The following is a 57,671-nucleotide window of genomic DNA, read 5'->3' as shown; positions in this document are numbered from 1 at the left end:
ATGATGATATTGAAACGCTTATGATAGCGGGAATGTTGCATGATATAGGAAAGTTGCGTATTCCACCTGAAATCATCCAAAAACCTTCAAAGCTTACCGATAACGAATATGCTATTATCAAAAAACATCCTGAATATGGTTATGAAATCCTTTCAACCAAAAATTTAAACTCTAAAATAAAACTTGCTGCACTTCAGCATCACGAACGATATGACGGAAAAGGCTATCCAAATGGTTTAAAGGGAAATGAAATCGATTTATTTTCAGGTATTGTCGCCATTGCAGATGTTTATGATGCAATGACCGCCGACAGAGTATATAGGAAAGGAATTTGTCCGTTCCCTGTCCTTGAACATATGGAGCTGCAAAAAGAACTCTACGAGCCGGGAGCATTGTATAAATTTATCGAAAGAACCGTTGAAGCCTACATCAATACAGAAGTAAAATTATCAAATGGCGATGTTGGTCGTGTTGTATTGTTAAATAAAAACTTTCTCTCAAGACCTATTGTCATATCAGACACAAAAACATACGATCTTTCAAAAGATTTTCACCTGCACATTGATACATTGCTTTAGAAGCATAAAATTCCAAAAGGATATGTAGTCATGCAAATATTTCCGGTAAGCTCTGCTTACCGGTTTATAACACGATTACAAAAACTTCTCTGATAATGAAAAACACCATAGGATACAAGATTTAAATGCTGTTCACACTCTGTTTTAAAAACTGATAGTTACAGCTCTAAATCTTAAATTCTATGGTGTTTTTATTTTACAATTTCGGCAGATATATGAACATAAGATATGCCCATCTTATTATCATACCGGTAATAATGATAACTATCTGAAGTATAATATCAAACCATTTTTTCTTTACTTTCTGCTCTCCGGTTTTGGCATCTTCTTCTATAAGGTCAATTTTTGGTGAACACCTCTTTATCATCCAGATATAAAATCCAAGAACAACAAAGTATCCAAAAAACATAACCGCCCCTAAAAGCTGTGACAAGCCATCTCCTTTAGGACTGTATGCTGCTGCACTTCCCGATGCATTTGTAAGTTTCGTAAAAGCGGAGTAAAGATAATCAAGAGAAATATATCCCAATACCAGACTGATAATAGAAAAAATCAATCTTCTCCACCATTTCATCATGCGATAATTCCTCCTGTTTAATACTTATTATGCATGTTTGCTATGCATGTTTGCTATGCATATTTGCTATGCATACTTGCTATGCATACTCATCAAAATTCATTCCGGATAATATCATACTGTCTCTTTCCATCTTTGAAATCTCATATGGATTGTTTGTATTATTATATGAGACATTCTGTGCATCTGCATATTTTGACTTGACTTCATCTGCTTCTTTAGTGTCATATGTCTCACTTGTCTTATCATTTCCATAAACAACAGCATATTTTGACTTGTCCTGTTCGCCATCAACAGGCTGTGTGCTTTTAACCTTTGTTACCGGAGTAACAGGATTGTTCTGTATCTGGTTAAAATGTGAATTTCCATATGTATATATACTGCTGATATTGTTCATTCCATTGATACCACTTATCTGCATAAAAATCACTCCTTGTCAAATTCATATATAGACTTATCCTAAACCATCTTAATATTCCTATATAATCAATTATACTCTCCTTTTTTCTTCAATGCAAGATAGTTTCTTGTATGTTCATCTCAAATGGCTTTAATGTAATCTGTTCTTTCCCGATAATAACTTTCTGCTCTTTTTCGGTATTGTTAAATATAAAACGCCACTTTTTATCACCATAACGATACGTAACTTCCACACCTTTTTGAAGTCCGCCTATTATGTCAAGCTGCTGCCTTTTGGCAATCTCCCTTGCAAATCCTATACTTGCGTCACGATTTAATACTGTACCAAAATAATAGACTTCTCCATCACCATATTTATTTCTTGTGACAGCCGCAAAATCTTTATAAAACTGCTCATCATATCTTGCAAGCACTTCCACATTTTCGTTTTCTTCTATTATATCGCACCATCGTTTTCCAATAATTTTCACTTTTCTTATTTCTTCATTTGAATTTACATCGTTGTCACTATTTAATGCATAGTCTGATTTTTCAACTTCCTTATTTTGGCTTTCTAAATTATATTGTGATGTTGCATTTTCTTCTCTTTCACTCTTTAAGGCATACTTCGACTTTTCAGCAAATTCATCCGACAATCTCAGCCTCACTTCCATACCATCAGGCAACGCTTCATATTCAGTCACTTTTATTCCCGTGAGTTCGGAATATATCGTCGGCAGTTGTTCCATAATACATTTATTATTATAATCCCTCTCACCTAAACGATTCGTTAAAATAACGGCAACTCCATTATTTGCCGCTCTTTCAAGTTCTTTTAATGTCCCCGCACTCTCAACGAGCATTGTCGGTGCGATGACAATTTTATATTTGTCAAGTCTCTGTGTCTGATTTATAATGTCAACTCCAAGTCCCAGACAGGTAAATGCATCATGCCACTGTTTTAATTGCTCAAGATAATACATTTTCTCCGCCTGATGCTGATTTTTAAATGCATACTCATTGTCAGATGAATACAGTATCGCAATCTCATTTCTGCATATTGTTCCCGCAAGATTTTGGATTTTTTTAACCTCATCGCAAAGTCCACAAAACTCCTTATATCTTCTCCCAGGCACATTGCTGTGGTCTATTATCCCATGCCAGTACATCTCAGCACCAGAAACAGCCGTGCGCCATCTGAAATGCACAACGGCATCCGCACCATGTGCGATTGCCTGAAGTGAATACCCCTTTAACATTCCGGGTCTTGTTGTAAGTGACATAGGCATCCAGCTTCCGACACTTCCGCTTAGCTGTTCCATAATCCAGAAGTTTTTATTTTTTATGCCACGCATCAGGTCAAGGTGAAATGCGTGCGAATACAATGTTTCATCATCTTTTGGCAGATTTGTAAGCGGATAATTGTCATATGATACAACATCAAGATTTTCAAACATATCATAAAAATCAGGCATATTCTCACATAGCCAGTTGTTTGTCGTAATAAATTTATCAGGAGAGATTTTTCTGATAATGTCCGACTGAAACTTAACATAATCGCAGGTGCTCTCAGATGCGTATCTGTTAAAGTCAAGGTTAAGCGAGGGATTCAGCCATTTCCCATTTTCATTCATCGGCGGCATAATCTGTGAAAAATCACTATACTCACCGCTCCACACATTATTTCCATATGCCTTATTGACCGCCTGTATCGTACCATATTTCTTCTTAATCCATTCCCTAAAAGAACTTTTACACACATCACAGCAGCAGTGATTTGCCTCAAGCTCATTGTCAATCTGATAACCTATAACATATTTATTGTCCTTATATCTCTCGACCATATGCATGATTATCTTTTTAGAAAGTTCCCTGTAAACAGGGCTGTTCAAACACCTGTGTCCTCTTATCCCAATGGAAATCCTATTTCCCTTTTTATCAATCTGGATAATCTCCGGATACTTTTTAAAAAGCCACTGTGGAGGTGTGTTAGTAGGCGTACACAAAACAACATATATATCCCGGTCCTCAAAAAGTTTAACCGCCCTGTCAAGCCACTCAAAATCAAAATCGCCCTCATCCGGTTCAAGTCTGCTCCATGCGAACTCAGCCATACGGACAATTTTAACGCCCGCCTTATGCATCATATCCGCATCCTTAACCCATAGTGATTCATCCCAGTGCTCCGGATAATAGTCCACACCGATATTTATTCCCACCGGCAATTTAAACTTACTATCAGTCATCAAAATTTCCTTTCCTTATCAAAAAACTACACCACAAAGTCTTAAAAAAATCTCTTATAAAAATCATTCACTGCAAAACTGTCAAAATCTCTTATCAAAAATCTCCATTGTAAAATTCTCAATACCGTATATAGGCTTGCAAGTGGGTTGCTAATTAACACAAGCAGGCATTGTTGTAACCGCCGATACTTAAGTGCTGTCTTTCAGCACTTTATGTACCGCTGCGAGTTACAAATAGCGTGAGCGTGCCTGCGGCTGTTAATTACAGCCACTTGCAAGCCCTCTCAACCTACATTATTTTCACTCAAGCTTTTTTATCTCAATCAACTGGTCACGCAGCTTCGCCGCCAGCTCAAAGTTAAGTTCTGCTGCCGCCGTATGCATCTGTTTCTTAATCTTTGCAACAAGTTTGTCAATCTCCTTCTCACTCATCGACTCAATATCCTTAGTTATATCCTCGCTGCTTGTCTCAACTTTCTTTGATATACTGATAAGGTCTCTTACTGCTTTCTTTATTGTCTGTGGCGTAATGTCATGTTCCTCATTATACTTTGCCTGTATCTTTCTTCTTCGGTTCGTCTCATCTATCGCATTTCTCATCGACTCCGTTATCACATCTGCATACATGATAACACGACCATCAGCGTTTCTCGCCGCCCTGCCTATAGTCTGGATAAGAGAAATCTCCGAACGCAGAAATCCCTCTTTATCAGCATCAAGTATTGCAACAAGCTCTATCTCAGGTATGTCAAGCCCCTCACGCAGAAGATTTATACCGACAAGCACATCAAACACATCCATTCGCATATCCCTAATTATCTCTGAACGCTCAAGTGTATCTATATCTGAATGAAGATACCTCACCCTTATGCCTATCTCCTTCAGATAATTCGTCAAATCCTCTGCCATCTTTTTTGTAAGTGTGTTTATCATTACTTTATTTCCTGCATCAAGTGTCTTTCTTATCTCACCCACTAAATCATCAATCTGACCTTTGACCGGTTTTACGGTAATCTCAGGATCAAGAAGACCTGTTGGTCTTATTATCTGTTCAACTCTTGCAAGCTCATGCTCTTTCTCATACACATTAGGTGTGGCTGATACAAAGAGCATCTGGTTTATGTGGCTTTCAAACTCGTCAAAATTAAGAGGTCTGTTGTCAAGTGCTGACGGCAATCTGAAACCATACTCAACAAGTGTGTTTTTTCTTGAACGGTCACCTGCATACATTCCTCTTATCTGAGGTATCGTGATATGTGACTCATCAACCATTATAATAAAATCATCAGGAAAATAATCAAGCAGTGTGTGAGGCGGCTGTCCCGGTTTAAGTCCCGACAAATGTCTTGAATAATTCTCTATCCCCGAACAAAAACCTGTTTCACGAAGCATTTCTATGTCAAAGTTTGTTCTCTCTGAAATCCTCTGAGCTTCAAGAAGCTTGTCCTGACTCTGAAATTCTTTTACTCTGTATTCAAGTTCATTTTCTATCCCAATAATAGCTCGATTCATGTTGTCACGGTCTACTACATAATGAGATGCCGGAAATACCACCATGTGCTCAAGTTCTGCCTTTATCTCTCCCGTAAGCACATCTATCTCAGTGATTCGGTCAACCTCATCACCGAAAAATTCTACTCTTATTGCATGTTCTGACTCTGAAACCGGAAATATTTCCAAAACATCCCCTCTCACCCTGAAAGTACCACGCTTAAAATCCATATCATTGCGGGCATACTGGATTTCAACAAGTTTTTTAATAACCTCATCCCTGTCCTTCATCATCCCCGGTCTGAGCGAAACAGTCATGTTCTGGTAATCAATAGGACTTCCAAGACCATATATACATGACACACTCGCCACAATAATTACATCTCTTCTCTCAGTTAAAGCCGCTGTAGCCGAATGTCTTAATTTATCAATCTCATCATTGATCGATGAATCCTTTTCTATATATGTGTCCGATGACGGAACATATGCCTCAGGCTGATAATAATCATAATAAGATACAAAATATTCAACTGCATTTTCAGGAAAAAACTCTTTAAACTCACCGTAAAGCTGTGCTGCAAGAGTCTTGTTATGTGCGATTATAAGTGTGGGCTTGTTGAGTTTCTCTATAACATTTGCCATAGTAAATGTTTTTCCCGAACCCGTAACACCAAGCAAAGTCTGAAACTGGTCGCCCTCCTTAAATCCTTTTACAAGTTCCTCGATAGCCTGCGGCTGGTCACCGGTTGGCTTGTATTCTGAATGTAATTTGAATTTTTGTTGTGAATTTTGCACAAAAACACCTCCCTAAAATTTTATAAATCAGTGTACAACAGTAAAACTACAGTAGATACATCAACGCTTAGATTTAAGAGCTATTGTAAGATAATCCAATGCAGCATTTATCTGATTATCAACTTTATAACCGCTTTCTTTCAAAGCAGTCATTTTTCCGTTACTTTTAACCTTTATATCAGGCTCAAAACCTGTTCCGTGTATATTTATGCCCTTAGGAGTATAATATTTTGATGTCGTGAATTTCAGTCCTGTTCCATCACGGAACGCAAATGATGACTGTACTATTCCTTTTCCGAAAGTCTTTGTGCCAAGAAGTTTCGCTTTTCCATAATCTCTGAGTGCTCCACAAAAAACTTCAGAAGCACTTGCAGAATTGCCATTTACAAGAATAACTATCGGAATCTTTATTTCTTTATCATCCTTTGTGTAATACTCCTCTGCTACTCCGTTCTTATCTTTTGTATATACCACAAGTTTCTTAGGAAGTATCTGATCCAGCATATCAAGTGCGGTGTCCAAAAGTCCACCTCCGTTATCTCTGAGATCTATGATAAGTCCTTTTTCATTTTTCTTTTCCAAACAATCTACAGCACTTTTAAACTGCTTCTTAGTAACTGTTTCAAAGGCACTCACCGAAATATATCCGATATTATTATCAAGCATTTTGTATGAAACAGTATTATCATGAATCACTTCTCTTTTAATATTGAAAGTGATAGGTTTTTTATTTCCTTTTCTCATCACTGAAATGCTTACATTTGTTCCTTTTTTGCCTTTCATTTTTGATATGGCATAAGAACTATCCTTTCCCTTGATATTTTCCCCATCAACCTCAACAATAATATCTCCTTTTTTTATTCCCGCTTTTTGTGCCGGACCACCCTTTACAACGCCTGCCACCTTTAAATAATTATCGTTTTTCCCCTGTGATATATACGCACCTATTCCACAAAATTCTCCTTTTGTCTTTTCTGAAATATCCTTATATTCATCCTTTGTATAATATGCAGCATATTTATCATCAAGTCCGCTTACCATCGCCTTATAAATAATATCTCCCATTTTGCCATAATCTATATCATTAAGGTAAAATCTGTTTATATACGACGACAATATCTCTGCCTTATCCTTTATCTCTACTGCCTCTTTGGACATTCCATTCTCATCCCATTTCAGACCTGCCGCCACATTGATTTTTCCTGCATATTGAGCAATCGTCAGTGCACTCAACAAAACTAATATGCAGCCTGCCGCCCCCATAATGACTCCGCGTAAAAAATCAAAATTAATATCTGTTTCTCTATCTCTGTCCATATTCATGTCTATTTCTCTCCTGTCAGTTTATATCTACATTTACGAAACTATAACAGTTCAGCCTTGCATTTCTTACTATCATAATCTGTAATGAACACAACATATAACCTGTTTCGCAATCATTTAAATATTTATATGATGATAACACAATATAAAGAACTTTTACACCTTTTATTTATGCACATTTGCAGGTATTTGCAAAACTATCATAACCTACGATTAAATTGTGCAGCTATAACGCAGCATAGCTAAACAATAACAAAACCCCCGAATACACCAAATCAAAGAGTCAGCTCTTTGATTTTGGTACAATCCGGGGGAGATATTATCTTCAATGTTTAAAACTCAAATGTCTCCATATATTTCATGTACTTAACAACCATCAACGCTATCTTAAATGTGATAGCATCATCAAATACTCTGAGGTCAAGTCCCGTACTCTTTTCAAGCTTGTCTAATCTATATACAAGAGTATTTCTATGGATGTAAAGCTGCCTTGATGTTTCCGAAACATTAAGACTGTTTTCAAAGAATTTATTTATCGTTGCGATAGTCTCATCATCAAAATCATCCGGAGTATTTTCTCCAAAAATTTCGCCGATAAACATCTTACACAATGGCATTGGGAGCTGATATATAAGTCTTCCTATACCTAAGCTGCTGTATGCAATAACATTTTGGTCACTGTAGAATATCTTTCCTACATCAAGTGCCATCTTCGCTTCTTTATATGAGCGTGAAACATCTTTTATCTCATTCACAATGGTACCAAATGATACATGCACACTTATCATTGCTTCAGTGTTGAGCATATCGAGAATGACATTTGCCGTCTTTTCCATATCCTCATAACCTTCTTCTTCTTTTAACTCTTTGACAAGAATGATATTTTTTTCATCTACCTGCGTGATAAAGTCTCTTGACTTTCCTGCAAACAATCCCTTAACCGTCTCTAATGCATTTGAATCTTTTTCATCCTTAGTCTCAATAAGAAATACTACTCTGTTTACACTTGTCTCTATATGAAGCTTCTTTGCACGATTATAAATATCTACGAGAAGGAGATTGTCGAGCAAAAGATTTTTAATAAAATTGTCCTTGTCATAACGCTCTTTATACGCAACAAGAAGATTTTGAATTTGAAAAGCTGCGAGCTTTCCCACCATATAAACATCATCACTGTCACCCTTTGCAAGAATAACATACTCTAACTGATGATCATCAAAAACCTTAAAAAACTGATATCCCTGAAGCACCTGACTATCTGCAGGAGATTCAACAAATGCCATAACAGCATCTTCGTACTCTTCGACATTGTTTATAGTTGTGGCAAGTGCCTTTCCTTCTGTGTCCATAACGCAAATATCAATTCTGGTAATATTTTTAAGTCCGTCTATAGTAGTCTGTAAAACCTGATTAGATATCATAAATTCCCTCCAATATCTGTTGATTATCTATTTTAATTTTAATATATTTTTTCACTCCATTAGTTTACTATACCATCAATTTGCACAAAAGTAAATACTTCATAAACAATATATCCATATTTCACATATTATTCCATATAAAAATTGTGCATTTTAACAAAAACAAATATATTTTTACATTATAATACTCTGTAACACGCAATTCTCATTGACTCATCTCTATATTACGAGCATTTTCCCAGACATCAAAAAATGCCGCTATACCCAAAGTATAGCGACATTTCTATTTGTATGTTTCTCACATAAATTACATTTTTAAATCTAATTCAAAATACCTGCTACAGACTAGTTTGTAATAACTTTCTCTGTTTCTTTATCAAATACATGAATCTTGCTTGTATCAAGTGCAATCTTAATAGTATCACCAGGACGAGCTGTTGTACGAGGATTTACACGAACTGTAATGTCAAATCCTTCAACTGTGAAGTATAAGAATACTTCAGCACCAAGCATTTCGTAAACTTTTACAGTAGCCTCAAGAACATTGTCTGTACCATTGTTTACATAGATTTCCTCATCCTTAATATCCTCAGGACGAATACCCATGATAACATCTTTATCAATGTAACCGCCTTCAACAAGCTTTTCTGCCTTTCCTTCAGGAAGTTTAACTGAGTATGTACCAAACTCAAGTTTAACATCTGAACCATCTTTAACTGCTTTACAGTTGATGAAGTTCATCTGAGGTGATCCGATAAATCCTGCTACGAATACATTGCAAGGTTTTGTATAAAGATCGATAGGTGAAGCAACCTGCTGCATAACACCATCTTTCATAACTACGATACGAGTACCAAGTGTAAGAGCCTCTGTCTGATCATGTGTAACATAGATGATTGTAGCTTCAAGTCTCTGGTGAATCTTAGAAATCTCGATACGCATCTGAACACGAAGTTTTGCATCAAGGTTTGATAAAGGCTCATCCATAAGGAATACCTTAGGATTACGAACGATTGCACGACCCATGGCAACACGCTGTCTCTGACCACCTGATAAAGCCTTTGGCTTACGGTCTAAGAGATGCTCAATATCAAGAATCTTAGCTGCTTCATGAACGAGTTTGTCAATCTTCTCCTTTGGAGTCTTTCTAAGTTTAAGACCAAATGCCATGTTATCATAAACTGACATATGAGGATAAAGTGCGTAGTTCTGGAATACCATCGCGATATCTCTGTCCTTTGGCTCAACATCATTTACAAGAGTATTTCCGATCCATAACTCACCTGAAGAAATTTCTTCAAGACCTGCAATCATACGAAGTGTTGTAGACTTTCCACAACCTGAAGGTCCTACGAAGATGATAAACTCTTTGTCTGCAATGTCAAGGTTGAAGTTTTTAACTGCCTGGAATCCGTTTGGATATGTTTTACAAATGTTTTTTAAAGATAAACTAGCCATTATATGTGTCCTCCTAAATTTTACAACTCATTTTACTATGCAGTACCATAATCATGTAACAATACTGCCTGTGATTCTTCTACATATAACCAAATCATTTGTTGTAATTTAGTTATAATGTTCTTTTTTCGTGACTCACATTTAACATGGTTTTATAATACACTATCTTAAAATATTTTACCATAGGACAATTAGCCAAATAAATTTTACACTTTTTGTGCAAAGAGTATATATTATTGCGTTTTTTTCGTTTTATCATGAAATGTCACAATAAACACCGTCTAAAACTGTTTGTTTTTACCAATAGATTGTTACTTTTTAGTAAAAATGTTCAAATCATTGGTCATTTTTTGTGTTATATCTGTCTATTCTTTTACTGAAAAACTTTGCTTTCATAAATTTCTGCGGAATTCTTTCTATCGCAAACTTTTCATAAAGCTTTGTAAGACCTATCTTTTCAATCCATACCGGCACTTTTTTCTCTTCTGCCATAATTATCCCTGCAACGCCTCCGATGGCGATACATATCTTTGCATTCAGAAGTTTAACATGCTCTATTATCCATTTTTCCTGAATACTGCTCTCCAGATCAACAAGAAGTATATCCGGCGTGCAACTGTTTATCTCATTCACTATCGCAGCATCCTCTATTTCTTCAGAATAAACACAATCTCCTGCCACTTTCAATTCCGGTTGATTTTTTTTACAATAATTCCTAAGATTTTCGACATCTTCTTCACTATCCGCTACTATGTAAATAACCCTGTCCTGTTTCCAGAGATTTTCAAGCATCACTCCAAAACTTTTGCAGCTTACAACCATTCCGCCTGCTTCAAGCATATCAACCTTATAATTTGTAAGCAATGCTTCCTCACCTGGCAGAAAAAGTTCTGCCTTATCTATTATCTCATGATATTTGTCATCTTCTGCCGCATGGTTTATCATATCCGCAGAGGCAAATAATATCACATCCATTTTATCATCTTTAAGATATTCATTTATTTTTTCAATAAACACATCATTGCTGAGCATATCAATATCAATACCCATTATTTTTACTGATGACTGCATATTTTTTACCATGCCTTTCATTCTATCTATAAACTTTACAAACTTATCAGCCTTAATCATTCCTGCATTTCAAAAAATGCACGTCACTTTAATTATGGCGTGCATTTTAATTTTATCCGGTGTTTAATTATTTGCATCAGTTGTTCCTATTATAATCTTTATATCATAACCGCTTTCTACGGTACCTGTCTCGATAACAGGATTGCTAAAATACTGTGCTAAATCCTTACCTGCACCATTTTCTTTTACGATAATCTTTGTCTGTGTCAAAGTTTCTGCAGAATAATCGCCTATTTTTTTCACCTTAAATCCGGCACTCTCAAGTTTTGTCTTTGCTGCTGAAGCAAGACCACTTATCCTGCTGCCGTTGAGAACAAGTATGTTCTTGCCCTTTGATGACTTTCCTGAACTTTTTGACACTTTCTTAAAACTCTGAGACTGTGTATATGGTGTAGTATTTTTTACAAGCTTATTTATAAAAGTTTTTGAAGCTTTTGTATCTATCTGAAAAATATTCTCTGAATACATTCCCGGTATTCCCCAATAATGGAAATATTCAGAATTGAGCTTCTCGTAACATTCTACATAACCAATCTTATTATATACGGTAAGATTTGAATCAACTCTTTCATACTGTTCCTTTATAAATTCAGCAATCTTAGTCTGATCTCCATTTAAATCTTTAAGCTGTTTTAAATAAGACTCACTTGCTACATTTATCTTTTCAGTTACCGTGACACTTTCATTACTGCCTGATGCCGAAAGCGACTGCGGCTTAAACTTAACATTTACATTTCTTCTCGAATAATGATTTACATATGTTTCCTGATTGATAACCGTATAGTAACTTATCTTTATGCCGAGAGCCTTTTCAATAATAAGCTCACCATATCCGTATGCATCTTCATCCTTGTCAAAGTACTGCTTAAGTCTTCCTAATCTTACAATCTGCGGTATTTCCTGATTTACGGTACTTAATCTCTGATACATATCAGTAGGTATAGTATAATCCGTTCCTACCGGAATCGTTATATAATCCATATTATTTGTTTTCGTATTGCAAATCTCAAGCATGAGATGTGAAATCTTCTTATCGTTACTTACATATATAAGATTTTTAGAAATCTCATCTGTCTGGGCCTCATCCAAAATATCCTTAATCTCATTTGAACTCGTTCCAACCTTTTCAGAGTTGTTTGAGAGAATCGTATATGAAATCTTATAACTTGCAAAGCCCACGGCAAGTATGATTATTATGCCCAATACTGACTTTAATAAACTCAAAGCAAATATCTTTGCCACACTTTTCTTTTTCATAATTGTACCTTTCTATCTTTGATTCTTTATGTATAATATCAAAAAACATATGATACATTATAACAAAAAAAAAATTATGTGTAAAGCAAAAGACTTAATGTCGTAACTTTTTTAACCAAATCGTAATAGTTGCTCTATTTTAATAATGTGATTTATATGGTATATTAAGTGTGAAAAATCTATATATAAAAGATTTTTTGCACTATGCACAAAAAATATGTGCAGAAATAGGAACTAATATGAAAACGAGGTTTTAATTTATGAGCAAAACAGTTATAGTGACGGGTGCATCCCGTGGCATAGGACATGCTATTTCGCTTTATTATGCCAAAAAAGGATTTAATGTATGCGTATGCTGTCACAAAAATGCAGATATGCTTGACTCATTAAAAGACGAGATAGAAAACATTGGTGCAGATTGTATGACATATGTAGGAAATATCGGCATTTTTGAAAATGCCGCAGAATTTTTTTCTCTTATAAAAGAACGCTTTGGCAAAGCTGATATATTGATAAACAATGCCGGTATTTCATATATTGGTCTTTTGCAAGACATGACACCTTCAGATTGGAACAATATAATAACTTCAAATCTCACATCTGTCTTTAACTGCTGCAAACTTGCCATTCCGATTATGCTTGGCAGCCATGAGGGTAAGATAATAAATATATCATCCGTCTGGGGCTGTGTTGGTGCCTCGACGGAAGTCGCATACTCAGCTACAAAGGGGGGTATTAACGCATTCACAAAAGCTCTTGCGAAAGAACTTGCTCCAAGTAACATACAGGTAAATGCAGTTGCCTGCGGTATTATCGACACCGACATGAACAGCTTCCTTGACGCAGACGAACTTGCCGCCGTTATAGACGAAGTTCCTGCCGGAAGAATCGGCACTCCCGAAGATGTTGCAAAAGCCGTATATGACATTTCTGCTACTAGCAGTTATATGACCGGACAGATAATAAGACTTGACGGCGGCTGGATATAAAAAATAGCACAACCGGCGTTTTGTCATAGTATCCACACTACATTATAAGCGTTTTCCTATACATTAAAAAATCCCCCTTAAACAGATTTACAATTTTTCTGCTCAAGGGGGATAATTTTCTTACATCTCTACATAATAATCTCTTGTCTTGACAATTTCCTTCGGAACCTCAATCTTATCTTTATCCCATACTCTGAATTTAAGGTCATACTCTTTTGTCTTTTTACCTTTCTCTCTGTTGTATCTTGCCATTGCGTCCCTAAACAAAGGCTGCTCTTCAACTGAATCTCTAAGATCTTTGGCAAAAGGACAATATGTAGCCATAATTTCCCTCACCGGTTTGCTCAAAACGATTCCTCCATGAGCTTCATGCTTAATCCAGTTCTCATAGTCAACAACAAACACCTCACGCGTATTATTTCTGCATTTCTGAATCTGCATTTTAAGCTTGTCCTTTTTATCCTCTGACAATTCCCTGTTTTTCTTATAAAACTGAATAAAATCACTATACTCACTTGTGAGAGATTTCACCTGTATGTTGTTCCACGCTGCACCCTGTATCGTTCTGCAAAGCTCCCATCTGAATCTTCCGAACAGTTTAACCATTGCCGCATCAATATCCGTGTCAAGAAATGCCGGCAGCAAAAATCTCCCTTTTGAATTTCTTCTTCTTCCGCTTATCTCCTGCCACATGATAGGATTGCTTCCGGCTATAGGGAATAAAATAAAATCAGGAAAAACTTCCTCGACTATATACTCTTTCTTTATACCCTCTGCATCTCCTTTGTATAATCCCTCTCTGTAAAATGCAGAATAATCTATCTGCAGCAATCTGTGAACTGCCGCATTTATCCTGTCTCCAGACATAAATGTCTTTAAGAGCGATGATGCACAACCGTCTGTAAACAAAAACGGAACAAATGCCGATACCTGTCCGTATAAAATACGGTGGTTCGCCTTGAACATATTATCTACCTCAAATTCAAACTTTGCGTTTTTATCTTCTGCAAGAGCATTTACCTGTTCTTCTGATAGTTCACCCGTTCTCTTTCGATCTCTTAAACTCTCCGCATAATCAAGATCAAACTCACTCTTTGACGGCTCTTTTCGTCCCTCTATAATTTCCGTAAGCCACTGTTTCATATCATATACCATACATGATGCATTTCCAACATCATGTCTGTCTATGGACAAAAGCTGTTCAAGAAGTTCTTCTGAAAGAAGCTTTTCGCTTATAAAGCCATACCTCAGAAACAAATCTATTATTACCGGCGTACTTTCTGATGATTTATAATCTTTAAGAAATACCTTTTTGTATATCTTATAATACATCTTTGTAATATTTCTTCTGAGCGTTCTTGTATCATCATCGGTCAGGAACTTGTCTCTAAGTTTGTCAAAATCTGTGATATACTGCTCAAAATCTAAAGCTTCTTCTCTTTCAATCCCTGAATAATCAAGTATAAAGGAAAGTGAATTATTCAACTGGCTTATGTCCTGATATTCCATCTCTGTCAATGCTATATCAGCATCATTACCGTCATCGTTTTTAACATCTGAATTTAAAAGACTGAAATATGTTTCTTCCATAAATTCATGGTCTATCTCAAGATCGACACCCGCCTTGTCGAGCATCAGATTTTCAAGCGTATTTATATAATCTATAATATCATCAAACAAAGACATGACATTGCCAGACTCTCCACCTATATGCTGAACCGTATTTGCAAGTTGAAATACCTGCATATAAAGACTTCTTTCCTCTTTGACAAGTGGCTTTGAAAGCAGCTTTAAATACTCTGTTCCTCTGCCACATTCAGCTATAATGGCATTTACAAGTTTTATCTGTTCGAGAACATGATATACTGATATGGCTGAGCTTGCTCCAAAATATGCCTTTTGTATATCAGGTGCTATCTCACAGCAAGCCCTGTAATACATTATCTTGTCGATGTCTACATCACCCTGTTCATATTCCTCAATGTCATCTATTGAGCGGATATTATCAGCTTTAATCCCTGCTTCTTTTGCTATCTCTGTATATCTTGTACGACCTGACAATAAAAACTCATAGAGTTTGTCAGCCATTGCCGTTATTTTCTCATATGTTATAGAAAGTTCACGAATAATACGGCTAAAAGAAGCTACCATAAGCCCTGCATAGTCCTTGTTTGCCTTGACAAGACTTCTTACTGCTTTGCTTAGTCTCATTTTAGGAAATGCATATATAACCGCATTTGTCTCTGCTGTATATGTAATCCCGTATTTATCTCCGACAAGGTCACAAAGTCCAAGAAAATTTCCTGAACCTACTACTATATTTGTCCCCTCTGCACTCATCCTTATGCGGCCTTTTACTACAAGACTTACCGATGATATTTCATCACCCTGTTCATATATTATGGTATCCTTTATAACCTGATTTATGTTATTTAGCTTTAATTCCGCCTTCAATTCTTTCTTTCCTCCCTCTATCAACTCACATCCAGTCTGCTGTTCCCACTCTTTTTTAATTTCATACCTGCTTTAACGCAGGCAGCAATACTTATTCTATTATACAATCTAATAGCTTTATCGTCAATTTAGTAATACCATGCATTTCCAATTTATTCGACTTTTTTCGTTAAAAAAGAATACAATACTTTTTCGCTTTACTCCTCTTTTTTCGCTAAATAACAATTCAATGTATCTTCGTTTCATTAATTTTTCGCAAAAGAAAAATAAGTTGCTTGCGACTCTTTCGCACTTGAGCGGAATACACATCCTCACGGGATGTTTTTTATGTTATAGAAAACAAAAAATTTCCTATAACAAAAAAACAAGGCTAAAGCCTTGCTTCTAAAATAATATATATAAATCCGTGCATCCTGTTTTGAAAATGTCAATGTAACCGTTACCCCGGCAGTTAGCTCGGCTCCGGCTACCTTACGGCACACGAAAATTCTCACTTAGTGCTGCTAGGTTCCCCTCCTGACACGGTTCATGAGTTTTCATTGCGCAAGACCAAAGCGTCAACGCCACTTACCGGGGGCAGCATTGCAAAAAACAAGCCCTCGACAAGACATCACCCCTGCTATAGCGGATTGCAGGTTACAAGGAGCCGCTAACTCCCCGGCTAGCACGGAAGTTTTTACTTCCCACAGTCAAATCTTTAAAATTTAAGATATAAATGTTTACTTCATTTTCTTTTAAATGAAACTATCTTTCATTTGTAATCTATAACAATACCATTGTAAACAATTTTACTGTTATTCAAAAATAAGGAAACCTTATTAAGATTTCCTTATCCAAACAGATTCATATCTGTCAAGCAATGCGGAAGAAGGGACTTGAACCCTCACGTCGTTGCCAACACTAGATCCTTAGTCTAGCCTGTCTGCCAATTCCAGCACTTCCGCATTTCGTTCACAACACATTCGTTTGTCACGAACAAGACATATATTATCAGTTTTTTATCCGCTTGTCAACATCTTTTTTCAAATTTTTAACACAAATTTGTAACAGTTCAGCCCTAAAAAAGATAAACAACAATACATGAGCTTGCTCAATGTATTATTGACTTGTTTTTTGGGGCTGAATAGCCTTTCATTTTATAGCACATACAAGCGAGCACTCCACAAAATATTCCAACGATAACACCCGCTAAAACATCACTCGGATAATGCACACATACATATATTCTCGACAAAGCCATGAGTATTGCAACCACGAGAGCCACTATTCCAAGCCGTCTTGTATTTCTGTCAGCCAGTATTGGCACTACTGCAGCAAATGAACTTGCAGTATGCCCGGACGGAAATGAATAGTCTGGCTGTGGCTCTATAAGACATCTTATATCCTTATAGGCATCATAAGGTCTTGTTCTTGCAAATATATTTTTTAATATTCCATTGCATATCACCAGATCGATTATGAGTGCAATAGCACATACGATTCCAGTCTTTCTTGTCTTTTTGCAAACCAAAAGAAAAATCGTCAACAATATCCATATCAGTCCATAATTTCCTAAAGATGTGAATACTTTTACAATGCTGTTTAATAACTCATTTCTAAAATGCCCCTGTATATAATATAGTATATTTATATCTAAATCTGTAATCCAAGAAAACATTTTTTCCTCCATATATAATCTATGTACTCTCGAAATTCTTCATTCAGAAAATTCCGAGAGTACATATCTCTATTTTTTAACCAGATGGATATTCGTGGTATGCTATGTATGTCACTTGCTCATAACACTATCAGCCGCTATTAAAGCTACATAATATTTAGACGATAATCTTTTTTACATTTGCTTTCTTACAACCCTGTACTCATCGCCATTTCTGTAATAAGGACAGGCTTCCCATTTGCCTGTTATAAACCTTACATAATCGTCCTCATCCATGTTTACATCACACACATACTCTTCATACTCCTCATCATATGTATAATTTGCACATGTATCACATTCCGCCATTGTTTACCTCCATCTGTTTTCTATGTACTCTCGGTATCCTCTCAAAACGAATACATTTTTACTGTTTGAAATGAATGTCAGCTCATATAATTTTCATAAGTATAACATAATCCACATAATTTTTACAATAATAATGTCCGCTATCATTTTGCAAGCGTACAAACCCTACATAATTTTTACAATAATGACGCTCGCTATCATTCCTGCAAGCGTACAAACCAATGCCCCCGGCAGTATCCAGCCTGTTTTTTGAAATGGTTTTTCTTTGTTGTTTCCTGTTGCCAGCAGATATACTGATATTGTGTAAAATATCGTTTCAGAACAGCTCATCAATATTGATGCGAGCAGACCCTCATATGTATCTGTACCAAATTTTTTAAAAATATCCAAAAGCAGACCTGTTGCGGCAGATGATGAAAACATTTTCACTAGCGATAAAGGAACCAGTTGTGACGGAAATCCTATAACTGAAAGTGGCTTTGCAAGTATATCTCCCACCACATCAAGTATTCCCGAAGTTCTTAAAATCCCCACGGCAAGCATCAATCCTATAAGTGTCGGCAATATTTCATATACAACCTTAAAACCGTCTTTAGCTCCTTTTGTGAATGCAGCAAACATATCAATCTTGGTGCTCAATGCTAAAATCACAATACCAAATATGACCATCGGTATCATTAGATTTGACAAATACGCTATCATACGACACTCCCTCCCGGAATTCTCTAATAATTCCATTGCAAAAATCTAATTCCTTATGTATAATAAATACTTGAGTGATTACATTTTTATGATAAAGGAGGTCCCATGAATACAGTTTTTATCGCAGATGATGAATTAATAATAAGACAAGGTATCAAATGTATTATTGATTGGGAACAACTTGGTTTCGAGATAATAGGAGAGGCATCAAACGGAGAAGATGCCCTTAATTTTATTTTGAATAAACATCCGGATCTGGTACTTATGGATATTCGTATGCCTAAAATGCTTGGACTAGATGTCGTCGAAGCAGCCAAAAACAAGGGATTTAACGGAAAAGTCATAATACTAAGCGGCTATACGGATTTTAAGTACGCACAGGCCGCCATTAAAAACGGTGTCGATTACTATCTTACAAAACCTATTGACGAGGATGAGCTTTACGAGACAGTTGATTCCATCCGCTCACAGATAAGTAAAGAAGCAGAAGATAAAGAAACCTTAAGCACTTATCGTGATAAAGCAAAAAGCATGATCCTTTTTGACATACTTACGGGTACTTCGACTATAAATAATATAGATGACATGAACATAGATGCCGACATATATCAGGTAGTAATCTATGAAAAATACAGTCATCACGCTACTGAACTGCCTTATAAGTTTTCTGATCTTTTAAAAGTAACAAACAAGAGAAACAGTTCTTATGAAAGTATTGAAATTGATCAAAATGAAGTCATACTGTTAAAGGGTGCATTTACTTTACACAAATTCCAGGAATTTTTGGATCACTATAACAGAGAACAAAAACCTCAGGAAAATTCACCTCTTGACTCCTTATTTATAGCATATGGAAGCGAAGTTCATTCTATCGAAGATGTTCATATTTCTTACCAGCAGGCACATAAGCTCCTGCAAAGAAGATTTTTCTGTGAGGACAAGCAGCATACAATAGGCTGGGACGAACTTCCGAAAGAAGAATATGAAAACACTTACGACATTTCCGATGAACACCTTCAGGAATATTGCGAAAAACTTACAGGTTATATTCAGGCTTCAAAACGTAATCAGATTGCCGAGACACTTCATGAACTTGAACGAAATCTGTTTTACTCGACAAGTGATATTTCAAGGATAAAACTTTTCCTCACAGATTTATATCTGTCAATAAAGGAAAAAATATCACACTTATATCACAATGCTAATATTCCATTTCCGGGCAACACAGAGATTATAGACTACATTGATGACAAATACTATCTTTACGAGATTATGCTCTACTTCACCGAGCAGTTTGACATGATAACAAGAACTATCGGCAATCCGACAAGCGAAGGTGTCATGGATGACATAATCCACTACATAGAGCACAATTATATGGACAATATCAAACTCGAAAATATTGCTCCTCTTTTTGGATACAACAGCTCATATCTTGGAAAGATATTTAATAAAAAAGTGGGCGAGGGCTTCAATGTCTTTGTAGACAAAGTAAGAATAAAACATTCAAAAGAGCTTCTTTTGACAACAGATTTAAAAGTTTATGAGATTGCCGAAAAAGTCGGCTACAAAAATGTTGACTATTTCCACACAAAGTTTAAAAAATATGTCAAAATGAGTCCTGCCGAATTTAGAAAAAAGAGTAAAATTGAAAGAATATAATCATCAACATATTTGACAAAAAATAGTCACTATGTTATTCTTTTATACGATATTTTAAACTTACAATATCATGTAGATGCGGATGTGGTGGAATTGGCAGACACGCAAGATTTAGGTTCTTGTGCCCTGTGGCGTGCAGGTTCAAGTCCTGTTATCCGCACTAAAAACCCCCTGTGAAAATCACAGGGGGTTTTTTTGTGCGGGTAGAGACCTTGAATCTGGATTCAAGGTCTCCGCTCCGCTTCGGTCGGTGCATTGCCATCGTCCACCGGACGATGTGCACCCTGTTATCCGCACTTGATAAATCCGTAAACTGCACAGATTGTTTTTGTATAGGTATAAATCTTGAATCTGGTTTCAAGCTCTCCTCTCCGGTCGGTGCATAGCACCATGTTATCCGACCTTGATAAATCCGTAAACTGCACACTTGTTAAGACTATAAAAGAATTTAAAGGTATGAAGGCAAACGATGTTGTAAAATATATTGAGGGTGAACCATATGTTGGCATAGTCCCTGTTGAACCCGGCAGTACCAATGCAATTTTTAATGATAACTCTAAAATAGCCGGACTTAACACTGAAAACTTTGAAATCAATGAGGGCTTGATAAGATTTGACATAATCTTTTATGTTCGAGTGCCATCAAAGTCAGGTAATAACTCAAATAATGAAAATGAATTATCTCAGGTAATTATAAATATTGAAGCACAAAAAGATGAACCAAAGAAATATCAAATCATAAACAGAGCTGTTTTTTATATAGGCCGGCTTGTATCATCACAAAAACAAAGAGATTTTATAAACATGAACTATGATGATATTAAAAAGGTTTATTCGATTTGGGTATGTATGGGTATGGAAGAAAATACAATGTGCCATATACATCTCACAAAAGATGACCTCATAGGAAAACATAACTGGCGCGGCAACCTTGATTTATTAAACATCGTAATGATAGGAATATCTGACACCCTGCCTGAACATGATAATACCTATGAAATGCATCGTTTACTTGCTGCTCTCTTTACGAACACATTGAACGCAAAGCAAAAAATTGATATAATAAATAAAGAATATGACATACCTGTTGAAATCGATATTGAGGAAGGAGTGAGCATTATGTGTAATTTAAGTCAGGGTATCGAGGAAAAAGCACTTGAAAAGGGCAGATCCGCTGGCATTGCTCAGGGTAAGACTTCTGCTCAGATTGACATAATCTTAAATATGTATAATAATAACTTCACAATAGAGCAGATAGCATTAGCCACACAGTATGATGTTGATAAAATAAAGGAAATCATTCAGAAAAATTAGATTTGTTGTCATTTTTAGAAATCTTAATAAAAAGAGACCATCCTGCCATTTTTACATTCTGACGAGATAATCTCTTTTATTATAATAATACCTTACTTTTATATTCATCACAAAATTATAGCTGACACACTATTCTATTTATCCTCAAGATAATCATTCCCCCAATTACACATAGCATCAAGTATTGGCGAAAGTGTTTTCCCAAAATCAGTTAATGAGTATTCCGTCTTAGGTGGGACAACAGGATAAACTTTTCTATGCATCAATCCTGACAGACCATATGATGTTAGAAGCAACCGAGTTCGGTCTTGGCAGTGTATGGATATGTTATTTCAAACCTGATGTAATAAAAGAAGAATTTAATTTACCGGATAATCTTGAACCTGTAAATATTCTCGCAATTGGATATTCAGATGAAAAACCGGCTTCTTTAACGCGTCATGAAGAAACCCGTATGCCTTTATCTGATTTGATTTATTATTGCAAATAATAATATTATTGTAAATAATAATATTATTGAAGAACAATTCTTAGTTAAAAGTCCCCTGCTTTTATTACTCTACACAATAAAAGCAGTGGACTTCCATAATAGTGTTTTTTATGACAACAATTCAGCTATCTTTACATTTTTTCTACGCCAAGCATTACTTTCTCGCCATTTATATTCCACTCTTTGGTGAATCCAACAGCTCCGTCATACTTAGTTTCATTCGCAAGCACCTCTGACTTAATCTGCTCCTCGTTTTTCTTTACGATGTCAGCTATCTTGTCATTGTCCTGCATTGATACACAGATATGGTCCATTACCTCAAATCCTGCGTCTTTACGCATTGTCTGGATTTTACTGATAACCTCACGGACAAATCCCTCCTCGATAAGTTCAGGTGTGAGATTTGTGTCGAGTACGACTGTTATTCCGTGGTCTGTATCTGAAATGTAACCCTCCATCTGTGCCGCTTCGATGAGAAGATCATCTTTTTCAAGCACTTCCTCGTTTCCGTCAACCGTGATGGTAAGGTTTCCTTTTTCGTTAATCTCTGCCATTGCTTTCTGACCGTCAAGTCCTGCAAGGATTTCCTTTACATTGTTTATCTGTTTTCCAAATCTGCGGCCGAGTGTCTTAAGCTGTGGCTTGAAGCTGTATGTTGTAAGCTCGCTTACATCCTGTGTGAGTACGGCTTCTTTGACATTAAGCTCGTCCTTGATAATGTCCATATAGAACTCTGAAAGCTCTGCATCTGCTTTGATATACATTTTTCCGATTGGCTGACGATTCTTGATGTTTGCTGTATTACGGCAGGCACGACCGATTACTACGGCTTCAAGTACAGTCTCCATATCTTCTTCAAGTTTCTTGTCGATATGAGCCTCATTTACCTCAGGGAAGTCACAGAGATGTACGCTTTCAGGTGCATTTGCATCAAGAGTGCATACAAGGTTTCTGTAAATATCTTCTGTCATAAACGGAATCATAGGTGCTGCTGCCTTTGAGATTGTTACAAGTGCAGTATAGAGCGTCATGTAAGCATTTATTTTATCCTGCTCCATTCCCTTTGCCCAAAATCTTTCACGGCAGCGTCTTACATACCAGTTACTCATCTCATCAACAAAGTTCTGGAGTGCTTTTGCTGTCTCAGGAATACGATATGCTGCAAGGTTTTCATCAACTTCCTTAACAGTGCTGTTAAGTCTTGATAAGAGCCACTTATCCATTACCGAAAGTTTGTCATATTCAAGTGTATATTTTGTTGCATCAAACTCATCAATGTTTGCATAGAGTACAAAGAATGCATATGTGTTCCACAATGTACCCATGAATTTACGCTGTCCCTCCTGAACTGCCTTGCCGTGGAAACGGTTTGGAAGCCACGGAGCACTGTTTATATAGAAGTACCAGCGGATTGCGTCAGCACCGTATTTATCAAGTGCATCAAATGGATCTACCGCATTTCCTTTTGACTTACTCATCTTCTGCCCATTCTCGTCCTGAACATGACCGAGCACAATAACATTCTCATAAGGAGCTTTGTTAAACAAAAGTGTTGACTCTGCCATAAGTGAGTAAAACCATCCTCTTGTCTGGTCTACTGCTTCAGAGATAAACTGTGCAGGAAACTGAGCCTCAAATAAATCTTTATTTTCAAACGGATAATGATGCTGTGCAAATGGCATTGCTCCTGAATCAAACCAGCAGTCGATAACCTCAGGTACTCTCTTCATTGTCTTACCACAGTCAGGGCATTTAAATGTCACTGCATCAATATAAGGTCTGTGAAGTTCAACCTTTGCATCGTCAGGATTTCCACTGCGCTCTGCGAGTTCCGCACGGCTTCCGATAGATTCCTGGTGACCGCATCCCTCACACTCCCAGATATTGAGTGGTGTTCCCCAATAACGGTTACGGGAAATACCCCAGTCCTGAATATTTTCAAGCCAGTTTCCGAAACGGCCTTTTCCGATTGAATCAGGAATCCAGTTTACAGTGTTGTTGTTGCGTACAAGGTCATCTCTTACCTCTGTCATCTTGATGAACCATGACTCTCTTGCATAATAGATAAGCGGTGTATCGCATCTCCAGCAGTGAGGATAATCATGTTCAAACTTAGGTGCTGCAAAAAGCTGTTTCTTTGCATCAAGGTCTTTTAATACCTCAGGGTCAGCTTTCTTTACGAAAAGACCTGCAAACGGTGTCTCCTCTGTCATCTCACCTTTTCCGTTTACGAACTGTACAAATGGAAGGTCATAGTTGCGTCCTACATTTGCATCATCCTCACCAAATGCAGGTGCGATATGAACGATACCAGTACCGTCTGACATAGTTACATATGTGTCACAGGTAACGAAAAATCCCTTTTTGTGCTGCTTGTCTGCACACTCTTTTGCACAAGCGTAAAGCGGCTCATACTCTTTATGCTCAAGTTCTTTACCTGCAAATGTCTCAAGAACTTCGTATGCTTTTACACCGTTCTCCTCGTCAGCGAGCTTACCGAGTACATCGTCAAGAAGTGCCTGTGCCATATAATATGTGTAACCATCTGCTGCCTTTACCTTACAATATGTCTCATCAGGGTTTACACAGAGGGCAACATTTGATGGAAGTGTCCACGGTGTTGTTGTCCATGCAAGGAAATACGCATCTTCATCTTTAACCTTAAAACGGACTACTGCTGAACGCTCTTTTACAAGCTTGTAACCCTGTGCAACTTCCTGTGATGAAAGAGGTGTTCCACAACGAGGACAATAAGGAACTATCTTAAATCCTTTATATAAAAGTTTCTTGTTCCAGATTTCTTTTAATGCCCACCACTCTGACTCAATAAAGTTGTCATCGTATGTTACATATGGGTTATCCATATCAGCCCAGAAACCTACCGTACCTGAGAAATCTTCCCACATACCTTTATATTTCCAAACTGATTCTTTACATTTCTTGATGAATGGCTCCATACCATACTCTTCAATCTGCTCTTTGCCATCAAGACCAAGCATCTTTTCAACTTCAAGTTCTACCGGAAGACCATGTGTATCCCATCCTGCTTTACGCGGAACCATGTATCCTTTCATAGTCTTATATCTTGGAATCATATCTTTAATAACACGCGTAAGCACATGACCGATATGAGGTTTTCCGTTTGCTGTAGGAGGTCCGTCATAAAATGTATAAGTAGGGCATCCCTCTCTTGCTTTCATTGATTTTTCAAAAATCTGCTGGTTACGCCAGAATTTGCCGACATTTTTCTCTCTGTCAACGAAATTTAAGTCGGTTGAAACTTTTTCGTACATAATCATTTTCCTTTCTTAAATAAAGTCAAGTGGATATTTGCACTCCACTTTGCTGCTTTCCTTAATAATGTTAAAATAAAAAAGCTCCCATCCCCAAACAGGATGAAAGCGTAAACTATCATTAACCACCTATTCTGATGCACATTGTCTGTTCCAAATCCACTGCTGTTCATACATATAATGTAACAACAGCACAAATCCTATACAGACAGGATACATGACCCATATAACGGTAGGAACCGGCTCAGTGTACTCAAATATTTTCCACCTGCAACTCAGGAGTGATATTCCCATTTTGTCAGATACCCGGTTCGCACCATCCCGGACTCACTGTACTCTTTCCCAAAAAGGTACTGTCTCCGTCTCAGTCTTTAACATATGTGTTCATTTTATATTGCATCTTAAAAAAAGTCAAGTAGTTGTGTTCTCCACATATATTGCATCGCAAAAATGTCAGGCATTTATGTTATCTAATCACATTCAAATTTCTCATAAACTGATGTAAAGTCATTTTCAACGACCGTATGAGGTGCTATCGTAACACTTATATAATCTTTATCATTATTAAGGTCAATATCTTTACCATTGCTGATAAGTCTGACGATAGGGCGAAGCGGATTTGACGAGTTTGCCACAACTAGTGCTTTCTCGCCATTTGTCATGGTAACTTCTATTCCTTTTGCATAGACCGGAACAGCCTCAAGAAATGCCTCAACTGCCTTTCTGTCAAACAGCACATTACTTCCACCCATAAGATACTCTATCGCCTCTGACAAAGCATACGGCTTTTTGTATGGGCGTTTTGAAGTGAGTGCATCATAAACATCTGCAACATGAATTATCTTTGCATACGAAGGTATCTCATCACCTACAAGTCTGTCAGGATAACCCGTCCCGTCCTCATTTTCATGATGGTGGAGAACACCCTGTTTTGTCCTTGCCGGCATAAGCCAGTTCTGGTCAAGAATATCATACGAATATCTTGCGTGCTCCTGAACCAGTCTGTATTCTGCCATCGTAAGTCTCGCTGGCTTATTTATTATAGCAGGGTCTATCTTTGTCTTTCCAATGTCGTGCATAAGTGCCGCAAGACAAAGTTCATATAAGGATTCCTCGTCATAGGACAGATAAATGCCTATTATTGTTGATATAACAGCGACATTAACTGAATGTTTGTATGTATAGTTGTCATAAGTTCTAAGATCCTGGATGTCAATTGATATACTTTTATCTTTATCAAGAAGCTGACTGACAATATCTTTTGCTATTGTTTTAAGGTCGTCTATATTTCCGTCTTTTACCGCCTGTGCTCCTCTGTTTCTCAGTTCGACAGATATTACTTCTTCTATCTTTATTCCTCTCGATAATTCATCCTCAATATAAACTCCCTGATAACCTCTTATAGAAAGTCTTGTGATATACTCTTTTGTAAGTTTTGTATTAACTGAAAGAAGTATTCTGCCTTCATCATCAAATACCTCTTTTCCTAAAATCATTCCCGGTTTTGTTTTCTCAATGCTTATGTATCTCATTTATCTTTATCATTACCTTTCCTGAATAAAAAACTTACCATATATTTCCACAATACCAAAGGCTATTATATCCACTGTATTCCTTAAAATCAACCACTACTTCCAAATATTTTAATATTATTAAAAAAACAGTCATAATAATTTCACATTTTGCTGTCGAACACTGTCTGTTCATGGGATAAAAATACTTTTTAAGCATATCTACAGTCAAGCGGTTATTCGCATTCTTCTCTGCCGCTTGCGAATAACACTATCACAGCATATCAGAAGATGGCTAAACCCATACTTGATAGCGTTAAATTCCAAGTTTCTTTAAAAATTCCTGTGTTCTCTGGTTTTTAGGTGCATCTATCACCTCTTCAGGAGTTCCCTCCTCTACGATAACTCCTCCATCCATAAATACAACCCTGTCGGAAACCGCTTTTGCAAACTCTATCTCATGGGTGACAACTACCATTGTCATTTTTTCCTCAGCAAGACCTTTCATTACTCTTAAAATTCCCGCTGTTATCTCCGGGTCAAGTGCTGATGTTGGTTCATCAAAAAACAACATCTTAGGTTTTAATGCAAGTGCCCTTGCTATCGCAACTCTCTGCTGCTGTCCTCCGGAAAGTTCACACGGATATGCATTTTCCTTATCTTCAAGACCTACCTTTTTAAGAAGTTCCCTTGCTTCCTTAAACACTTCATCCTTTGCCCTTTTCTGATTGCATATCGGAGCATCTGTTATATTTTTAAGTACGGAATAATGCGGAAAAAGATTAAAATTCTGAAAAACAAGTCCGAAATTCTGCTGTGCTTCTCTTATAATCTTTTTTTCAGGATATATGGCAATGCCTGTCTGACTTTTTACCACTTCCTCCCCGCAGTAGGATATATCTCCGTCATCTGCCCTTTCAAGGAAAGTCGCACACCTGAGCAATGTTGATTTACCGGAACCTGACGGTCCGATTATTGATACAACTTCTCCCTCTTTCACACTTAAACTTATATCTTTTAAAACCGTTTTTTCATCAAATTTCTTTTTGATGTGATTCATTTCTAATATGTTCATATTTATCCAAACCTTTCACATATTTCTATCTGCTTACAACACTTAAACACCTGTCTTTAACCCATACAACAGCAGTTCTGCCATATTCCTAAACTCCCACCTGCAAACTGTTTCTTCTCTATCTGTAATAGTCAAATTTCTTCTCTATCAGTTCCATTGCATATGCCACGATAAAGTTAAATATATAATAGAACAGACCGGCTACAAAAAGCGGCATAACAGATGCCATACTTGACGACACCTGTTTTGCAACGGTAAACATCTCCGTATAAGCGATTGCAAATGCCAGTGAAGTATCTTTTACAAGCGTGATAACCTCATTTGTAACAGGCGGCATAATCCTCTTTACCATCTGTGGGAATATTATCTTAAAGAATGTCCCTGCCTTGCCATAACCGAGCACCTCTGCCGCTTCTCTCTGACCTACAGATATGCTCTGTATTCCCGAACGGTAAATCTCCGCAAAGTATGCTGCATAGTTAAGTGCAAATCCTATGATAACGGCATAAAAACGATACGAATACGGAAGTTTGATATTAAACAGATAATGCGGTCCGTAAAATACAACAAGAAGCTGAAGCATAAGTGGTGTACCACGCATTATTGATATGTAAATCTTCGCTATCCACTGTATTATCTTTATCCTTGACATTCTCATCGCCGTAAGCGGAAGTCCGAGCGGCATTGAAAATACCAGCGTGAGTAAAAATATAAGAAGTGTTGCACCCATACCCTCTGAAAGCCGTAATGCAATATTTATAAATCCTTTTTTCTTTGTATTTGAAGAACTCTCAGGTGCAGCCGTTTCATTCGCATTGTCTTTCTGCGGTGCAGGTGTAATCTTTGCTACCTTAGGAACTTTTCCACCGTCAATATATGTCTTATCGTCAAGACTGAGACAGGCACTGTCCTCAAGTTTCCATTTTTTAACTATAGTATCAAATGTTCCATCCTGAAGCATTTCAAGAAGTGTCACCTGAACTTTATCACGGAGTTTTGTATTCCCTTTCTTAAATCCGATACCATACTCCTCCGACGAAAGTCTTTCATCAAGCATCCTATACTTGTCCCCTGAAGCTTCAAGTTTGTACGATGCAACACCTATATCCATACACACCGCATCTACCATGCCACTTTCAAGATTCATAAATGCAGAATTGTAATCTCCGACTTCCGTTATCTCTTTCATTTCGCCGGCAAGCTTTTTATTCTCATCTGTCGCATCATCTCCCTTAAGAGCTGCAAGTGCTGAAGAGTCCGCCTGCACACATACAATCTTTCCTTTAAGGTCACTTAATTTCTTAATATCGGAATCTTTATTTACAATAACTATCTGTGAATTATCCACATACGGAGTTGTCCATGTGTATAATTTTTCCCTGCCATTCATGGTAAAACCATTCCATATGCAGTCAATATTTCCGACCTTTAACTCAGTATCTTTAGCATCCCAGTCAATCGGCTGTTTAACAAGCTCCCATCCATTTCTCTTTGCCACTTCTGCAGCAAGGTCAAGGTCGAATCCCACATAATCACCGTCATCACTGAGATAACCGTAAGGCGGAAAACTTGCGTCAAATCCCACAACAAATTTCTGCTTAGCGTCTGCTTTTATTCCCTGTCCGAAAATAAACATAACGGCTGCAAAAAACAACATAACCTTAACTATACTGCCGGTCTTAAAAAATCTCTTGTCCATCATTTCCATCCAATCTGTTTTTATTTTTGTTATTGCTAATCATTTGAAAAACTCCCGCTTTTGTCCGGTATCTTTTTCAATACACATTACGCATCTTTCATATCATAGCATAGTTTTAATGTTATGTGAATTTTTTTTCATTATTTATATCGCTATACAAGTAACAGTTCAGCCCAAAAAAGATAAGTCAATAATACATGAGCTTGCTCAATGTATTATTGACTTGTTTTTTGGGGCGGAATAGCCTTTCATTTATGAAATGAAGTAAACACAAGCTGCACACTAATGAATGAATTTTATAAAATTGCATCATCTAAAAAGCAGTCTTTCCACATATGTCCATTGCCTTATAAATGAACATATACCAGGATGACCGCTTTTTATCTCATCATTATAACAATCCTGTTTTTGTATCTCATCATCACAGCAATTCTGTTTTTATCCTATCGCACTCCTGATTTTTATTTAACCGTATATCTCCTTGTATTTTTCAAATCCTCCGTTAAGACTTACCACCGGATAACCGAGTTTTACAAGATCCCTGGTGGCAACTATACTCTGATTCCCCTTATCACAATAAAGAATAATAAGTCTGATACCCTTTTTATTAAAAATCTCCCTATCCTCATTTGTCACATAACTTCTTGATAAAATTCTTCTTATGTCCTTTTCCAGCAAATCTATATCAATCCAAACTGCCCCCGAAATGTGTTCGGCATCATAATCTTTTTTATCCCGCAAGTCAAAAATCAATACATCGCTCCTGCCAAGATACTCTTTAAGCTGCTTTGACGGAAGGATGCGGATAGAATTTTTAATATTATCGAAGTTCATAATTTTGTGTCTCCATCATATATTTTAAGTATAAATACTAAAGGGTCGGTCGCACGGGGCACTGTTTATACAATATGCAGATAATAAATCTGTCATTAACATCTTCATATCGTATAGATTATACTTATTGCGACAACCTCGTATAATTTATTTTATGAAAAAGCTCTTTCATATGTGTATGATTATAAAAATAAAAAATATACATTTTTCAGTCATTCTAACAATAGATTCTTTATGTTTAATATTAGAATATGTCTAAAAATAAGTGTAGCAATCTGTAAATACTATTGCAAATATGAATTTTTTGTAAAAAATATTGAATTTTTCTTCATATTTCATTAAAAAATTGTTGCTATTTTCCAAAGTTATGCTACAATAATGCTTGTAGTTTACTAACATGTATAGCTGTTTTAAATATTCCTGTGGAGAGGGTGTGCAGCTTTCAGCTTATACATTGTTTATTATTTGTTCCCACCTATTTATAAAGAGCCAGCCGTTTCGTTCGATAGAAACGGCTGGTCTTTTTCTTGTCATTTTTGATATACTATTCTTTAATTATTATTACTGGATAAGTGACAATGATTTCATCAAAAATATCCATCCCGTAAGCGTAACCGATGAAAATAATGTGGTACTTACCACTATACTTGCTGCAAGTGTGTCATCACCGTCCATATTTTTTGCCATTATGTATGATGTAGGTGTGCATGGTGAAGCAAGCATTATCACTATCGCAATGAGTTTCTGGTCACGGAAACCAAAATATGCTGCGACAGGCAGAAAAATACCTGCAAGAACGACAAGTTTTATAAGTGATGCCGCCATAGTCGGTTTAATCTTTGCAAGTGCTTTTCTGCCCTCAAATGTCGCACCAATTGAAATAAGTGCAAGCGGTGAAGCCATAACTGCGAGATTGTTTATCGTCTTATCAATCATTCTCGGAAAATTTATATTTAAAAATGATGCGGCAAGACCGAAGAAAATTCCTATTATTATAGGATTTTTAAGTATATTTATCAGTGCGTGTTTAATCCGGCTGTTATCTCCAAAATTTTCCTTATTGTTGCTTTCCAATGTCAAAATAATAACTGCAAATATATTGTAAAGCGGCACTGAACCGATTATCATAAGTGGTGCCATGCCCGATGTTCCATAGATATTCTGAATAAACGCTATGCCTAAAATAGCGGCACTGCTTCGGTATGCTCCCTGAACAAACGCACCTACCATGCTCTTATCTCTCATAAATTTCTTAGCAAGAAACCATACCACGAGGATTGAGGTAAGCGTCGCAATAAAACAGAAACCGACATATTTAAAATCAAAGTTCTTTCTTATATTTGTATCTGCAAGATCTTGAAATACAAGGCACGGCAGGCACGCCTTGAAAACAAATTTATTTGCCACACTTGCAAAATGCTCGTCTATAAGACCTATCCTTTTGAAAAAATGTCCGAGGACTATCACCGCAAAAACCGGAACCGTCGCATTCAGACTAAATAAAAAATTGTTCATTTTCTTAACCTCTTTCAATGATTTATTTATAGGATAGAAGTACGATAATAAAATGTCAATGGCTGTTATAAAAAATGCCACTCCCCCCGATATTATTAAATATTATCATTTCTAAGTGTTTCAATTACATTATCTTTTTTAATTTTACTCATTGTGTATATCATGCTTGCAAATACTACTATAAATATACTTATCACAACGACCACTATGCTCTGCACCGGAATGTAAAATCCTACATTAAATCCCTCGCTCATTACATTGCACATTGCATAAGTAGCAAGTACAGCAATTATCATACCAAATATAAGACCTTTTATTCCATAAAATACACATTCATAATTCATCATTTTATTCAGACTCTTTTTGGTCATTCCGACAGATTTCAGCATTGCAAATTCCTGTCTCCTTAAAAGAATGTTTGTGGAAATTGTATTAAATACATTTGCAATAACAATCAGTGATATAAGTATGATAAATCCATATGAAAAAACATTGACTATCATTACTATCGCATTACTTGTTTCCTTATCCTGTGTATAGTCAGCTATATAAGATATATAATTTCTTAACTCACCTGACATTTTTTTATTTATGAAAGTCGTAAGGTTTACTTTTGCTTCTGAATGTTTTTTTGCCTTAAAAGCAAATGTGTAATAATTATTTTTTACAACTCCCTTTGGCATATTTCTGATTTCTGAATATGGTTTCACTATCGTTAGGACATTATTATCACTTGCATCTCCAATACAAAGTGGAAGTTCCTTATTGCATCTGACTACACTTAAATCCTGTGACGCAAATGCCTCTTTTCCTGAATAAACCTTACTCTCCGCACTTTCTCCATCATCATCAGTAATCTCAAAATAATACTGGCTGAGTTTCTTATAACTATCCACATTACCAAGTTCATAACCTTTCTTTTCCTTTGCCTGATATATCTTTATAGCTGCATCTGATTTTATAATGTCATATGAATAATTCTTGTTTTCGTTTTCATTATAAATTGAAAGATGAGGCCATGCCAAAGCATTTGTGTTTTTTATATTGTTTTTCTTTATATACTCATTATATACATCATCTTCAAGATACCATATATGAGAATCTATCCTTATGATACCCTTTTTCTCATCAATCATTTCCGGATTCATCTTCTTAAGACCGTTAAGATACTCGCTGTCTACATCTTTTATATTTATTTCGGCAATTACATTATCATACATACTATAACCACCATCATCTATATTATCTACTCCCTTAAATCCCTTTAACGCATTTTCAACCGTCTTAAAACTTTTTTCAACCGCACTTTTTTCAACTTCCATTGACAAATCCGCCACCGTATTACTGCCATAAAGCTCCAAAGACTTTGACATATACGAGGTGAAACTGTTCACCGCCACAAAAAGTGCTGTGCTTATGGCAATAGAAATCACCGTCACCCTCTGCTTTCGCTTATTTCTCTTAAAGTTTTTGTCGGCAAGCTTCCCTTCAAAACCAAACAATCTCCCTAAAAGAGGATTTACTTTTACATTTCTTCTCTTAAGTCCCATACTTTCATTCTGTTTAAGAGCCTGTAATACCGTTAGTCTGACGGCTTTTACTGCCGGTATAAGTGCCGATACCAATACTGTGATAACCGTTACTGCTACGGCTGTAAGTACCCCCTCTGCAGATATATGCATTGTAAGTGAAATTCCAGAAGTTCCCGAATCTGTAAACATCATCGCAAACTGATTTCCCAGAAGATTTAATGTAATACCTATTCCTATTATGCCGCATATTATGCCAATCGGAATCCCTATTATACAAAGTATGCCCGCCTCAAAAAATACACTTCTTAATATCTGTTTTCTTGTCGCACCTGCTGATTTGAGAAGCCCAAACTGTTTTGTTCTCTCACTTATGGAAATTGAAAATGCATTATGGATAAGTGACACTGACGCAACCATTATTATTGCCATAAGTATGCCTGCCATAGCATATAAAAGTCTGTTGTATGTGTGGTTTGACGACTCTCCGTAAAATTTCAAAAGAGAACTGTGCATATAACCGGTTACCCCATCTTCTTCAGAACCTGCATCTGCTCTTTTTGCCTTTTCAAGTTTTTTCATAAGTGTATCAAATACCATCTCCACTTTTGAAACATTTTTGCATTTAAAATACATCGTATAAGATTTTGGTGATATAAGACCGCTTTTTGTATATATCTGCATATCATTAGATGTATCACCGTCACTTGTAACCACTTCAGAAAAACCTGATATTTCAAACTCCCTGTCTTTACCGTCAACCTTTAATTTTATTTTATCCCCTATCTTACTGTTTGCAAAATAGACACTCCTTGCCATATTAGTCATGATTATCTGAGAATTATCCTTTGGCATATGTCCGCTTTTAAGCTTCACAGTAAGCATTGCTCTGAAATTGTCGTCTATTCCTGAAAATGAAATATCTTTTGACTTTCCCTGGTTCTCGTATATCTCTACATAACTTTTCTCGCTTATGCCTGTGTCTTTGTCACATATTTCCTCTTTTGACTTTTTATCAATATTGTATATCTGCCCCTGCCACTCACCCGACTGCTCTACTACAATATCAAGCATATAATTCTGTAAACTCGTTATTATACTTGTTATTGAAACAAACATTGTAGTTGCAAGAATAATGCCAAGTATCGTGACAAATGTACGCACCTTATTTTTGCAAAGCGTTCTGAGAGTAAATCTGTTTATGATATTCATTATCTGTTCACCTCATCCCTCGTGATGTGTCCGTCCTCTATTGCAATTATCCTGTCAGCCTGAAGTGCTATGTTCTCATCATGTGTTATCATTATAAGAGTCTGATTATATTTCTTATTTGACTTCTTTAAAAGTTCCATTATCTCCTGACTGTTCTTGCTGTCAAGGTTTCCCGTCGGCTCATCGGCAAGCACAACTGACGGTGAATTCATAAGTGCCCTGCCTATTGAAACTCTCTGCTGCTGCCCTCCTGAAAGCTGGTTAGGAAGATGCTTCTCCCTGCCGTGAAGTCCCAAAAGAGCAACCATCTCCCGTAAACGCTCCCTGTTTACTTTTCTACCGTCAAGCTGAACCGGAAGTGTTATATTCTCAACAACATCAAGCACCGGAATAAGATTGTAAAACTGATACACAAGACCGACCTGTCTTCTCCTAAAAATAGCAAGCTGTTCCTCATTTTGTTTAAAAACATCCTTACCATCCATAAAAACTTTTCCCGATGACGGTTCATCAACAGCACCTAATATATGAAGCAATGTTGATTTTCCCGAACCTGACGGTCCTATGATAGCAACAAACTCGCCCTTTTCTACTGAGAATGAAACACCATCAAGTGCTCTTACTTCATTCTCCCCCTTTCCATAAACTTTTGTGAGATTTTCTACTCTTAAAATTTCCACTCTATTTCCTCCATTCTAAAAACTATGTACCTGTTTTTGTCCCTCGCTTCATGATATCATGAACGCATTTGCGTTCATATTAGAAGTTGCTTCGCAACTTCATAGTGTGCAAATTACATGCACAAATTTATGATATCATGAGTCCCAAAGGACTCATATTGAAAGTTGCTTCGCAACTTTACTATGTGCAAAATGCATGCACAAATTTATGATAACAATTTAACATATATAAATTACAACAGGGTGACTTTTAAATGACAAAATTGTCACTTTAGGAATAAATAACAGAGCGGATTGCGACTATTCGCTTAATATGAAAAAAGAAATAGCATCCTCCGACCAAAGTGAATGCTATTTCTATAGTTTCTACTGAGGGCAAATCGGATATCACATCCGATTTGCTTTCTGAGTAAATTATACATCAGGGTACTTGAACTTTCAAGTACCCTTTTTAATTTTTCACACTATTGCCTTATAAAACCTTATATCAAATGAAGTCCCCTGCCCTACCTCGCTCGTAACCTTTATCGTTCCGTTAAACTGCATTATAATACTTCTTGACAGTGCAAGTCCGATGCCTACACTTTCACTTTTATATTCCATTTCAGAACTTACGCTTAAATTTCCGTTATCCTCATAAACCGCTCCGCTGTTCTTAGGTTTATCCGGCTTATTCTTACTTTTTCCTTTATAAAATCTCTCAAATATATGTGGCATATCCTCTTTTGCAATACCCGTTCCATTGTCACTTATGACTATCCTGCTATATAACGCATTTTCCTCACAGCTTACCAAAATCTTTCCTCCCTCAAAACTATGCTCCATACAGTTTTTCAATATGTTTCCCAAAGCCTCAACAAGCCATTCTCTATCGGCTGTCACTTTTGAGTTTTTCTGATATGAACGCTTAAAGCTTACACCTCTTATATCAAGCGGTATCTCTATAAGTGAATATGCCTCATCAATAACTCTGCTCATTTCAATATCTTCAATATCAAAATCGACCATGCCTGCATCAAGCCTTGATATTCTAAGCAAAGCTGTTATCTGCCATTTTATCTTTTCGGCAAGTGTCATTAACTCCCTTACAAGAGCAATTCTTCGCTCGTATGTAATATCTTCCTCACGAAGAAAATTTAAGATAAGATTTATCGAAGTGAGCGGCGTCTTTATCTGGTGTGAAATATCCGCTATCGAGTCTGCAAGAAATATTTTATCATTCTGAAGCCTTTCGGTCTGTTCCCTGAGTTTTATCACAAGTTTTTCCACCTCATCGGAAAGTACAGAAAGCTCTCCCTCTCTATACTGCTCAAATGACAGATGTTCATCCCCATGCAATATCGCATCTATTTTATCACTTATGCCCGCAAGTCTGTCATATCTTCTTTTGGTAGTAAACACATTTACACCAAACTGTATAAAGCCTGCCACACATACTACCGCTGCCACTTTTGTATTCTGCTTTGACAAAATGTATGTGACAATAGCCGCTGCTGCCACAATAAGCAGATTTATAAATCCCCACTTTTTAACCTCACCATTTCTCCAAAAATTCATTTTATCCCTCATTTCTACTTCTTCTACAATTAAACTTTTGCGAAACTCTTGTAAGCTATAATTAAATTGTGCAAATATAATAAATAGTGAGTTTCGCAATCATCTATTGTTACAGACACCTGTATCCCATACCTCTGACTGTCTTTATTATCTCTGGTCTCTGAGGGTCATTCTCAATCTTTTCCCTGAGCCTTTTTATATAAACAGTCAGCGTATTATCATTCACAAACTCTCCTGACGCATCCCATATCTCCTCTAACAGTTTATTTCTCGACAATACATTTCCCTTATTTGCGGCAAAAATCAGAAGAAGTCTGTATTCTAAAGCAGAAAGAAAAATCTCCTCGCCGCTTTTTGTAACCTTGCCGCCCGTCGTGTCAATCTTCACATCCGCAAGTTCTACAAAATTTGAGATGCGTCCGCTTCTTCTAAGAACACTTTTTATCCTTGATACAAGTTCTCTCGGTCTGAACGGCTTTCCGATATAATCATCAGCTCCCATATCAAGCCCCATAACGACACTGTACTCATCACCCGAAGCAGTCAGAAAGATAACCGGAATATCCGTGTTCTGCTTAATCGCCGTACACACAGCAAAACCATTGCCATCCTCCAGCGAAACATCAAGAAGCACAATGTCAACATCCTGCATATGCTCATCAACATATAAAAGTGCATCTTTCTGCCCCGTTACACTGTTTACTACAAAGCCCTCGTTATTTAAAAACTCTGTCAAATTTTTTATAATTTCTTTGTCATCCTCGACTAAAAGGATGTTGTATAACAGATTACCCATAATTTCCTCCTTACACCACCAAATTCGTAATCCACACGCCTTTTTTCACAAGAATATATCCAAGCACAACCTTTATTATATCCGCACTCTGCACTATTATATAAATCGTAAGTATCGGAAGTGCTGTAAATTTACACAGCACAAACGCAAGCGACACGGACACTACCCATGTAAAAATACTGTCAAACAAAAATGTGATTACCGTTTTTCCACCTGAGCGAAGCGTAAAGTATAACACATTCAAAAATCCCTGCAGCGGGAAGAATGAAGCAGTTATTATGATAAACCACTGTCCCAAATGCCTTACCTCGTCTGAGGTATCGTAAAGCTTTGGAAAAAATCCTGAGCCGGCAATCAGTATAGCAGTGAGGAACACGCATATTCCTGCGGTGAACCACATAAGTTTATTTGATGCCTTTTTTGCTTTCTCAAATTTTGATGCTCCAAGATACTGTCCTGATATAATTCCTACCGCATTTCCCATTGCAATAAAAACAACATTCAAAAGATTACATATGGCATTTGATATGTTCATCCCCGCTATAACTTGCAACCCTTTAATTGAGTAACACTGCGTCATCGCTGCTATACCTCCCGACCAGAAAAACTCATTTAAAAATATAGGAAGCCCCTTTATTATGATTACCTTTACTTCACCTATTGAAATCTTAAGTGTCCTATATACGCCTCGTAAAAATTCGTATTTTTTTATGCTTAAATGTGTCCAGATAACGACAACAAACATCTCAACAAATCTTGCAAGTACAGTCGCTATCGCCGCACCCTCTACGCCAAGTCTCGGAAATCCAAACTTTCCATATATAAGAAGATAATTAAACACTATATCAATAACAACCGATGCTATACCTCCGACCATTGGTTTTATGCTTTCGCCCATCTCCCTTAAACTTCCCGCATAAATCTGTGTAAATGCAAACGGAACAAGACCGATAAGCATTATATGAAGATAATCAAGTCCCAAATCAAGCGTCTGAGCCGAATTTATCCCGCCGTCACTGCCGTGCAGATACAAACCTATCATTTTGTCTCCTGCAAAAATAAAAGCAGCAAGTCCACAGAGCGTAATAACCGCTGTTATCCAGATTTTCAATCTGAATACATTCTGATACCCCTTTTTATTGCCCTGCCCGAAATACTGCGCTCCATATATTCCGGGACCTGACAAGCCACCAAATATCGCCAGAAAGAATACAAAGACAAGCTGACCTACAATAGATACCGCTGTCATACTCTCAGTACCCAGACTTCCAACCATAAGGTTATCGACAAGACCAACCGCATTTGTGATACCGTTTTGTATCATCATTGGGACAGCAAGTGTCATAGCCTTTTTATAAACTGAATTTCCTTTACTTTTTGTTCTTACCTCACTTTTGTTCATTTGTATAAGCTCCTTAAAAATCACATATAATAAATCTTTTTGTGCTATAAAAGACGAGAGGAAAATCCTCTCGTCTTTATTCTTCATATACCTATTCTACTCATCTTTCCTAAAAAATACAAGCATTATTTAATTTTTCCTTAAGATTATATTATTTATGATTTAATCTGCAACATTTTACTTTTTTTCCTGTTATTATATGTGTGGGAACAAACTTATATATGCAGAAAAGGTCTGTTGTCCGCAAAGCAGACCTTTTCTGCAAACAAAAGGAGGTAGAATACCATGAAAAAAAATAATTTATTAAAAAAACTAACCGCTAATGCCATAGCAGTTACAATTATCATATCGACTGCATTTTCAAATATAAACCCTATATACACTGAAGCAGCAAATAAAAAGCCTTTTGTAGATGTCAATGATTATGGAATTTTGACATCATGCAATACCAAAGGAACTTTTCACATTTCCAAAAATATAAGTGCCATCTCTGCGAATGCATTTGACGATGCTCATATAACCGAGTTTACGGTTGACAATGACAATCCGTTATTCAAGACTGTAGACGGTGTATTATTTACCAAAGACGGCAAAAGACTTATAAGATTTCCTCAGGAAAAATCCGGAACATACACAATTCCTGCCGGTGTTAAGACCATTTCCCAGTACGCTTTTAAAAAATCCCGCAAACTGACAGAAATAGTCATTCCTGACTCTGTATCCAACATAGGAGAAGGTGCTTTTTACGGATGCCGTTCCCTCACAAACATCACACTTCCTAAAAAAGTCACAAAAATCCATCCATATACATTTTATAACTGCCTGTCATTAAAAAACATAAAACTAAACTCAAGCATTAAAAGACTCGGCTATAAAGCTTTCAAAAAATGTAAGAGCCTTGAGTCATTGACAATTCCAAAAAACATTACCAAAATAGAATCTGAAACTTTTAAGGAATGTGAAAATCTGAAAAAGGTCGTTCTTCCGTCAACACTTGAAACGATAGCATACAAAGCTTTCAGTAATTGTAACAGCTTAAACACTCTAAAACTGCCAAATGGACTTGAATTAATCGATGACTATGCCTTTTATGCCTGCAATAGCCTAAAATCAATAAAACTGCCCGACAATATTGACAAAATATATGATCATACCTTTGCTGATTGTAAAAATCTCAGTTCCGTTTACATGGGAAAAAACACCACTATAATAGGATACATGGCATTTTCTGGCTGCACATCATTAAAAAACATCACAATTCCCGCCAATGTTGAAAGTATTTCAAACACTGCTTTTGATAATTCCATTGAAACATTTAAGGTATCGTCTGACAGCACAAAATTCTCTGCATCCGACGGAATTTTATACAATAAAAATAAAACCACAATCAAAAAATTTCCTTGTCTCAAGTCAGGAAATTATAAAATGCCAAACACTGTGAAAAAAATTGCAAGCAATGCTTTCACAAACTCTGAATCATTGAAAAATATTACCTTTTCAGATAATATTGCTATTTTATATCTGGATGATTTTAGAAATTCAGGAATAAATACAATGCATCTTCCTGCAAAGCTTGAATATGTCGCCGGAAATTCATCATACTTGAAAAAACTTACAACCATAACCATTCCTGAAACAAACAAACGCTTTTTTACATATGACGATGTATTATATTGCTATTATGATGTTCAAAATTATGTATCTTCAAATGCAAATTCAAACTGGAACAGTGCAGCAAATGCGGCAAATTGCAGTATGCTGATATATCCTACGGCAAAAACCGGAACAGTAACACTTTTAGAACAGACATACTCCACAAATATTCCATCAGAAAACAGGGCATCTTATTTTAAGACAACATCTGTCACAACCGGAACAGCCTTTTATGCTTCTGATGGCGGCACACTCACTGATTCTAAGAAGACAATAATTTATGAAATTCCCGGCAAAATAAAGAAAATATCACTCGGCAGTAAGATGAAATATATCGACACTATTTACAACAACAAAAAATTTCTTACTGATATTAAGAGTTACAGCGTTTCTTCACTCAATAAATATTACACAGCCAAAAATGGTGTTTTGTATAACAAGCACCTCACAAAACTGCTTGATTATCCTTCACAGAGAACAGGCAGCTATGCATTTCCAGGCACCGTAATATCTATAAATCAGACAGCTTTTAAAAATGCCGTCAAACTTAAAGAATTAAAAATAAGTAAGAACATTGAAAATAATAAAACACTTTCACTTATAAACTGTAATTCTCTTTCAAAAATAACAATACCTGAGGGATCTGACTTAAGAAAATTAACTTTATATTTAAACGAAAAGGTCACACCAAAACTTATCTCAATACCAACATCACTCATCTCATTTAAAATGCATGGTATATCAGATAAAATGGGTGAAGTAACATCAATACAGGGATTTACAAACACCTGTGCCGACAAAGCTGCAAAAACATATAAGCTAAAATTTATAAGCAAAGGTGTTGTTCCTAAAAAGGTAAGAAAAGTCAAAGTCAAAGCTTATATAAATGAAAGATATGTCAAGATAAGCTGGGCTAAAGCATCCAATGTGAGTGGCTACGAAATATACTCTGATGACAACGATACCAGATATATCAAAAACAATAAAACAACAAGTACAAACATATATATAGGAAAAAACGGCTCAATCATACTGTATATAAGGGCATACAATATTGTAAACGGCAGGAAATTATATTCAAAAGCAAAGAAGCTGGATATATATCTGAATTAACAATAAAACTTTAACATTACAAATAGATGCACATTACTAAAAATGTATGTTGTAAAAAAGGCACACTGTAAAAAAATATACATTGCAAAAAATGTATGCTAAAAAGGAAAGGCATATTACAAAAAGAGATACTGCACTGTAATCAACAACAACTACTGTGCAGCATCTCTTTTATTTATACTCAGAAATATACTTTTTCGTTCTTAGCCAGGCAGATATACGCAATACGCTCTGCGGCTTGCTCATAACATTAAATCTACCGTTTAATTCAATTTCATAACTATCCGTTCAAAGGCATAAAAAAAAGCGGGTGATGGGAATCGAACCCACGTATCCAGCTTGGAAGGCTGGTGTTCTACCATTGAACTACACCCGCGTCAAAGACAAGAACTATTATAACACATTGTTTGAAAAATGCAAGAGGAAATTTGATTTTTTTTAAATTTTTTGTAACCAAATTTGTGTTAAAATAAATTTCAGAGAAAAACAAGCACATCCAATTATGATAACATACCATAAAAATGGATATTTAAAAAGAGCATGACAAATACTATATTTGGTGAATTGCAAAACTAATCATATGTTGTGTTAATTTCATAAACACATAAATTGATATAAGAAATGAGGAATATTATGGAACAGGCAAACAAATATATCAAAAATATAATAAACACCCAGCGTACTTTTTTTAACAGCAACAAAACAAAAGACATTACATTCAGAAAAAAAATGCTTTGCAAACTTAAAAAAGCAATAAAACATAATGAAAAGAAAATACTTAGAGCACTTTATCACGACCTCGGAAAGTCAAAGGCTGAGTCCTATATGTCAGAAATCGCAATGGTCTACCATGAAATAGATACCGCACTTTCCCACATCGATAAATGGAGCAGACCAATGCACGCAGCGGGTACCTTAAGTACATTCCCTGCAAAAAACTATATTTACAGCGAGCCATACGGTATAGTCCTTATCCTCGCACCGTGGAACTACCCTGTCAATCTGTCACTCTGCCCTCTGGTCGGTGCGATTGCAGCAGGAAACTGTGCCATTTTAAAATGCTCAAAAAGCAGTCTTATGACCTCAGATTTAATTCAGGATATTATTAACAGTACATTCAACAATAGTTATATATACTGCACGGACGCAGATATAGATTACGATGCGGTTCTTAATCAGAAATATGACTATATCTTTTTCACCGGAAGTCCTGCTGTGGGCAAACAAATAATGAAACAGGCAAGTGAAAATCTCACTCCGATTTCACTTGAACTCGGTGGAAAAAGCCCTTGTATAATAGACGAAACTGCTGACCTTAAACTTGCTGCCAAACGAATAGCATGGGGCAAATTTTTAAATGCAGGACAAACCTGCATCTCCATAGATTATGTACTCATACATGAAAAAGTTAAAAATACATTTATAAAAGAACTTTTCAGAGAGATAAAACACCGTTACAAAAACGCTGCATTTAACAGCTCTTATCCAAAAATAATAAACAGACACCATTATAACCGCCTGAAAAAACTGCTTGCATCAGAGACAAAAGTCATAGGCGGCATCTGCAATGACACTGAACGAAAAATCTCTCCGGCAATTTTACCTGACACAGACTTTGACAAACCGGTAATGCAGGAAGAAATCTTCGGACCACTTCTGCCGATAATAAGCTATCGCAGTTTAGACAAAGCGATACAAACCCTGAAAATAAAAGAAAAACCTCTCGCCTGCTATGTATTTACAAAGAAAAAAGCCACCGCCAATAAGATAATACACGAAATATCTTATGGCGGAGGCTGTATAAATGATGTTGTCATACACATCTCAAACCACAATCTCCCATTTGGCGGAGTAGGAAACAGCGGTATCGGCGGCTATCATGGAAAATATAGTTTTGAAACATTCAGCCATAGAAAGAGTATTGTCAAAAGCAGCGGTAAATTTGACATACCACTCAGATATGCACCTTACGGAACACTTAAATACCACCTTTTGAAAAGATTTTTGTAAAATACAGCCACTTTATTATGTGAATTTACAAAGCAATAGAATTTTATAAGCACTTCCCTGTCATTACTATGACAGGTGGTGCACTTGTTCTTATATCACCACACTCTCATTATTCCTTACTGCCTCATTCACAACCACATCAACCTCATCTTTGTCATCATCAACAAGATATATCTTATGTAAAAACAGATTTACACTCTCGCCCTCCTCAATAAGTTCCTGACCTATAGGTCTGTTTGCGATTACAATCTCGTTGTGAACTCTTATCCTAAGTTCAAGTCCATTTCCACGGAATGAAACCCCCTCTACTACTCCTTCCTCTGTCGTGACAGGATACGGATTAAATTCATTCTTCTTTCTGACCGTAATAAATTCAGGTCTTATAACAGCTGTTTTTCCGTCTGAAGCACTATGAAAACCATTAAATGAAACATAATCTTTTATCAAAACAGGTTCACCCAAAAACTGAGCCATGAACGGAGTTTTAGGATTGCCGTAAACCTCCACCGGTGTCCCTACCTGCTCTATTCTTCCCTTATTTGTCACAATAATCTGGTCTGCCACCTCTATTGCTTCATCCTGGTCATGCGTTACAAAAATACTTGTTATCCCTACCCTGTTTATGAGTTCCCTAAGCCATGACCTTAATTCCTTGCGGACTTTTGCATCAATAGCCGCAAATGGTTCGTCAAGCAGAAGAAGATGCGGCTGCGTTGCAAGTGCCCTCGCAAATGCGACACGCTGTCTCTGACCTCCTGAAAGCTGTGTCGGGTATCTCTTTTCAAATCCTCTCAAACCGACAAGTTCAATAAGTTCATATACACGCTCTTTTATCTCTGCCCTGCTTTTTTTCTGTATTTTAAGACCAAATGCTATATTGTCATACACAGTTTTATACCTAAATAAAGCATAATTCTGAAATACAAAACCGATTTCTCTCTTACTTGCCGGAATATTATTTACCTGTTTTCCATCAATATAAATCTCTCCTGAATCCGCATTTTCAAGACCTGCCAGAATTCTTAAAATCGTTGTCTTTCCACTCCCACTCGGTCCTAAAAGACCTATAAGTTTTCCCTTCTCAACTGAAAAACTAACATCATCAGATGCCTTATAATCGTTAAATGTCTTATTTATATGCTTAAGCTCGACATACGCTTTCTTATTGTCCTGCATACTTATACCTCACTTCTTTCATACTACTGACTATTTAGAAATTTGTGAAACTATCATTATCTATTATTAAATTGTGCAATTAACACAGCCTACAATGAGTTTAGCAGCCACCTATTCCATACTTTTTTCAAAAATGTTCTTTAAAACGAGAATTACAAGTGCCATCACCACAAGGATAGCCGACATTGCAAACGCTCCCGTAAAGTCAAATGCCTGATACAAAAGTTCTATGTAAAGCGGCATTGTATTTGTAATCCCCCTCAAATGTCCTGACAACACGGAAACTGCTCCAAATTCTCCCATTGCTCTTGCCGAGCAGAGTACAACTCCATATAAAAACGCCCATCTGATATGTGGAAATGTTATCTGGGTAAAAATCTGAAATCCGTTTGCTCCCATAAGTGCGGCGGCTTCCTCCTCGTCTGTCCCCTTAACCGTCAAAACAGGTATGATTTCTCTTGATATAAAAGGAAATGTGACAAATATTGTCGCAAGGACTATTCCGGGAACTGCAAATATTATCTGAATACCCCATTTTTCAAGGAAAGGATATATCGCACTCTGCCTGCCAAATGTAAGTACAAATATAAGACCGGCGATTATTGGAGAAATAGTAAGCGGCAGATCTATTAAAGTCGATATAAGTTTTTTGCCACGAAACTTAAAGCGTGTTATAAGCCATGCCGCAAAAATTCCAAACACTGAATTTATGATAACTGTTATCACAGTAACCTTTACGGTAAGGAAAATTGATTTAACTGCATATTCATCCGTAACCGATGAAACAAAAACTTTCCACCCCTCCCTCAATGCTGTATAAATGACATACACCAGCGGAAGTACAAGCATTACAATTAAAAATACGATGCTGACTCCAATCAGAAGCCATTTAACAAAACCTTTATTATTTCTTATCTCCAATATCTTCACCTCCATGAAAATCAAATCCCTGATACATTGAACATAAATTTATTATTTGTTCGCTGTACTAATCAATTCCACTTACGATTTTTGATGTATGACTTTGTATCAATGCGTTTATAAAAAGAATTATAAATGATATAAACAGCATGACAAGTGCGATAGATGTTGCACTCGCATAGTCAAACTCCTGAAGTTTAGCCATTATCATAAGCGGTGCTATCTCTGTTTTGTATGGAGTATTTCCGGCAATAAAAACAACACTTCCATACTCACCTATACATCTTGCAAAAGCCATTGTAAAACCTGCTATAAGTGCAGGGCGTATTTCAGGAAATATCACACTAAAAAAGATACGGGTACGGGAAGCACCAAACATTGCTGCCGCCTCCTCATACTCCTTTTCCACCTTTTCAAGCACCGGCTGAACACTTCTTACCACAAATGGAATTCCTATAAAAACAAGAGCCACAGTAATTCCAATCCGTGTATATGCAATTTTAACTCCGATTTTTGAAAAAATCTGTCCTACCCAGCCCTCAGGTATTGTAAGATGCGTAAGTGCAATACCCGCAACGGCTGTAGGCAATGCAAAAGGCATCTCGATAATTCCATCCATAATCTTTTTGCCAGGAAAATCATACCTCACAAGAACCCATGCGATAATCATTCCCATCACAGCATTTATCAATGATGCAGTCAGTGCCGTCAAAATGCTCACCTTATAACTCGCCAGAACTCTCGGTCTTGTCACTGTCACCATAAAATCATGCGGTGACAGTTTAAGTGAAAAGAATACAAGCGAGCATAACGGAATAATAACAATAAGTCCAAGTATTGCCATAACAATTCCAAAAGATAACCCGAAACCGGGAATCACACTTCTCTTACGCTTCATATCAAACTCCATTTCTAAACAACTTAATGTTAAAATGTCATGCTAATTAATTTATTACTACTCATATAGCATTTTGAAAAATAACATTTATTTGCAGTCTTTTTCTAAAATCCTATTTTTCCTCATAAATTGAGTCGAAAACTCCGCCATCAGAAAAATGTTTCTTAGTTGCTTCACTCCATCCTCCAAAATACCCGATATTAGTCAGGTCAACATCCGTGATTATCCATTTATTATCCTTTGGAAGTTTATCAATGGTATTGCCACTGCCCTTATAACTGTACTCTTTCAAAATCTTTTCATTTGAAGGACGGTAGTACCACTGTGCTTCTAACTTCTGAGCCTCATCAGAATACAGATATTTCAGATATTCCTCAGACACCTTTCTTGTTCCTCTCTGGTCTACAACCTTATCAACAACTGCAACTGTCGGCTGGCACAAGATTGAAACAGACGGAACGACAATCTCATATTCTCCCGGATGCTCATCCAATGAAAGAAATGCTTCATTTTCCCATGCAAGCAAAACATCGCCCTGCTTATTCTCAACAAAAGAAGTCGTTGCACCCCTCGCACCTGAGTCGAGAACAAGTACATTCTTATAAAGCTTCTTCATGCTCTCTTTAATCTCGTCCTCACTCTGTCCCTGCTTTTCAAAATAATACCATGCGGCAAGGTAATTCCATCTTGCACCACCGGAAGTTTTAGGATTTGGTGTAATAACCCCCACATCATTTCTAAGTAAATCACTCCAGTCTAAAATCTTTTTAGGATTTCCCTTTCTGACAAGAAATACAATGGACGATGTGTACGGCGAGCTGTCACGCTCGAACTCATTTACATAACCAGCATCAATAAGTCCCGCATCCTTTATTGCATCAACATCACCTTCAAGTGCAAGCGTTACCACATCCGCCTGAAGTCCGTTTGCAACCTCCAAAGCCTGCTTGCCTGAACCTCCATGTGACTGAATTATTGAAACATCCTGCCCAGCCTTTTCCTTCCAATGCTTTTGAAAGATTTTATTATATTCCGCATAGAGCTCTCTTGTCGGATCATAAGAAACATTTGTTATCTCAACTTTTTTAGAAGAAGCATCACTCTTTTTGCCATCTGTTCCTGCACTTGAACCGCAGCCTGTAAGACTTCCTAATGTCAATGCTGCTACCGTAAATAATGTAATAATCTTTTTCACTCTCATAATCTGCCTCTCTTTCCCCGCCCGCATTTTTTAATTGGTATAAATCGCTAAAGCGGTTTGTTTTTTTCTGATGTTGAAATAATATTCGCAAATGGAGTCAAAAACAATCAGAATATGTGAAATCGTTTGCAGATTTGGTGCATGGCAATCAAAAATTTCTTTTAAACCGGCTTTTTTTGTCAGAATATCCGACTTATATAAACACGAATGACAGAATGTTGTGAAATCGTTTGCAGATAAGAAAAATAGGATGTTTCCGAAACAGACAGAACATTTCTTTTGTTAAAAATAAGCTACTTTATGAAAAAAAAGTCAATTATAAGAAAATATACAGAGAAATTTTTGTAATATTGATGACCAGATGTTATACTCTAATTATTATGATTATCTGTGATAAAGATAAACTTGACGGAAAACGCTGCAATGCTGCTCCTGACTTTGTTATTGAAATTGTTTCACCCGGAAATCCTGCTGATGATTATATCCGTAAACTATATTATTATAAAAATACAAACTATTTTGCATAATAAATAATATATTTAATATTTTCAAATACAACGGATAACTGATACATTGAACAAGCCTGCAATTTCAACAGTACATTCATGCTCAATGTATCAAAGATTTAATTTTCGTTATACCGGCCTTATAATTATTCATCCATATAAAAACTCATCACCATACCGCTATTCCGATTAAATAAATAAGCATTTCCATGATTATCTTTATATGCACTTAAACACCCTGAACTGTCGTATCGCTCAGGCAATTTTCCCTCAGTAATCATAACCGCCTTACTGCTTTTCTTATTATTTTTACTATTCTTATTATCTGTATATATTACATCCGAGTTTAAAAAGACTTTTGCAAATTCAACAATTTTATTAATCTCAGTATTCTTATCTGTATTTTTCGCATTTCTAACTGTACTTTGATTTAACATACTTTCCAAAGTTCCATCACCATTAAAATATAAGTCCAGATAGAGATTATCAGCCTTGTTTTTATTGGTAATGCTGCACGATATATCCCCCTGTTTAAACTCAGCCAGATACATTTTTCCATGCCACATCATTTCCTGATACACTTCTTTAGGAAAAACCTGTCTGACTTTCTTTAATATAGAAACAGCAAGTGGATTGCCGCTTTTATTTATCTTATCTATAGAATAAATATTTTTTGTAATTGGCACTATATCATCACTATCCATGTCTGTTTCATCAGCGGTTGAATTATCTTTAATATTATTAATAGCTTTCTCATTATTAGAAGTGTCTGCGGCTTTAATGTTACTATCTATTTTGTCACCGTATGTCATTTTATTATTATCTGGACCAATCTTTTTCTCAGCAATAATTTTATCTGGCTTATTGGCATCAGTCTTTACCGCAGCTTTTGTCAGACAGGAAACACCCACAATCACAACAGCTATCGCAGCTACAACACTAACCCATTTTTTCTTTGCATTAAATTTCATAATATTTTTCACTCTCTTTCTTATGTCTGACTCGCCAAAAGCCGGCAGCCCTACATTAAAATCCCCCGTTTTTGTCGCAAGTTTCAATAATGATGTACTATAAGCTGCACGAATATCACTTTTACTATTTTTCAAAACATATTCATCACAACTCATTTCCATGTCACGAATCATTACAAAATATGCAAACCAGATAAGCGGCTGAAACCAATAAATTACACATAAAATATAAGCACAAATTTTAATAATCTGGTCTTTTCTGCGTATATGATACTGCTCATGCTTAAGTATATATTCCCGTTCCTGTTCACTTAAATTAAATGGAATATAAATCTTAGGTCTGACAATTCCAAGAACAAATGGAGTGCTGATACATTCACTTTCATAAATATTATCTTTTCGCCTAATCGCCATCAAAACAGTTTGCTTTGTCCGCCAAATCAAAAACAGATTTCTTACCAATAAAACAATACAACCACAAAGCCAGATATATGCAGTTGTTGTAACAGTTAAAGACTGTGAAATATTTTCTGTTCCTGCCGTATTATTCTGATTTTGTTTTGTTTTTTGATTTTTATTTGTACTTGAAACATTGTCAAATTTGCTTTTATTACTGTCTTTAGTTTTTTGATTTTTTTCATTATAGGTTTTATTTTTATCTGCAAAGTTTTTCGCATTTAAAGGCAATGAATGATGTTCAAGAAATGTATCTGAGACATTATTTAGCAAACTATAAATACTTATAGGTGAACTTAAACGAATAGGACATAACAGATAAATTCCGACAATCGCCCACAAAATATAACTGTATTTTTTAGGTGCTCTGCGAAGAAACAATCGCACCGCAAAAACCGTCAGAATCACAACACAAACGGCAATACTGTTATGTAAAAGATATACAAAAATATTTTTTAACATTGAAAACTCCCCCTATTTAGTTATTGTTTGCGATAATTTATTTCTCACTGTAATCATCTATAATCTGCTTAATTTTTTCTGCTTCTTTTTTAGAAATCTTCTTTCCACCAAGAAATGCGGTCAAAAATCCCGGCAGCGAACCGTCAAAAGTACGCTCAACAAAATAATTAGATTCATCACGCTGCACACGCTCTCTCGGAATGATAACTGAAACCACTGCATTTTCATTGATAAGATACCCTTTTTGTGCCAACTTTTTGATAGCGGTATATGTTGTCGATTTCTTCCAGCCAAGCTGCTCATTACAAAGTTTAACTAACGCTCCCGAAGAAACCGGGGCATTATCCCATACAATAGTCATAAAACGATAGTCACTGTCGCATAATTTTAAATATTCCATGTTTTTGATTTCCTTTCAATTTATGTTTTTTTATATTTCCAAATTCCTCGTTTAATATTTAAATAATCTTTTTATAACCCAGCAGACATATCTGATTTTGGCTCAGACAATTATAAATTAAAGCTGATATCCACATTCTGCTATGCTGTTTGCTGGTACCCTATCAGCTTTTGGTCTATAGCGACCGACCTTTCAATTTAAGACAAGTCTACAACAACCGACCTGGAATGTCAATGTTTTTTTGCAATTTAAAGTTTTGGCAAAACACACATCCTGAATATGAAATTTTACTTTTTAACTATTTGTATCAAGAAACTGATGTAATATCAAAATAACTTTATTTACTCGCTCTACACTGCATGGTATAATCCAATTACAAGTATGAAAACCATTGTATGCATTTTATTCAGAATGGAGTGATTAAATGAAAAAGAACAGAAAATTTATGAGCATATTACTTGCTCTCTCTGTTGCCATAGCAGGCTGTCCGGCTGCCTATACCGCAGCAGATACGACAACACAAACCGAAAACACAAGCGATTACGGACGAAAACCTGATGACTCGTATATCCACCGTTCGACAGGAGGGAAAAAATCCAGACCATGTCGAGCAATGACTACAGCAAAGAGGCATGGGGAGAAGGATGGCACGCACATCCAAGCAATACCTTTCTCGAAGAAAATGAAGACGGTACATTTCTTCGCATCTCTTTCTTTGACGATGAGGGCGTATTTCTTGAAACCTATGATGCAGATTTTAACTTTGTTTCTTCAAGGCAGCTTACCAAAGGGATTTGGACAGCCAGAGGATATTTCAAGGGAAAAGATGCCCGCTACATAGTATATAAGCAGAATAATTACAAACAGTCTGATGAAAAAGAAGTGGTGCGTGTTGTAAAGTACGATGACAATTGGAATATTCTCGGTCGATGCAGTATTTCAGCAATAAACACCTATGAAGCTTTTTCATCCGGCAGTGTAAGAATATTGGAAAGTGACGGTATTTTATATATTCATGCAGCTCATACCATGTACTCTTCGGGTTCACTTACGGATGATGCACACCACCAGGCAAATATGACACTTGAAATTGATGAAGCTACCATGAAAAAAGTCGCCGATATGACTGCAGTAAGCAATCCAAAGACAGGGTATGTCAGCCATTCCTGGAATCAGTTTATCCAGGCGGATGATAATTATATCTATCGGCTGGATCAAGGCGATTTTTACCCGCGTGCGATTTCTCTTTCCAAGCAAAAGAAATACTATGAAGGCATTGATATGAATCATATAGAGGACCGCAAGGATATATTTAATTTTTGCGGAAAAGGACAGATTTACACGGGTGTCTCTATCGGTGGCTTTGAGCTTATCGGTAATACACTGTTCACTGTCGGAAACTCGATTGATCCAAATACAACCGATAGTATATTGAATATGGTGAAATGGAGAAATGTTTTTGTCAACCTGACCGACAAAGACCCTTTCAGCACAAAAACTTTATGGCTTACCAATTACACCGCCGATGATAAAATCCTTGTCCATACCCCGCATACGGTTGTCGTCAATGACGGTATGTATGTTCTGTGGGAGGAGGGATACTGGGATCAGGAGAATAGCGATAACTATGCCGTCCTCACAAGAATTGCAAAAATTAAAAATGACGGCACGCTCGATGGAAAAATATATAAAATATGCGGTCGACTGACCGACTGCAAACCAATTCTCACAAAAAAAGGGCATATTGTCTGGTATATGACTAATGACAGTTCCCCGGTCTTTTACGATGTAGAGCCTGCCCGTCTTGATGACATCTGTTTTGATGGCAAAGGATATATCCTTTTATCCGGAACAACAATGAAACTGTCTCAGGACACCTATACAGATATAAACGACGGCAAGACTCATGCCTACAAACCTGATGTTGAAGTCTATTATAAAGGAGAAAAACTGACCCCGGACAAAGATTATACACTTTCTTATGAGGATAACTATACACAGGGAACCGCTTATGCCGTAATCACCGGAAAAGGAGTGTTCAGCGGATGGAATAAAACGGCATTTACCATCCTGCCCGCCGAAGAAAACACATGGGAAATGCCAAACTGGTGGGGTACGACAAAACCAACCCAGACGCCATCTGCATCTGCAGCTCCAACCTCAGCCCCGGAAAATACACATGCCGCTGCAGATACGGCAAAACCAACTAAAACACCATCACCGACTGCTACAAAATCACCTGCCAATACCCCTGCAGCCACACCGTCTGCGAGACCATCTTCAACAGCAAATGTAGTCCCGCTCTTAAAAATAACAAAATTGAAAACCAGCAGGCAGTCAGGAAAAAGATTGTATGTATCGTGGAAAAAACCATCACAGGCGAAAGGATATGAAATTCAGTATGCACAGAGCAAAAATTTCAAAAAGAAACTGAAAACCGTGAAAAAATATTTTTCTACGCCATCCTATGTGACATTAAAAAAAATGCAGAAAAAAAAGACCTACTATATCCGTGTCCGTGCATATACACGGGTACGCGGAAAAAAAGTATATGGCAAATGGAGTTCCGTGAAAAAAGTGAAGTATTGATATTGTAATATTTTTTAGTGATAATTTAGCCAATAATTTTAACATTTTAACAAAATAAATGCCGAAAGTCCTTATAAGCACAGGCTTTCGGCATTTTAATCTTTTATTTTTATGTTATTTCTAATGCTGTTTCATTCTATACTTTTTACATCTATTACATTTGCTGTTGCAGCTTCCATTCCTCCCTCAATACAGAATAATTTGCCATGTCAACTATACCCTGATTATTCTTACCTGACTGCCGCAAAGTTCCCTCATATTTCATGCCAATTTTCTGCATAACACGCCCCGAGTTAGGATTATCTATATCATGTCCGGCACAAATTCTGTTTACACTAACTTCTGTAAAGAAAAATTCCAGCAACCGTTCTGCTGCTTCTGCCGTATAACAATTTCCCCACCATTTACGACCTATAACCCAGCCTAATTCTACGCTATCAATTTCATCAATGATTTTTACAACAGATATATTTCCGATAAGTTCATGTGAATTTTTTAATGCCTTATCCCAATATTTATCATAAAAGTTAATTGTTTTACTCAGAAACAATCACTCGTGTGTTAAAATACTGTTCCTGAAAATAAATCTGTCTGTTAATCTCCTCTTTTGTAAAAGTCATATTTTCCGGTGCAACCACCCATTTTTCTTCCACATCATCTATTCGATGAACAACTGCAATGATTTTTCCAGTAAACTTATCTACAGCCTTATCAACTCCCAATATATAAGCATCCTGTTCCTCCCCGTCAGGTGCGATAATTCCTTCTATATAACCATAGTTGACCGGATAATACATATCTTTATGTTCCGGGTGATAACTTCCCATTGGTCTGTCAACGGTCACAGTCACTATTTTTCCTATAACTGAACTTTGCATTAATATTTGCACCTCCTTTGAACTCTCCATTATCTAAAACTACTTCTAATCATCCCTCTCTGTCATTCCAATCTTAACCCATCCGTCAAGACATGGATTTGTTAAGATATACACAAATCCTTTTTCCATTTAAAACCTCCTCACCTGTTTAATATTACAATTTTGTTGTCAAAATACTATTCTTAAAAGCAAAATTGCCCACACTATTTTCTCAATATATCTGCATCATTCCATGATTTTCTAACTACTTATAATCCTGTGACACAGCCATAAAATCACGCTTGCCTTTGATATAATCCTGATATGCAAGTTCGGGGTCTTTCCCACGAAACACTGTACAAAGTCAACACATATCGCAATCGGCAATGCACTTGAAAGTATTTTTAATATATTGCCTTCTTTCCTCTATCGTAGAACTTTTTAAATCCGGTGCTCTCATAAAATATCACCTACTTCACCATGCCTGAATTACTTCTGTATTCCTCGTTTAACTGACGCAGCTCTTTTTCTCCAATAATATACGGCTCATAAAATGCATCGACCGAACCGCCACCTAAATTGTCACAGCCGTTGCAAAAATCACAGGCTCCACCGCATTGATTAAGCCCTTCCTGAACAATACGAATTCTTTCTTCTTTTGTTGTATCCTTTATCAATAAACTTTTAATCTCCATGTTCTGTCATCCTTTCTTAAAAAATATAAATTCTAAGACTCCTATTTGCATTATACAACAAAAACTAACGCAGCAAAATACCCCATAAACAGATTTGGTTTCATCTACCTTTTCTGCTTAAGGGGTATCGTAACTCCAACATTTAATGGCTTGCAGCCATGTTATCTTTTTTTATAAAGAATCAGTTCCGGATTTGTTAAATCTGCATCATATGTGCAAACCATAACAAAATCCATACTTGCAAGAACTCCAAAATATCGTTCGCCACCAAATTCACACTCCAGTTGATTTCCTAAATATGTTTTCTGATTATCCAAAAATTTCACCCTCATTCCGTTTGGCAACGGGTATTCAAGGTTTATATCCCGTCCAACAAGTGCATTTAATTTCTCAACTTTCGGCATCCCCTCTATATGAAGTTCGTTTATTTCTGTTATCAGTTGATTCTTAAACTCCTCAAACTGTCCATTGTCACTGAGCTCATCATATCTTTTCCAATAATCTAACTTTGGAAGCATTTCTTTCATATACGCACGCGCCTGTTCCTCAGTGAAGTTTTCATTTACCATATTTTTTGCACATACATCAATCAAATCGTCCATATCACTGTAAGTATAATTTCCATCGGCATAGCACCATTTACAATAGTCCTCATTCAACGAGCCGTCACTGTCACGGCTTATAATCGCATCATCTTCAAGCGGCATTCCACAGCACTGACAGATAAGCTGTCTCGGTGCACCTAAAAGCGTATTAATAGAAACATCAAATTCCTTTGATAATAATTTTAATGTCTCCGTATTTGGAATCGTTTCTCCATTTTCCCAGCGGGATACTGCCTGTCTCGTAACCATAACCTTTTCAGCCAGCTCTTCCTGCGATAATCCTTTTTGGGTACGAAGTTCCAAAATAATTTCCCTTGTTTCCATCACATCACCTCCGTTAGGGATATAATAGCAGAAAAGCGGAGGGTGGGAAAGCAACTTGTTGTTTCGGAGAGGTAGGCGAAATATATTTGCAATTAACAATTTTATAATACCAATTACCATTATTGAAGTATAGGAATTAGTCTGATAATTCCTAAAGCCGCCGCATCTTGTCCAATTTTCATCTATATCATCTTTTCTCCGAATAATGGCTATAATTTCACCTGCAAATACTTCTCTATCAATTCCGGCTGTATCAACGGATATGTCCAATTTTCAGGCAACTCATCCATAAGCACAACTTTCTCCATCTCACTATGTAATTCTTTCACAAATTCAGTTATCTCTGCAAAACAAAGCAGTCCAAATGTTTCCTCTCCAGTCTCATTTACTCTGTTCTTACCGGTTACTGAATATACACATATCGGTTTTATCTCAAATTTGATAGCTCCAGTCTCTTCCTGCAACTCCCTTTTTGCTGTTTCAAAAATATCCTCCCCAGCTTCTCTATGCCCTCCCGGCACTTCATATGTATCTCTTTCTTTATGTTTGCAGAAAACCCACTTGCCATTACTCTTTGAGATAATCACTGCAAATTTCAATAGTTCATCATTAACTGTATCATAAAATTTTACTTCAATCACTTTTCCCCTTCCCATTCCAGCATAAACTCATTCAGAAATTCCTGCATTACAACCTGTCTATGTTCTGCAAGTTTCTTTCCCTCAGTCGTATTCATCATGTCTTTTAACAAGAGCAACTTTTCATAGAAATGATTGATGCTTGTAGAATCTTGATTATTCCGATACTCTTCTTTGTTCATTCCCATTTTAGGTTTTATTTCCGGATCATAAATCTTTCTTCCCCTACTACCACCATATGCAAGTGTTCTGGCAATTCCAATAGCTCCTATAGCATCAAGTCTGTCTGCATCCTGCACACATTTTCCTTCTATGGTATCAGGTACGACTGAATCAGCTCCTGCAAATGAAACCTCATCTATAATTTTGCATACCACCTCTATCCTTTTACCATCTATTTTGTTAATTGTCATAAAATCAACTGCATTTTTCTTGGTAACATAAGTGTCCGGAGAAAGCTTAATATCGTCCACATCATGTAACAGAGCCGCCAACTGCACTGTTTTAACATCTGCATTTTCCTGTTTTGCGATTTTAGCAGCCAGTTTATATACTCGTATCGTATGATAATAGTCATGTCCACTGCTGTCTCCCGAAAATATATCTTTTATAAATTCCATTTCATTATCTGTCATCTTTTCTCCTTAGCAGTCTAGCAAAGTAATTCTTCCAGTAATTTTGTCTTACTCATCATTTGCTTTTAGCATAAAATACATCTGTCACAATAGTTTCTTCTATTATATCACAAATTTGCAAAGGTCAATTGTAAAAGTTAATTCCGCTTTGTAAGACTTACTTCCA

The 57,671-nt window shown here is 36.5% G+C and carries 43 protein-coding genes, 3 tRNA genes, 1 other RNA gene and 3 pseudogenes (1 of these 50 running past the window's edge); 9 read left to right on the top strand and 41 right to left on the bottom strand.

Going from position 1 to position 57,671, the window contains the following annotated elements; translation table 11 throughout:
- On the top strand, positions 1-578 hold the 3' portion of the coding sequence (locus DWZ63_RS13340; RefSeq protein ID WP_182431530.1) for an HD-GYP domain-containing protein. Its footprint begins 520 nt before the window's first position; the window shows 578 of its 1,098 coding nt (coding positions 521-1,098); its start codon lies beyond the left edge, outside the window; it ends in the stop codon at positions 576-578.
- 196 nt (positions 579-774) lie between these two features.
- Here DWZ63_RS13340 and DWZ63_RS13335 read toward each other — a convergent pair whose 3' ends face one another.
- From DWZ63_RS13335 to DWZ63_RS13295, 9 genes are all read right to left on the bottom strand, one after another.
- The gene (locus DWZ63_RS13335) at positions 775-1,155 is read right to left on the bottom strand and encodes a hypothetical protein (RefSeq protein WP_118500117.1); all 381 of its coding nucleotides are present in this window, start codon (positions 1,153-1,155) and stop codon (positions 775-777) included.
- A gap of 79 nt (positions 1,156-1,234) precedes the next feature.
- Positions 1,235-1,576: a hypothetical protein gene (locus DWZ63_RS13330; RefSeq protein WP_118500116.1), complete on the bottom strand. Its 342-nt coding sequence runs from the start codon at positions 1,574-1,576 to the stop codon at positions 1,235-1,237.
- Positions 1,577-1,664: 88 nt separating this feature from the next.
- Positions 1,665-3,800, bottom strand: coding sequence for a beta-galactosidase (locus DWZ63_RS13325; RefSeq protein WP_118500115.1), 2,136 nt, complete (start codon positions 3,798-3,800; stop codon positions 1,665-1,667).
- A gap of 300 nt (positions 3,801-4,100) precedes the next feature.
- Positions 4,101-6,086, bottom strand: coding sequence for an excinuclease ABC subunit UvrB (gene uvrB / locus DWZ63_RS13320; RefSeq protein ID WP_022013595.1), 1,986 nt, complete (start codon positions 6,084-6,086; stop codon positions 4,101-4,103).
- A gap of 60 nt (positions 6,087-6,146) precedes the next feature.
- On the bottom strand, positions 6,147-7,409 hold the full coding sequence (locus DWZ63_RS13315) for a S41 family peptidase (RefSeq protein WP_118500114.1): 1,263 nt from the start codon (positions 7,407-7,409) through the stop codon (positions 6,147-6,149).
- A 332-nt stretch (positions 7,410-7,741) separates the two neighbouring features.
- Positions 7,742-8,830, bottom strand: a complete 1,089-nt coding sequence (locus DWZ63_RS13310; RefSeq protein WP_022013597.1) for a helix-turn-helix domain-containing protein — start codon at positions 8,828-8,830, stop codon at positions 7,742-7,744.
- Between the two features lie 345 nt (positions 8,831-9,175).
- Complete coding sequence (gene ugpC / locus DWZ63_RS13305; protein WP_022223968.1) at positions 9,176-10,288, bottom strand: sn-glycerol-3-phosphate ABC transporter ATP-binding protein UgpC; 1,113 nt, start codon at positions 10,286-10,288, stop codon at positions 9,176-9,178.
- Between the two features lie 336 nt (positions 10,289-10,624).
- A complete protein-coding gene (locus tag DWZ63_RS13300) occupies positions 10,625-11,419 on the bottom strand; it encodes a WecB/TagA/CpsF family glycosyltransferase (RefSeq protein ID WP_022014256.1) in 795 nt (264 codons plus the stop codon).
- Positions 11,420-11,482: 63 nt separating this feature from the next.
- On the bottom strand, positions 11,483-12,676 hold the full coding sequence (locus tag DWZ63_RS13295; RefSeq protein WP_118500113.1) for an LCP family protein: 1,194 nt from the start codon (positions 12,674-12,676) through the stop codon (positions 11,483-11,485).
- A 260-nt stretch (positions 12,677-12,936) separates the two neighbouring features.
- Between DWZ63_RS13295 and DWZ63_RS13290 the strand changes: the two genes are divergently transcribed.
- The gene (locus tag DWZ63_RS13290; protein WP_118500112.1) at positions 12,937-13,665 is read left to right on the top strand and encodes an SDR family NAD(P)-dependent oxidoreductase; all 729 of its coding nucleotides are present in this window, start codon (positions 12,937-12,939) and stop codon (positions 13,663-13,665) included.
- A 120-nt stretch (positions 13,666-13,785) separates the two neighbouring features.
- Here DWZ63_RS13290 and DWZ63_RS13285 read toward each other — a convergent pair whose 3' ends face one another.
- The 6 genes from DWZ63_RS13285 to DWZ63_RS13265 form a co-directional block, all read right to left on the bottom strand.
- Complete coding sequence (locus DWZ63_RS13285; RefSeq protein WP_055940548.1) at positions 13,786-16,119, bottom strand: cyclic nucleotide-binding domain-containing protein; 2,334 nt, start codon at positions 16,117-16,119, stop codon at positions 13,786-13,788.
- Between the two features lie 404 nt (positions 16,120-16,523).
- Positions 16,524-16,789: signal recognition particle sRNA large type (ffs, locus tag DWZ63_RS13280), an RNA gene on the bottom strand.
- Between the two features lie 190 nt (positions 16,790-16,979).
- Positions 16,980-17,063, bottom strand: a tRNA-Leu gene (locus DWZ63_RS13275).
- A 146-nt stretch (positions 17,064-17,209) separates the two neighbouring features.
- Positions 17,210-17,776 carry a phosphatase PAP2 family protein gene (locus tag DWZ63_RS13270; protein ID WP_118500110.1) on the bottom strand — a complete coding sequence of 189 codons (567 nt, stop codon included), beginning with the start codon at positions 17,774-17,776 and terminating at the stop codon, positions 17,210-17,212.
- Positions 17,777-17,950: 174 nt separating this feature from the next.
- Positions 17,951-18,124: a DUF6472 family protein gene (locus DWZ63_RS15805; protein ID WP_022014251.1), complete on the bottom strand. Its 174-nt coding sequence runs from the start codon at positions 18,122-18,124 to the stop codon at positions 17,951-17,953.
- A 165-nt stretch (positions 18,125-18,289) separates the two neighbouring features.
- Positions 18,290-18,826: a nucleoside recognition domain-containing protein gene (locus DWZ63_RS13265; protein WP_022014250.1), complete on the bottom strand. Its 537-nt coding sequence runs from the start codon at positions 18,824-18,826 to the stop codon at positions 18,290-18,292.
- 105 nt (positions 18,827-18,931) lie between these two features.
- Between DWZ63_RS13265 and DWZ63_RS13260 the strand changes: the two genes are divergently transcribed.
- The 3 genes from DWZ63_RS13260 (at position 18,932) to DWZ63_RS13250 (ending at position 21,802) form a co-directional block, all read left to right on the top strand.
- Positions 18,932-20,488, top strand: coding sequence for a response regulator (locus tag DWZ63_RS13260; RefSeq protein ID WP_118500109.1), 1,557 nt, complete (start codon positions 18,932-18,934; stop codon positions 20,486-20,488).
- Positions 20,489-20,566: 78 nt separating this feature from the next.
- Positions 20,567-20,648 (top strand) — tRNA-Leu (locus tag DWZ63_RS13255).
- Between the two features lie 230 nt (positions 20,649-20,878).
- Positions 20,879-21,802: a hypothetical protein gene (locus tag DWZ63_RS13250; RefSeq protein WP_118500108.1), complete on the top strand. Its 924-nt coding sequence runs from the start codon at positions 20,879-20,881 to the stop codon at positions 21,800-21,802.
- Positions 21,803-21,936: 134 nt separating this feature from the next.
- Here the strand turns inward: DWZ63_RS13250 and DWZ63_RS13245 are convergent.
- Positions 21,937-22,068, bottom strand: a pseudogene (locus DWZ63_RS13245) (winged helix-turn-helix transcriptional regulator); the annotation flags it as partial.
- Between DWZ63_RS13245 and DWZ63_RS13240 the strand changes: the two are divergent.
- Positions 22,062-22,292, top strand: a pseudogene (locus DWZ63_RS13240) (nitroreductase family protein); the annotation flags it as partial. The pseudogenes DWZ63_RS13245 and DWZ63_RS13240 sit on opposite strands and share 7 nt — an antisense overlap.
- A 131-nt stretch (positions 22,293-22,423) precedes the next feature.
- Here DWZ63_RS13240 and ileS read toward each other — a convergent pair.
- The 12 genes and pseudogenes from ileS to DWZ63_RS13185 form a co-directional block, all read right to left on the bottom strand.
- Entirely contained in the window at positions 22,424-25,585 is a 3,162-nt protein-coding gene (gene ileS, locus DWZ63_RS13235) for an isoleucine--tRNA ligase (protein ID WP_118500105.1), read from the bottom strand.
- Positions 25,586-26,055: 470 nt separating this feature from the next.
- Entirely contained in the window at positions 26,056-27,117 is a 1,062-nt protein-coding gene (locus tag DWZ63_RS13230) for an HD-GYP domain-containing protein (protein WP_118500104.1), read from the bottom strand.
- A 295-nt stretch (positions 27,118-27,412) separates the two neighbouring features.
- Entirely contained in the window at positions 27,413-28,171 is a 759-nt protein-coding gene (locus DWZ63_RS13225) for an amino acid ABC transporter ATP-binding protein (RefSeq protein ID WP_118500103.1), read from the bottom strand.
- A 118-nt stretch (positions 28,172-28,289) separates the two neighbouring features.
- Positions 28,290-28,901 (bottom strand): amino acid ABC transporter permease, encoded by a 612-nt coding sequence (locus tag DWZ63_RS16010; protein ID WP_243020628.1) that lies wholly within the window; start codon positions 28,899-28,901, stop codon positions 28,290-28,292.
- A 201-nt stretch (positions 28,902-29,102) separates the two neighbouring features.
- Positions 29,103-29,807, bottom strand: a pseudogene (locus tag DWZ63_RS16005) (amino acid ABC transporter substrate-binding protein); the annotation flags it as partial.
- Between the two features lie 528 nt (positions 29,808-30,335).
- The gene (locus DWZ63_RS13215; RefSeq protein ID WP_055940525.1) at positions 30,336-30,704 is read right to left on the bottom strand and encodes a rhodanese-like domain-containing protein; all 369 of its coding nucleotides are present in this window, start codon (positions 30,702-30,704) and stop codon (positions 30,336-30,338) included.
- A gap of 561 nt (positions 30,705-31,265) precedes the next feature.
- On the bottom strand, positions 31,266-32,219 hold the full coding sequence (locus tag DWZ63_RS13210; protein ID WP_118500101.1) for an AEC family transporter: 954 nt from the start codon (positions 32,217-32,219) through the stop codon (positions 31,266-31,268).
- 95 nt (positions 32,220-32,314) lie between these two features.
- Positions 32,315-34,960: an ABC transporter permease gene (locus tag DWZ63_RS13205; protein ID WP_118500100.1), complete on the bottom strand. Its 2,646-nt coding sequence runs from the start codon at positions 34,958-34,960 to the stop codon at positions 32,315-32,317.
- Positions 34,960-35,640 (bottom strand): ABC transporter ATP-binding protein, encoded by a 681-nt coding sequence (locus tag DWZ63_RS13200; RefSeq protein ID WP_022013294.1) that lies wholly within the window; start codon positions 35,638-35,640, stop codon positions 34,960-34,962. Before DWZ63_RS13200 ends, DWZ63_RS13205 begins: the two co-directional genes overlap by 1 nt.
- Positions 35,641-36,099: 459 nt before the next feature.
- Positions 36,100-37,197 (bottom strand): HAMP domain-containing sensor histidine kinase, encoded by a 1,098-nt coding sequence (locus tag DWZ63_RS13195; RefSeq protein ID WP_182431529.1) that lies wholly within the window; start codon positions 37,195-37,197, stop codon positions 36,100-36,102.
- 109 nt (positions 37,198-37,306) lie between these two features.
- Complete coding sequence (locus DWZ63_RS13190) at positions 37,307-37,993, bottom strand: response regulator transcription factor (RefSeq protein ID WP_118500098.1); 687 nt, start codon at positions 37,991-37,993, stop codon at positions 37,307-37,309.
- Positions 37,994-38,003: 10 nt separating this feature from the next.
- Positions 38,004-39,395: an MATE family efflux transporter gene (locus DWZ63_RS13185; RefSeq protein ID WP_055940510.1), complete on the bottom strand. Its 1,392-nt coding sequence runs from the start codon at positions 39,393-39,395 to the stop codon at positions 38,004-38,006.
- A 285-nt stretch (positions 39,396-39,680) separates the two neighbouring features.
- On the opposite strand from DWZ63_RS13185, the gene DWZ63_RS13180 reads away from it, so the two are divergent.
- On the top strand, positions 39,681-42,161 hold the full coding sequence (locus tag DWZ63_RS13180) for a leucine-rich repeat domain-containing protein (protein ID WP_118500097.1): 2,481 nt from the start codon (positions 39,681-39,683) through the stop codon (positions 42,159-42,161).
- 305 nt (positions 42,162-42,466) lie between these two features.
- On the opposite strand, the gene DWZ63_RS13175 is transcribed toward DWZ63_RS13180, so the two are convergent.
- Positions 42,467-42,537: transfer RNA gene (locus tag DWZ63_RS13175), tRNA-Gly, on the bottom strand.
- A gap of 257 nt (positions 42,538-42,794) precedes the next feature.
- Here DWZ63_RS13175 and DWZ63_RS13170 point away from each other — a divergent pair.
- A complete protein-coding gene (locus DWZ63_RS13170) occupies positions 42,795-44,171 on the top strand; it encodes an aldehyde dehydrogenase family protein (RefSeq protein WP_055940505.1) in 1,377 nt (458 codons plus the stop codon).
- Positions 44,172-44,261: 90 nt separating this feature from the next.
- On the opposite strand, the gene DWZ63_RS13165 is transcribed toward DWZ63_RS13170, so the two are convergent.
- The 6 genes from DWZ63_RS13165 to DWZ63_RS13135 form a co-directional block, all read right to left on the bottom strand.
- Entirely contained in the window at positions 44,262-45,347 is a 1,086-nt protein-coding gene (locus tag DWZ63_RS13165; protein ID WP_055940502.1) for an ABC transporter ATP-binding protein, read from the bottom strand.
- Between the two features lie 111 nt (positions 45,348-45,458).
- A complete protein-coding gene (gene cysW, locus DWZ63_RS13160) occupies positions 45,459-46,283 on the bottom strand; it encodes a sulfate ABC transporter permease subunit CysW (protein WP_055940499.1) in 825 nt (274 codons plus the stop codon).
- A 52-nt stretch (positions 46,284-46,335) separates the two neighbouring features.
- Positions 46,336-47,166: a sulfate ABC transporter permease subunit CysT gene (gene cysT, locus DWZ63_RS13155; protein WP_055940497.1), complete on the bottom strand. Its 831-nt coding sequence runs from the start codon at positions 47,164-47,166 to the stop codon at positions 46,336-46,338.
- A gap of 112 nt (positions 47,167-47,278) precedes the next feature.
- Entirely contained in the window at positions 47,279-48,367 is a 1,089-nt protein-coding gene (locus DWZ63_RS13150) for a sulfate ABC transporter substrate-binding protein (RefSeq protein ID WP_055940494.1), read from the bottom strand.
- Positions 48,368-49,019: 652 nt separating this feature from the next.
- Positions 49,020-50,762, bottom strand: a complete 1,743-nt coding sequence (locus DWZ63_RS13140; protein ID WP_118500096.1) for a M56 family metallopeptidase — start codon at positions 50,760-50,762, stop codon at positions 49,020-49,022.
- A 37-nt stretch (positions 50,763-50,799) separates the two neighbouring features.
- Positions 50,800-51,162 (bottom strand): BlaI/MecI/CopY family transcriptional regulator, encoded by a 363-nt coding sequence (locus DWZ63_RS13135; RefSeq protein WP_022013284.1) that lies wholly within the window; start codon positions 51,160-51,162, stop codon positions 50,800-50,802.
- 603 nt (positions 51,163-51,765) lie between these two features.
- Between DWZ63_RS13135 and DWZ63_RS13130 the strand changes: the two genes are divergently transcribed.
- The gene (locus tag DWZ63_RS13130) at positions 51,766-53,751 is read left to right on the top strand and encodes a fibronectin type III domain-containing protein (RefSeq protein ID WP_118500095.1); all 1,986 of its coding nucleotides are present in this window, start codon (positions 51,766-51,768) and stop codon (positions 53,749-53,751) included.
- Positions 53,752-53,905: 154 nt separating this feature from the next.
- On the opposite strand, the gene DWZ63_RS13125 is transcribed toward DWZ63_RS13130, so the two are convergent.
- The 6 genes from DWZ63_RS13125 to DWZ63_RS13095 form a co-directional block, all read right to left on the bottom strand.
- On the bottom strand, positions 53,906-54,301 hold the full coding sequence (locus DWZ63_RS13125) for a GNAT family N-acetyltransferase (RefSeq protein ID WP_055940482.1): 396 nt from the start codon (positions 54,299-54,301) through the stop codon (positions 53,906-53,908).
- Complete coding sequence (locus DWZ63_RS13120) at positions 54,288-54,629, bottom strand: inorganic pyrophosphatase (RefSeq protein WP_055940479.1); 342 nt, start codon at positions 54,627-54,629, stop codon at positions 54,288-54,290. Before DWZ63_RS13120 ends, DWZ63_RS13125 begins: the two co-directional genes overlap by 14 nt.
- A gap of 449 nt (positions 54,630-55,078) precedes the next feature.
- Entirely contained in the window at positions 55,079-55,303 is a 225-nt protein-coding gene (locus tag DWZ63_RS13110; protein ID WP_055940478.1) for a hypothetical protein, read from the bottom strand.
- A 161-nt stretch (positions 55,304-55,464) separates the two neighbouring features.
- A complete protein-coding gene (locus tag DWZ63_RS13105) occupies positions 55,465-56,232 on the bottom strand; it encodes a zinc ribbon domain-containing protein (protein WP_055940476.1) in 768 nt (255 codons plus the stop codon).
- A gap of 209 nt (positions 56,233-56,441) precedes the next feature.
- Complete coding sequence (locus tag DWZ63_RS13100; RefSeq protein ID WP_118500128.1) at positions 56,442-56,873, bottom strand: NUDIX domain-containing protein; 432 nt, start codon at positions 56,871-56,873, stop codon at positions 56,442-56,444.
- Entirely contained in the window at positions 56,870-57,505 is a 636-nt protein-coding gene (locus DWZ63_RS13095; protein WP_055940473.1) for an HD domain-containing protein, read from the bottom strand. The genes DWZ63_RS13100 and DWZ63_RS13095 overlap by 4 nt, the downstream gene beginning before the upstream one ends.
- Between the last annotated feature and the right edge of the window lie 166 nt (positions 57,506-57,671).

It is taken from the genome of Clostridium sp. AF34-13, assembly GCF_003477845.1.
Taxonomy (GTDB): domain Bacteria; phylum Bacillota; class Clostridia; order Lachnospirales; family Lachnospiraceae; genus Butyribacter; species Butyribacter intestini.
This window is presented reverse-complemented; position numbering and strand designations above follow the sequence as displayed.

Bases quoted from the DNA above. Each gene is read 5' to 3' on its own strand.
- DWZ63_RS13335 (WP_118500117.1), bottom strand. From the start codon at position 1,155: ATGATGAAATGGTGGAGAAGATTGATTTTTTCTATTATCAGTCTGGTA.
- DWZ63_RS13330 (WP_118500116.1), bottom strand. From the start codon at position 1,576: ATGCAGATAAGTGGTATCAATGGAATGAACAATATCAGCAGTATATAT.
- DWZ63_RS13325 (WP_118500115.1), bottom strand. From the start codon at position 3,800: ATGACTGATAGTAAGTTTAAATTGCCGGTGGGAATAAATATCGGTGTG.
- DWZ63_RS13315 (WP_118500114.1), bottom strand. From the start codon at position 7,409: ATGAATATGGACAGAGATAGAGAAACAGATATTAATTTTGATTTTTTA.
- DWZ63_RS13310 (WP_022013597.1), bottom strand. From the start codon at position 8,830: ATGATATCTAATCAGGTTTTACAGACTACTATAGACGGACTTAAAAAT.
- ugpC (WP_022223968.1), bottom strand. From the start codon at position 10,288: ATGGCTAGTTTATCTTTAAAAAACATTTGTAAAACATATCCAAACGGA.
- DWZ63_RS13300 (WP_022014256.1), bottom strand. From the start codon at position 11,419: ATGATTAAGGCTGATAAGTTTGTAAAGTTTATAGATAGAATGAAAGGC.
- DWZ63_RS13295 (WP_118500113.1), bottom strand. From the start codon at position 12,676: ATGAAAAAGAAAAGTGTGGCAAAGATATTTGCTTTGAGTTTATTAAAG.
- DWZ63_RS13290 (WP_118500112.1), top strand. From the start codon at position 12,937: ATGAGCAAAACAGTTATAGTGACGGGTGCATCCCGTGGCATAGGACAT.
- DWZ63_RS13270 (WP_118500110.1), bottom strand. From the start codon at position 17,776: ATGTTTTCTTGGATTACAGATTTAGATATAAATATACTATATTATATA.
- DWZ63_RS15805 (WP_022014251.1), bottom strand. From the start codon at position 18,124: ATGGCGGAATGTGATACATGTGCAAATTATACATATGATGAGGAGTAT.
- DWZ63_RS13265 (WP_022014250.1), bottom strand. From the start codon at position 18,826: ATGATAGCGTATTTGTCAAATCTAATGATACCGATGGTCATATTTGGT.
- DWZ63_RS13260 (WP_118500109.1), top strand. From the start codon at position 18,932: ATGAATACAGTTTTTATCGCAGATGATGAATTAATAATAAGACAAGGT.
- DWZ63_RS13250 (WP_118500108.1), top strand. From the start codon at position 20,879: ATGTTATCCGACCTTGATAAATCCGTAAACTGCACACTTGTTAAGACT.
- ileS (WP_118500105.1), bottom strand. From the start codon at position 25,585: ATGTACGAAAAAGTTTCAACCGACTTAAATTTCGTTGACAGAGAGAAA.
- DWZ63_RS13230 (WP_118500104.1), bottom strand. From the start codon at position 27,117: ATGAGATACATAAGCATTGAGAAAACAAAACCGGGAATGATTTTAGGA.
- DWZ63_RS13225 (WP_118500103.1), bottom strand. From the start codon at position 28,171: ATGAACATATTAGAAATGAATCACATCAAAAAGAAATTTGATGAAAAA.
- DWZ63_RS16010 (WP_243020628.1), bottom strand. From the start codon at position 28,901: ATGGGTGCAACACTTCTTATATTTTTACTCACGCTGGTATTTTCAATG.
- DWZ63_RS13215 (WP_055940525.1), bottom strand. From the start codon at position 30,704: ATGAACTTCGATAATATTAAAAATTCTATCCGCATCCTTCCGTCAAAG.
- DWZ63_RS13210 (WP_118500101.1), bottom strand. From the start codon at position 32,219: ATGAACAATTTTTTATTTAGTCTGAATGCGACGGTTCCGGTTTTTGCG.
- DWZ63_RS13205 (WP_118500100.1), bottom strand. From the start codon at position 34,960: ATGAATATCATAAACAGATTTACTCTCAGAACGCTTTGCAAAAATAAG.
- DWZ63_RS13195 (WP_182431529.1), bottom strand. From the start codon at position 37,197: ATGAATTTTTGGAGAAATGGTGAGGTTAAAAAGTGGGGATTTATAAAT.
- DWZ63_RS13190 (WP_118500098.1), bottom strand. From the start codon at position 37,993: ATGGGTAATCTGTTATACAACATCCTTTTAGTCGAGGATGACAAAGAA.
- DWZ63_RS13185 (WP_055940510.1), bottom strand. From the start codon at position 39,395: ATGAACAAAAGTGAGGTAAGAACAAAAAGTAAAGGAAATTCAGTTTAT.
- DWZ63_RS13180 (WP_118500097.1), top strand. From the start codon at position 39,681: ATGAAAAAAAATAATTTATTAAAAAAACTAACCGCTAATGCCATAGCA.
- DWZ63_RS13170 (WP_055940505.1), top strand. From the start codon at position 42,795: ATGGAACAGGCAAACAAATATATCAAAAATATAATAAACACCCAGCGT.
- DWZ63_RS13165 (WP_055940502.1), bottom strand. From the start codon at position 45,347: ATGCAGGACAATAAGAAAGCGTATGTCGAGCTTAAGCATATAAATAAG.
- cysW (WP_055940499.1), bottom strand. From the start codon at position 46,283: ATGGAGGTGAAGATATTGGAGATAAGAAATAATAAAGGTTTTGTTAAA.
- cysT (WP_055940497.1), bottom strand. From the start codon at position 47,166: ATGAAGCGTAAGAGAAGTGTGATTCCCGGTTTCGGGTTATCTTTTGGA.
- DWZ63_RS13150 (WP_055940494.1), bottom strand. From the start codon at position 48,367: ATGAGAGTGAAAAAGATTATTACATTATTTACGGTAGCAGCATTGACA.
- DWZ63_RS13140 (WP_118500096.1), bottom strand. From the start codon at position 50,762: ATGTTAAAAAATATTTTTGTATATCTTTTACATAACAGTATTGCCGTT.
- DWZ63_RS13135 (WP_022013284.1), bottom strand. From the start codon at position 51,162: ATGGAATATTTAAAATTATGCGACAGTGACTATCGTTTTATGACTATT.
- DWZ63_RS13130 (WP_118500095.1), top strand. From the start codon at position 51,766: ATGTCGAGCAATGACTACAGCAAAGAGGCATGGGGAGAAGGATGGCAC.
- DWZ63_RS13120 (WP_055940479.1), bottom strand. From the start codon at position 54,629: ATGCAAAGTTCAGTTATAGGAAAAATAGTGACTGTGACCGTTGACAGA.
- DWZ63_RS13110 (WP_055940478.1), bottom strand. From the start codon at position 55,303: ATGGAGATTAAAAGTTTATTGATAAAGGATACAACAAAAGAAGAAAGA.
- DWZ63_RS13105 (WP_055940476.1), bottom strand. From the start codon at position 56,232: ATGGAAACAAGGGAAATTATTTTGGAACTTCGTACCCAAAAAGGATTA.
- DWZ63_RS13095 (WP_055940473.1), bottom strand. From the start codon at position 57,505: ATGACAGATAATGAAATGGAATTTATAAAAGATATATTTTCGGGAGAC.